General features: G+C 47.3%; 60 protein-coding genes and 1 riboswitch (1 of these 61 cut by a window edge). Of the genes, 44 read left to right on the top strand and 16 right to left on the bottom strand.

The window, feature by feature from the left end:
• The 5 genes from EKM89_RS07205 to EKM89_RS07180 all read left to right on the top strand — a co-directional run.
• Positions 1–1,052, top strand: the 3' portion of a protein-coding gene (locus EKM89_RS07205; RefSeq protein WP_382333457.1) for a helix-turn-helix domain-containing protein. Its footprint begins 79 nt before the window's first position; only the last 1,052 of its 1,131 coding nucleotides appear in the window; its start codon lies beyond the left edge, outside the window; its stop codon occupies positions 1,050–1,052.
• Positions 1,045–1,254 (top strand): PLD nuclease N-terminal domain-containing protein, encoded by a 210-nt coding sequence (locus tag EKM89_RS07200; RefSeq protein WP_125687110.1) that lies wholly within the window; start codon positions 1,045–1,047, stop codon positions 1,252–1,254. The genes EKM89_RS07205 and EKM89_RS07200 overlap by 8 nt, the downstream gene beginning before the upstream one ends.
• Entirely contained in the window at positions 1,255–2,160 is a 906-nt protein-coding gene (locus EKM89_RS07195; protein WP_125687108.1) for an ABC transporter ATP-binding protein, read from the top strand.
• A complete protein-coding gene (locus tag EKM89_RS07190) occupies positions 2,157–2,921 on the top strand; it encodes an ABC transporter permease (protein ID WP_125687106.1) in 765 nt (254 codons plus the stop codon). The genes EKM89_RS07195 and EKM89_RS07190 overlap by 4 nt, the downstream gene beginning before the upstream one ends.
• Before the next feature lie 613 nt (positions 2,922–3,534).
• Positions 3,535–4,659 carry an NAD(P)/FAD-dependent oxidoreductase gene (locus tag EKM89_RS07180; protein ID WP_125687102.1) on the top strand — a complete coding sequence of 375 codons (1,125 nt, stop codon included), beginning with the start codon at positions 3,535–3,537 and terminating at the stop codon, positions 4,657–4,659.
• On the opposite strand, the gene EKM89_RS07175 is transcribed toward EKM89_RS07180, so the two are convergent.
• On the bottom strand, positions 4,635–5,042 hold the full coding sequence (locus tag EKM89_RS07175; RefSeq protein WP_125687100.1) for a ribonuclease HI family protein: 408 nt from the start codon (positions 5,040–5,042) through the stop codon (positions 4,635–4,637). The two genes, EKM89_RS07180 and EKM89_RS07175, sit on opposite strands and share 25 nt — an antisense overlap.
• 38 nt (positions 5,043–5,080) lie before the next feature.
• Between EKM89_RS07175 and EKM89_RS07170 the strand changes: the two genes are divergently transcribed.
• Both EKM89_RS07170 and EKM89_RS07165 read left to right on the top strand, forming a co-directional pair.
• Positions 5,081–5,491, top strand: a complete 411-nt coding sequence (locus tag EKM89_RS07170) for an EbsA family protein (RefSeq protein ID WP_125687098.1) — start codon at positions 5,081–5,083, stop codon at positions 5,489–5,491.
• A gap of 5 nt (positions 5,492–5,496) precedes the next feature.
• Positions 5,497–7,152: a formate--tetrahydrofolate ligase gene (locus tag EKM89_RS07165; RefSeq protein WP_125687096.1), complete on the top strand. Its 1,656-nt coding sequence runs from the start codon at positions 5,497–5,499 to the stop codon at positions 7,150–7,152.
• A 410-nt stretch (positions 7,153–7,562) separates the two neighbouring features.
• Here the strand turns inward: EKM89_RS07165 and EKM89_RS07160 are convergent, their stop codons facing one another.
• On the bottom strand, positions 7,563–8,762 hold the full coding sequence (locus EKM89_RS07160; RefSeq protein WP_125687094.1) for an MFS transporter: 1,200 nt from the start codon (positions 8,760–8,762) through the stop codon (positions 7,563–7,565).
• Between the two features lie 222 nt (positions 8,763–8,984).
• Here EKM89_RS07160 and EKM89_RS07155 point away from each other — a divergent pair, with 222 nt between their 5' ends.
• The 6 genes from EKM89_RS07155 to EKM89_RS07130 all read left to right on the top strand — a co-directional run bounded on the left by EKM89_RS07155 (position 8,985) and on the right by EKM89_RS07130 (position 16,704).
• A complete protein-coding gene (locus EKM89_RS07155; protein ID WP_164510533.1) occupies positions 8,985–10,562 on the top strand; it encodes an ATP-binding cassette domain-containing protein in 1,578 nt (525 codons plus the stop codon).
• Between the two features lie 407 nt (positions 10,563–10,969).
• Positions 10,970–11,434, top strand: a complete 465-nt coding sequence (gene lspA, locus EKM89_RS07150; protein ID WP_125687091.1) for a signal peptidase II — start codon at positions 10,970–10,972, stop codon at positions 11,432–11,434.
• Positions 11,434–12,357, top strand: a complete 924-nt coding sequence (locus EKM89_RS07145; protein WP_382333459.1) for an RluA family pseudouridine synthase — start codon at positions 11,434–11,436, stop codon at positions 12,355–12,357. Before lspA ends, EKM89_RS07145 begins: the two co-directional genes overlap by 1 nt.
• Before the next feature lie 136 nt (positions 12,358–12,493).
• Positions 12,494–13,027 carry a bifunctional pyr operon transcriptional regulator/uracil phosphoribosyltransferase PyrR gene (gene pyrR / locus EKM89_RS07140; RefSeq protein WP_125687087.1) on the top strand — a complete coding sequence of 178 codons (534 nt, stop codon included), beginning with the start codon at positions 12,494–12,496 and terminating at the stop codon, positions 13,025–13,027.
• Between the two features lie 24 nt (positions 13,028–13,051).
• Positions 13,052–14,128 (top strand): carbamoyl phosphate synthase small subunit, encoded by a 1,077-nt coding sequence (locus tag EKM89_RS07135; protein ID WP_125687085.1) that lies wholly within the window; start codon positions 13,052–13,054, stop codon positions 14,126–14,128.
• Positions 14,129–14,130: 2 nt separating this feature from the next.
• A complete protein-coding gene (locus EKM89_RS07130; RefSeq protein WP_125687083.1) occupies positions 14,131–16,704 on the top strand; it encodes a carbamoyl phosphate synthase preATP-grasp domain-containing protein in 2,574 nt (857 codons plus the stop codon).
• A 193-nt stretch (positions 16,705–16,897) separates the two neighbouring features.
• On the opposite strand, the gene EKM89_RS07125 is transcribed toward EKM89_RS07130, so the two are convergent.
• The gene (locus EKM89_RS07125; protein WP_125687081.1) at positions 16,898–18,607 is read right to left on the bottom strand and encodes an NFACT RNA binding domain-containing protein; all 1,710 of its coding nucleotides are present in this window, start codon (positions 18,605–18,607) and stop codon (positions 16,898–16,900) included.
• 260 nt (positions 18,608–18,867) lie between these two features.
• On the opposite strand from EKM89_RS07125, the gene EKM89_RS07120 reads away from it, so the two are divergent.
• From EKM89_RS07120 to EKM89_RS07095, 6 genes are all read left to right on the top strand, one after another.
• A complete protein-coding gene (locus EKM89_RS07120) occupies positions 18,868–19,293 on the top strand; it encodes a MarR family winged helix-turn-helix transcriptional regulator (RefSeq protein WP_125687079.1) in 426 nt (141 codons plus the stop codon).
• A gap of 22 nt (positions 19,294–19,315) precedes the next feature.
• Positions 19,316–20,626, top strand: a complete 1,311-nt coding sequence (locus EKM89_RS07115; RefSeq protein WP_164510536.1) for an alkaline phosphatase family protein — start codon at positions 19,316–19,318, stop codon at positions 20,624–20,626.
• A complete protein-coding gene (locus tag EKM89_RS07110; protein WP_125687077.1) occupies positions 20,613–21,863 on the top strand; it encodes an MFS transporter in 1,251 nt (416 codons plus the stop codon). The genes EKM89_RS07115 and EKM89_RS07110 overlap by 14 nt, the downstream gene beginning before the upstream one ends.
• Before the next feature lie 306 nt (positions 21,864–22,169).
• Positions 22,170–23,036 (top strand): DegV family protein, encoded by an 867-nt coding sequence (locus tag EKM89_RS07105; RefSeq protein ID WP_125687075.1) that lies wholly within the window; start codon positions 22,170–22,172, stop codon positions 23,034–23,036.
• Between the two features lie 51 nt (positions 23,037–23,087).
• Positions 23,088–23,183, top strand: a riboswitch (THF riboswitch).
• 24 nt (positions 23,184–23,207) lie between these two features.
• The gene (locus EKM89_RS07100) at positions 23,208–23,750 is read left to right on the top strand and encodes a folate family ECF transporter S component (RefSeq protein ID WP_125687073.1); all 543 of its coding nucleotides are present in this window, start codon (positions 23,208–23,210) and stop codon (positions 23,748–23,750) included.
• Positions 23,751–24,033: 283 nt separating this feature from the next.
• Positions 24,034–24,474, top strand: coding sequence for a GtrA family protein (locus tag EKM89_RS07095; RefSeq protein WP_125687071.1), 441 nt, complete (start codon positions 24,034–24,036; stop codon positions 24,472–24,474).
• A gap of 289 nt (positions 24,475–24,763) precedes the next feature.
• Here the strand turns inward: EKM89_RS07095 and EKM89_RS07090 are convergent, their stop codons facing one another.
• The 3 genes from EKM89_RS07090 to EKM89_RS07075 form a co-directional block, all read right to left on the bottom strand.
• Positions 24,764–26,176, bottom strand: coding sequence for an MDR family MFS transporter (locus EKM89_RS07090; protein ID WP_225421841.1), 1,413 nt, complete (start codon positions 26,174–26,176; stop codon positions 24,764–24,766).
• Positions 26,177–26,241: 65 nt separating this feature from the next.
• Positions 26,242–26,694, bottom strand: a complete 453-nt coding sequence (locus EKM89_RS07085; protein ID WP_125687067.1) for a MarR family winged helix-turn-helix transcriptional regulator — start codon at positions 26,692–26,694, stop codon at positions 26,242–26,244.
• 255 nt (positions 26,695–26,949) lie between these two features.
• The gene (locus EKM89_RS07075; protein WP_125687065.1) at positions 26,950–27,492 is read right to left on the bottom strand and encodes a TetR/AcrR family transcriptional regulator; all 543 of its coding nucleotides are present in this window, start codon (positions 27,490–27,492) and stop codon (positions 26,950–26,952) included.
• A 94-nt stretch (positions 27,493–27,586) separates the two neighbouring features.
• Between EKM89_RS07075 and EKM89_RS07070 the strand changes: the two genes are divergently transcribed.
• Positions 27,587–29,287: an MFS transporter gene (locus tag EKM89_RS07070; RefSeq protein ID WP_225421843.1), complete on the top strand. Its 1,701-nt coding sequence runs from the start codon at positions 27,587–27,589 to the stop codon at positions 29,285–29,287.
• Positions 29,288–29,569: 282 nt separating this feature from the next.
• Here the strand turns inward: EKM89_RS07070 and EKM89_RS07065 are convergent, their stop codons facing one another.
• On the bottom strand, positions 29,570–30,214 hold the full coding sequence (locus EKM89_RS07065; protein WP_125687061.1) for an SAP domain-containing protein: 645 nt from the start codon (positions 30,212–30,214) through the stop codon (positions 29,570–29,572).
• A 690-nt stretch (positions 30,215–30,904) separates the two neighbouring features.
• Here EKM89_RS07065 and EKM89_RS07060 point away from each other — a divergent pair.
• Positions 30,905–31,669 (top strand): hypothetical protein, encoded by a 765-nt coding sequence (locus EKM89_RS07060; RefSeq protein WP_125687059.1) that lies wholly within the window; start codon positions 30,905–30,907, stop codon positions 31,667–31,669.
• 324 nt (positions 31,670–31,993) lie between these two features.
• On the opposite strand, the gene EKM89_RS07055 is transcribed toward EKM89_RS07060, so the two are convergent.
• Both EKM89_RS07055 and EKM89_RS07050 read right to left on the bottom strand, forming a co-directional pair.
• On the bottom strand, positions 31,994–32,320 hold the full coding sequence (locus EKM89_RS07055) for a type II toxin-antitoxin system PemK/MazF family toxin (RefSeq protein WP_125687057.1): 327 nt from the start codon (positions 32,318–32,320) through the stop codon (positions 31,994–31,996).
• The gene (locus EKM89_RS07050; RefSeq protein WP_125687055.1) at positions 32,320–32,538 is read right to left on the bottom strand and encodes an AbrB/MazE/SpoVT family DNA-binding domain-containing protein; all 219 of its coding nucleotides are present in this window, start codon (positions 32,536–32,538) and stop codon (positions 32,320–32,322) included. The genes EKM89_RS07055 and EKM89_RS07050 overlap by 1 nt, the downstream gene beginning before the upstream one ends.
• A 336-nt stretch (positions 32,539–32,874) precedes the next feature.
• Here EKM89_RS07050 and EKM89_RS07045 point away from each other — a divergent pair, with 336 nt between their 5' ends.
• Together EKM89_RS07045 and EKM89_RS07040 are read left to right on the top strand one after the other, a co-directional pair.
• Positions 32,875–33,744, top strand: a complete 870-nt coding sequence (locus tag EKM89_RS07045; protein ID WP_164510532.1) for a hypothetical protein — start codon at positions 32,875–32,877, stop codon at positions 33,742–33,744.
• A gap of 143 nt (positions 33,745–33,887) precedes the next feature.
• Positions 33,888–34,148: an AbrB/MazE/SpoVT family DNA-binding domain-containing protein gene (locus tag EKM89_RS07040; RefSeq protein ID WP_125687051.1), complete on the top strand. Its 261-nt coding sequence runs from the start codon at positions 33,888–33,890 to the stop codon at positions 34,146–34,148.
• Positions 34,149–34,268: 120 nt separating this feature from the next.
• On the opposite strand, the gene EKM89_RS07035 is transcribed toward EKM89_RS07040, so the two are convergent.
• A complete protein-coding gene (locus EKM89_RS07035; RefSeq protein WP_125687049.1) occupies positions 34,269–34,784 on the bottom strand; it encodes a VanZ family protein in 516 nt (171 codons plus the stop codon).
• A gap of 622 nt (positions 34,785–35,406) precedes the next feature.
• Between EKM89_RS07035 and EKM89_RS07030 the strand changes: the two genes are divergently transcribed.
• The 5 genes from EKM89_RS07030 to EKM89_RS07010 all read left to right on the top strand — a co-directional run bounded on the left by EKM89_RS07030 (position 35,407) and on the right by EKM89_RS07010 (position 38,957).
• A complete protein-coding gene (locus EKM89_RS07030; RefSeq protein WP_125687047.1) occupies positions 35,407–35,733 on the top strand; it encodes a MazG nucleotide pyrophosphohydrolase domain-containing protein in 327 nt (108 codons plus the stop codon).
• Between the two features lie 128 nt (positions 35,734–35,861).
• Positions 35,862–36,407, top strand: coding sequence for a MarR family winged helix-turn-helix transcriptional regulator (locus tag EKM89_RS07025; protein WP_225421840.1), 546 nt, complete (start codon positions 35,862–35,864; stop codon positions 36,405–36,407).
• Complete coding sequence (locus EKM89_RS07020) at positions 36,397–36,759, top strand: rhodanese-like domain-containing protein (RefSeq protein ID WP_125687045.1); 363 nt, start codon at positions 36,397–36,399, stop codon at positions 36,757–36,759. Before EKM89_RS07025 ends, EKM89_RS07020 begins: the two co-directional genes overlap by 11 nt.
• A gap of 33 nt (positions 36,760–36,792) precedes the next feature.
• Complete coding sequence (locus EKM89_RS07015) at positions 36,793–37,191, top strand: nucleoside 2-deoxyribosyltransferase (protein ID WP_125687043.1); 399 nt, start codon at positions 36,793–36,795, stop codon at positions 37,189–37,191.
• A 248-nt stretch (positions 37,192–37,439) separates the two neighbouring features.
• Entirely contained in the window at positions 37,440–38,957 is a 1,518-nt protein-coding gene (locus EKM89_RS07010; protein WP_125687041.1) for an endonuclease MutS2, read from the top strand.
• Positions 38,958–39,203: 246 nt separating this feature from the next.
• Here EKM89_RS07010 and EKM89_RS07005 read toward each other — a convergent pair whose 3' ends face one another.
• A complete protein-coding gene (locus EKM89_RS07005) occupies positions 39,204–40,106 on the bottom strand; it encodes a sensor histidine kinase (protein WP_125687039.1) in 903 nt (300 codons plus the stop codon).
• Positions 40,107–40,120: 14 nt separating this feature from the next.
• Complete coding sequence (locus EKM89_RS07000; RefSeq protein ID WP_125687036.1) at positions 40,121–40,795, bottom strand: response regulator transcription factor; 675 nt, start codon at positions 40,793–40,795, stop codon at positions 40,121–40,123.
• A 163-nt stretch (positions 40,796–40,958) separates the two neighbouring features.
• On the opposite strand from EKM89_RS07000, the gene EKM89_RS06995 reads away from it, so the two are divergent.
• From EKM89_RS06995 to EKM89_RS06970, 6 genes are all read left to right on the top strand, one after another.
• Positions 40,959–41,882: an ABC transporter ATP-binding protein gene (locus EKM89_RS06995; RefSeq protein ID WP_125687034.1), complete on the top strand. Its 924-nt coding sequence runs from the start codon at positions 40,959–40,961 to the stop codon at positions 41,880–41,882.
• Positions 41,875–42,639, top strand: coding sequence for an ABC transporter permease (locus EKM89_RS06990; RefSeq protein ID WP_125687032.1), 765 nt, complete (start codon positions 41,875–41,877; stop codon positions 42,637–42,639). The genes EKM89_RS06995 and EKM89_RS06990 overlap by 8 nt, the downstream gene beginning before the upstream one ends.
• A 16-nt stretch (positions 42,640–42,655) precedes the next feature.
• Positions 42,656–43,018: a hypothetical protein gene (locus tag EKM89_RS06985; RefSeq protein ID WP_125687031.1), complete on the top strand. Its 363-nt coding sequence runs from the start codon at positions 42,656–42,658 to the stop codon at positions 43,016–43,018.
• Positions 43,019–43,324: 306 nt separating this feature from the next.
• Positions 43,325–43,687, top strand: a complete 363-nt coding sequence (locus EKM89_RS06980) for a nuclear transport factor 2 family protein (RefSeq protein WP_125687028.1) — start codon at positions 43,325–43,327, stop codon at positions 43,685–43,687.
• A gap of 216 nt (positions 43,688–43,903) precedes the next feature.
• Positions 43,904–44,554 carry an endonuclease III domain-containing protein gene (locus EKM89_RS06975; protein ID WP_125687026.1) on the top strand — a complete coding sequence of 217 codons (651 nt, stop codon included), beginning with the start codon at positions 43,904–43,906 and terminating at the stop codon, positions 44,552–44,554.
• Positions 44,555–44,700: 146 nt separating this feature from the next.
• The gene (locus EKM89_RS06970; protein WP_125687024.1) at positions 44,701–45,198 is read left to right on the top strand and encodes a cysteine hydrolase family protein; all 498 of its coding nucleotides are present in this window, start codon (positions 44,701–44,703) and stop codon (positions 45,196–45,198) included.
• A gap of 53 nt (positions 45,199–45,251) precedes the next feature.
• On the opposite strand, the gene EKM89_RS14065 is transcribed toward EKM89_RS06970, so the two are convergent.
• The 4 genes from EKM89_RS14065 to EKM89_RS06955 form a co-directional block, all read right to left on the bottom strand.
• Complete coding sequence (locus EKM89_RS14065; RefSeq protein WP_164510531.1) at positions 45,252–45,392, bottom strand: hypothetical protein; 141 nt, start codon at positions 45,390–45,392, stop codon at positions 45,252–45,254.
• Between the two features lie 2 nt (positions 45,393–45,394).
• Entirely contained in the window at positions 45,395–46,330 is a 936-nt protein-coding gene (locus EKM89_RS06965) for a zinc-binding dehydrogenase (protein WP_125687022.1), read from the bottom strand.
• Positions 46,330–46,761 carry an SRPBCC family protein gene (locus tag EKM89_RS06960; protein ID WP_125687020.1) on the bottom strand — a complete coding sequence of 144 codons (432 nt, stop codon included), beginning with the start codon at positions 46,759–46,761 and terminating at the stop codon, positions 46,330–46,332. The genes EKM89_RS06965 and EKM89_RS06960 overlap by 1 nt, the downstream gene beginning before the upstream one ends.
• Before the next feature lie 89 nt (positions 46,762–46,850).
• Positions 46,851–47,666 carry a helix-turn-helix transcriptional regulator gene (locus EKM89_RS06955; RefSeq protein ID WP_125687018.1) on the bottom strand — a complete coding sequence of 272 codons (816 nt, stop codon included), beginning with the start codon at positions 47,664–47,666 and terminating at the stop codon, positions 46,851–46,853.
• A 362-nt stretch (positions 47,667–48,028) separates the two neighbouring features.
• Here EKM89_RS06955 and EKM89_RS06950 point away from each other — a divergent pair, with 362 nt between their 5' ends.
• The 10 genes from EKM89_RS06950 (at position 48,029) to EKM89_RS06905 (ending at position 57,085) form a co-directional block, all read left to right on the top strand.
• On the top strand, positions 48,029–48,727 hold the full coding sequence (locus EKM89_RS06950) for a hypothetical protein (RefSeq protein ID WP_125687016.1): 699 nt from the start codon (positions 48,029–48,031) through the stop codon (positions 48,725–48,727).
• Between the two features lie 354 nt (positions 48,728–49,081).
• Positions 49,082–49,942: an ABC transporter ATP-binding protein gene (locus tag EKM89_RS06945; RefSeq protein WP_125687014.1), complete on the top strand. Its 861-nt coding sequence runs from the start codon at positions 49,082–49,084 to the stop codon at positions 49,940–49,942.
• Position 49,943: 1 nt separating this feature from the next.
• Positions 49,944–50,819, top strand: coding sequence for an ABC transporter permease (locus tag EKM89_RS06940; protein ID WP_125687012.1), 876 nt, complete (start codon positions 49,944–49,946; stop codon positions 50,817–50,819).
• Positions 50,820–50,840: 21 nt separating this feature from the next.
• A complete protein-coding gene (locus tag EKM89_RS06935; protein ID WP_125687010.1) occupies positions 50,841–51,296 on the top strand; it encodes a LytTR family DNA-binding domain-containing protein in 456 nt (151 codons plus the stop codon).
• 11 nt (positions 51,297–51,307) lie between these two features.
• Positions 51,308–51,703, top strand: coding sequence for a DUF3021 domain-containing protein (locus tag EKM89_RS06930; protein WP_125687008.1), 396 nt, complete (start codon positions 51,308–51,310; stop codon positions 51,701–51,703).
• 56 nt (positions 51,704–51,759) lie between these two features.
• Positions 51,760–52,047 (top strand): ArsR/SmtB family transcription factor, encoded by a 288-nt coding sequence (locus tag EKM89_RS06925; protein WP_125687006.1) that lies wholly within the window; start codon positions 51,760–51,762, stop codon positions 52,045–52,047.
• Positions 52,048–52,183: 136 nt separating this feature from the next.
• Positions 52,184–53,566, top strand: coding sequence for an MFS transporter (locus EKM89_RS06920; protein WP_125687004.1), 1,383 nt, complete (start codon positions 52,184–52,186; stop codon positions 53,564–53,566).
• A 311-nt stretch (positions 53,567–53,877) separates the two neighbouring features.
• Positions 53,878–54,519 carry a TetR/AcrR family transcriptional regulator gene (locus tag EKM89_RS06915; protein ID WP_125687002.1) on the top strand — a complete coding sequence of 214 codons (642 nt, stop codon included), beginning with the start codon at positions 53,878–53,880 and terminating at the stop codon, positions 54,517–54,519.
• Between the two features lie 132 nt (positions 54,520–54,651).
• Positions 54,652–55,944, top strand: coding sequence for a YhgE/Pip domain-containing protein (locus EKM89_RS06910; RefSeq protein WP_125687000.1), 1,293 nt, complete (start codon positions 54,652–54,654; stop codon positions 55,942–55,944).
• Positions 55,945–56,245: 301 nt separating this feature from the next.
• A complete protein-coding gene (locus EKM89_RS06905) occupies positions 56,246–57,085 on the top strand; it encodes an alpha/beta hydrolase (protein ID WP_125686998.1) in 840 nt (279 codons plus the stop codon).
• Positions 57,086–57,331: the final 246 nt, after the last annotated feature.

Below are 57,331 nucleotides of genomic sequence, written 5' to 3'. Positions count from 1 at the left end.
TCGGTGTTTCCAAGGCATCCGTGTCAAAATGGGAGACCGGTCAGTCGTATCCGGATATTACGCTGTTGCCGTTACTGGCGGCGTACTTCAACGTTTCAATCGACACATTGATGGCCTACAGTAGTCAACTGACCGCCGAGCAGATTCGGGAGGTGTACACATCATTGATCGCGCAGTTCGACACGCGACCGGCCGCAGATGTTTTGGCGGCCATTGAAGACACTATTCATCGCTACTACTCGTGTGCACCGCTAGTTTTGGAAATGGGGCAACTCTTGTTGAATCACGGGGACTTGTTGCCAGGGGGAACGGCGGTTGAAAAATCGAGCCGGTACCTGACACGCGCTCAGGAGCTATTCGCCCATGTTACCGAAATCAGTACGGAACCCGTTCTCTTGGAGAAGGCCCGGGACTTTTCGGCGTACTGTTCACTGCTGTTACAGCGTCCCGATGACGTATTGACGGCACTGGGCCAGTTTGTGCCGACGTATTTTCCCAGCGAGAGCCTGATTGCCTGGGCGTATCATTTGAAGGGTGACGAACAGCGGGCGATGGCGACCACCCAGAGTGCACTCTACCAGTACGTGACGATTATGGCCAGTCAATTGACCAATTACCTACAGCTGGTGATGGGGCAACCGGAGAAGCTTCGGACGACCTATGCGCGTGGCTGGGCGCTTATCGACACCTTTGATCTGGCTAAATTGAATCCAGCTTCCGTGATTAATTTCCAGGTGTCAGCGGCCATGGGGTACGCGCAACAACACGATGCGACAGCCGTTCACGCGTGCTTAACGGCCTACGTCGACTGCTTAGCAGCCGTTAAATTTCCATTACGATTACATGGTGACGCCTACTTTGACGGAATTGATGAATGGCTGGCACAAACGGATCTGGGGCATGCTTTACCCCGCGACGAGCACCAGCTCCAGACAGATTTTGTGACGGTGGTCCTCGATAATCCGGCCTTCAAACTTTACCTAGAGACCGCCGAGTTTCAACCAATCGTTCAGCGATTGACGCAGATAAAGGAGCGCTTGACCTATGCATAATTCCGAATTATTTTTTAATAACCTGCCGCTCTTCGTGCCACTGATGTTCCTAGAACTGGGCCTACTGATTGCGGCACTAATCAGCCTGTATCGCCGCCAAACGGTGCGGCACGGCAACCGATTGATTTGGACGTTAGCTATCGTATTTATCCAACCGTTTGGGGCCATCGCGTACTTTATTTTTGGTCGGGAGGTGGACTGAGTGACCATCTTAGATCTTCAGCGCGTCACCAAGCGTTTTGGCGATAAACAGGTGTTAAAGGGTCTCGACTTGACGGTGCCCACGGGGGCAATCTTTGGTTTTGTCGGGGAGAATGGGGCCGGCAAAACAACGACCATGAAATTGATCCTGGGATTGGACACACTAGATGGTGGTCAAATCACCGTGGCGGGCCAACCCGTACGCTATGGCCGCGCCGTTGCCAATCAGGTGGTCGGATATTTGCCAGATGTGCCGGCGTATTACGGGTACATGACATCCACGGAATACTTGACCTTGTGCGGCCGGCTAACGGGGATGCGGGAACCGGATCTGTCTAACCGAATCACGGAAATGTTAAGGACGGTCGACCTGCCACAAAACAAGCACCGTATTCACGGCTTTTCGCGGGGGATGAAGCAGCGGTTGGGCATCGCGCAGGCATTGTTGAATCGGCCGCAACTATTGATCTGTGACGAACCAACCTCGGCGCTGGATCCGAACGGCCGGAGTGAGTTTTTGAAGCTGCTAGCGAGCTTGCGCGGTGAGATGACGATTCTGTTTTCCACGCACATTCTGACTGACGTGGAGCGCATCAGTGATCAGGTCGGCATTCTACACGCCGGTGTCTTGCAGGTCCAAGGCAATTTGACCGCATTAAAGCATCGGTATGCACGGTCACAGGTCCAATTAAAGTTTGCGTCATCGGCAATTGCCCAGCAAGCCGTTGCGGTCATGGGAAGACCAGCAACTCAGACGGCGACGCACGTGGCGGTGCCATTTCAGGACGACTATGCGGCGACAGTGGCGGCAGTTTTAAAAGCGTTGCTGGCAGCCCACGTAGTCCCACTAGCCGTTGATCGACAAGAGACCAGCTTGGAAGATATTTTTCGGGAGGTGACGACATGAGCGCGATACTGACCTTTTGGCATAAGGAGTGGTTGGCGGCTTGGCGTAACTATCACATCCTGATCTTGGCGGTCATCTTTGTCATCTTCGGTATTGAGGCGCCACTGATGGCGAAGCTCATGCCCGACCTCATGAAATTGGCGTTGGGCGACCAATTCTCGATTAAGTTGCCGCAGTCGACCAGCAGTGACTCGTGGCAGCAGTTTTACAAGAACACGTCGCAGATTGGTATCTTCTTACTGGCCTTGGTCTTTAGTGGCACGGTCAGTCAGGAGGTCAGCAGTGGGACCCTGGTCAATCTGATAACGAAGGGATTACCCCGGTACGCGGTCATCATCGCCAAGTATCTGGCGGCCGTTGTGCAATGGGTGGTCGCCATCGGGGTCTCATTTATCATAACTTGGGGTTACACGGCGTATTATTTCCCGGATGACAAGAGTCCCCACGTCTGGCTAGCAATTTGGCCGGTCTTACTCTTTGGCCTGTTCTTCGTGGCGGTAGTCCTGCTGGGGTCTACGGTGGTTAATAGCAACTACGCGGGGTTTCTGGTGGCCGCATTGGTCTTCGCGAGCCTAGCGCTGTTAAATTACGTGAAGGCCGTCAAAAGGTGGAACCCGATTGCCTTAGTGACGGACAACCTTGATCTGGTTCGCGGCACGGAGAAAATCACGCACATTTTACCAGCGTGTGGCGTCACGGTGGCCGCGGCGTTGGTGATTCTGGGTGTGACGATTTGGACGTTTAATCAGAAGCGATTGTAAAGGTTAAATTATGTAAATTTACTAAGTGGCGGTCGCAGATCCTATCCATGATTGTCAGGAGAAATACGGGTAAGCACTAGTATTTAAGTTAGACTGAAGACGAGGTTGAAAGTTCCGAGATGCTTATTATGATTGTTGTCACAACGATACTGAGACTAAAATTGGACAACGTCGTCCAGTCATTGCCGACCTTTTCGGCTTACGTAATTGTTCTGAGGCAGCATAGCCAAATTATGCCGATAGAAAGGTTATTGATTTACGCTAAGCGTCAGCAATCATCTGAAACTCAACGTTTGAAATTGACCTGAACAATCTGAACCGGAGAAAGTCAGGAACGTCTCCAGCCGAGCCGGAAGCTCGTCCCTTGGCTGGAGGCGTTCCCTACAGTAAGCGGAATCCTTGGCAGTCGGAGTGCGACCATTTCAATTGGTTTACAAGAGTAACGCGAATATTTTAACTTTCAACCTCAACTAGTACTTTTCGTCAGTCAGACTTGGGTTGGTTGTAGCGGGAGAACTTATGCTAAAATGAAAGATAGCCACGGGCACTGACACCAGCCAGTCATTTGGCTGCCAGCGTCCGCTTTAGTACTTTCTAAATCAGGAGGTAAAACATGCAAAAGAAAATTGCTATCATCGGTGGTGGAATCGTCGGGGCGACCGCTGCTTATTATTTGAGCACGTTGCCTGGCGCCCAACAGGTTAAGGTCACGTTGTTCGACGACGGTGTCGGTCAAGCTAGCAAGGCCGCGGCTGGCATCATTTCTCCTTGGTTATCCAAACGACGAAATCAGCGTTGGTACCGTTTAGCCAAGGCGGGGGCCGATTTATATCCCGAATTGATTCACGACGCCCAATTAGGAACCGAAGTTTACCAACAAACGGGAACCATTGTGACCCGTGAAGTGCCGACCGACTTAGAAGTGCTGTACCAGTTGGCTCAAAAACGGCGGCAAGATGCGGCGACCATGGGTGAAGTAGCCACACTAACGGCCGCTGAAGTGCAGGCAAAGGTGCCTCTATTAGGTAACGTTCAGCCCGGTGTCTTCATCAGCGGGGGCGCCAGAGTCGACGGCGCGGCTCTAGTCAACGACTTACTTGACCGAGCCAGCGCTAAAAACTTGACGGTCCGCCATGAACATGTGACGTTAACGGCCAATGGCCAAGTCGTCACCTCTTTAGGTGCCCGTCAATTTGACCGAGTCATCGTTTCAGCAGGTGCCTGGCTCAAGGAACTTCTTGCACCGCTGGGCATTGTTGCGGATGTTCGGGCACAAAAGGGCCAATTGATTGAGTTAGCCGTTAAGGACTATCCGTTACAAGAAAATATGCCCGTGGTCATGCCCGAGGGCGAACGAGACTTTGTGCCGTTTGGTCATGGAAAATTGATTGTGGGGGCGACCCATGAAGACGACGGCAAGTTTAATTTGACCGTCGATTCAGCGGTGACGGCTGACCTACTGGGAAGTGCGCAACGGCTGATGCCGGGTCTTACTGCCGACAGCTTGACGGGTGTGCGGGTCGGCACCAGGGCCTATGCCAGCGACTTTGCCCCATTCTTCGGGCCATTGCCGGAACACGACACGTTCTTAGTAGCTTCCGGTCTCGGATCTTCCGGTCTGACGACGGGGCCCCAGATTGGCCGGTTGTTAGCCGGTTCAGCGCTCTATGGCGGAACGCCCGACTGGAGTGAATATGAATTACCATTGACGACTTATTTAGCGTCTTCCGCAAAGTGAAGGGCTTGATTAGCTAGTGTGTGGGCGCCCTGATTCTGTTTTTCAGGGATCCACTGTGTCAGGACCAATTGAAAGGGTGCCTGTGCAGCTAACAAATCATCGACTAATTTTTGGTAATGTTTCGCATAATGTTTGGTCAAACTGTCGCTAACAATTTGGCTATCGGTATAAAATAAGACCGTGGCCTGTTGCACCTGGTCACCGATTAACGCAGCCAATTTTTCAAACCCCATGCGGGCAATCTCAAATTCGGCTGTGTGGTTGGTGGTGGCGTGCAAGGCAGCCTTTAACTGGGTCTGCTGGTGGTCATGAACGATTAAGATGCCCCCGGCACTTAACCCATTCAGCGGCTGTGTCGCGGCGTCCGTATACAAAGAATACACAAGAATCACTCCAATTCATTCGTGAGGTGTTGTAAGTAATGATAACCCAGGAACGGCGTTTTTTGTATCAACCGAACCCAATTAGTAGTGTGATCAATTGGAGCTGGACGTTGATGGTCCTGATGCTTGGGGCCATCTTCTGGCTAGAGATCACTCATTTTAATTGGTACACACTAGGTCTCTTCGTGGTCTTTGCCCTTCTGTGTTGGTTAGAGATCCACTACAGAAATATTACCATGGCTAATGGTGTATTGACCGTTAGTACGGTCCTCAATCATCGGCATTTAGTGATTCCATTAGATCAGGTCCGCAGCGTGAATCTAGCCCATTACCGGTTAGGAATCGTGGCGCAGGGGAAAATCTATCAGTTTTTGCTGCCACGGAACTCCGCCATTGAGTTGGCCGGTTTAATTCGAGAAGCCATGACGGTGAATGCTAAGGAGGAGTAAGTTTATTGAACGATATTGAAATTTCACAAGCAACCAAGTTAGAAGCCATTGAAAAAATTGCGGCTAAGGTGGGGCTGACACCAGATCAGATTGAACCCTACGGTCATACTAAGGCTAAAATTAACTTGCCATTGGCGCAGTCACGACCACAAGGAAAATTGGTTTTGGTCACGTCGATCAACCCCACACCGGCTGGTGAAGGAAAGTCGACCGTGGTCGTGGGCTTGGGGGATGCGATGAACCGCCTAGGCCATCAAACCGTCTTGGCTTTACGTGAACCTTCCTTAGGCCCCGTTATGGGACTTAAGGGTGGTGCAACCGGTGGTGGTTACGCTCAGGTTGTTCCCATGGAAGACATCAATCTGCACTTTACGGGTGATATGCATGCGCTGACTGAGGCCCACGATACGCTGGCGGCTTTGATCGATAATCACATGCAACAAGGAAATGCGTTGAACCTAGATCCCCGTCAAATCGTGTGGAAACGAGTCTTAGACATCAACGACCGGGCCTTACGGCAAACGGTCGTCGGTTTAGGTGGCCGGACGTCCGGTGTGCCGCGTCAAGATGGTTTTGACATTACCGTGGCTAGTGAGCTTATGGCCGTACTGTGTTTGAGTGAAGACTTAACGGACTTGAAGCGTCGGGTCAACCGTATCCTGATTGGCTATAACTACGACCGTGAGCCTGTGACGGTCGGTGACTTGAAGGTCGGTGGTGCCATTACGCTACTGTTAAAAGATGCCATCAAGCCCAACCTGGTCCAAACGCTGGAACATAACCCCGCTATTATTCATGGGGGGCCATTTGCGAATATTGCCCACGGCTGTAACTCAGTCTTGGCGACGCAAACGGCACTGCAGTTGGGTGACTATACCGTGACTGAAGCCGGCTTCGGTGCCGACCTGGGTGGCGAAAAGTTTATGGACATCAAGACGCCTGTTCTGGGTAAGACGCCGGACGCTGTGGTCATCGTGGCTACGATTCGGGCCCTCAAGTATAACGGTGGGGTTAAACGCGCTGACCTCGAACAGGAAAACGTTGCTGCTTTACAGCAAGGTAGTACTAACCTAAAGCGGCACATTGCCAGCATGCAGCAGTACGGTGTGCCAGTTGTCGTGGCTATCAACCGCTTCACTAGCGATACCGATGCTGAAGTTGCAGCGTTGGCAGCTGATGTGGCTGCCCTAAACGTCCCCGTTGCCACTACGACCGTGTGGGCCGATGGTGGTGCTGGTGCGGTTGATTTGGCGGAAAAGGTGGTTGCTGCCACCAAACAACCGAGTCATTTCACGCGCTTAACACCAGCCAACACGGACTTAGTGACACAGATGACGGCTATTACCCAGAAAATCTACGGCGGGGCAAAGGTCGAACTGTCTGCGAAGGCTAAGCGTCAATTAAAGACCTTTGCTAAGTACGGCTGGGACAAGCTGCCCGTCTGCATGGCTAAGACCCAGTATTCACTGACAGATGATGCACATCAGCTTGGCGCACCCACGGACTTTACGATTCACGTCCGGGAGTTTGCGCCACGCCTGGGTGCTGGTTTTGTCGTGGCCATGACCGGAAATGTGTTGACCATGCCAGGACTACCCAAGCATCCAGCGGCATTGGACATGGATATTGATGCCAATGGGAAGATTACGGGGTTGTTCTAAAACTATTCTCAAATCATAATTGGTGTTTGGTAAATTTCAAGCCATGGTTATCTGTGTCTTAGCAGATGATAAGGGAGTCTGAGTTTGCCGAAAAAAGTTGCTCCTTTCAGAATCGTTAGATTCTGAAAGGAGCAACTTTTATTTACGCCACTATGGTACGCCATAAGGCAGTCTGTTGCACTTAACCCGATCGCAAAAATTATTAATCAGATATAATCCCTGCAATCATATGAATACTCACAAACTAACCGCGACCCACTCTATATTTGGATGGCCGTCTAAGGTTTGTAAACTGAAAAGTACCGATTTTGCCTGACGTAGTGGCATTACCTTTAGCCGCACCTTAGTGACCAATCAATATGGGGGTTAGAAACGAGGATGAGTCCACCTTGCAGTTTCAAAAGTTCCAATTAGCGATCTAAGGCCGGCGAGATTTTTTTGGTCGCGATGATCACGCCAGCGATGGCCAGGTAGGTGATACTAGCAAGCAGCGTAAATGGTCGCATTCCCACAGCGTCAATGATTAGTGGAATGCCTAAAAGACCAATTGGTTGGCTGAGATTGATAAGCGCGTAGTAGCTGTTTGATACGGTAGCAAGGTCTTCTTCTGGAACCTGTTTTTGTAAAATAGTCTTATTGGAAATATTGAAGAAGGGTAGTGCACTTCCAAGTAGGATCACACCGAATAGGGACCCTAAGAGCCACCGAGATTCGCCGAACATAAAGAATGCAATGGGAATTTCAATTAGTGAAAGTTGAATGAAGGTGTGCAACTGTACAGTCTTTGCTAACCAGCGATAGAGTAAGGAACCCAGCAAGAATCCGACTGAAAAGGCAGAAGTCATGAGACCGGTCGTCTTCGCATTATGAAAGACCATCGTGGCGAGCTGCGTGAAGTAGACGTCATTGGGAGCCAGTAAAATATTAAAGAGTAGGGCTGTCATGAGGACGGGAACCAATGCCGGAAATTGATGAAAGAGTTGTCGTACATAACCAAATCCGTTCCAGGCTGATCCGGTGAATTGTGACGGAGCGGCTGGAGTAGAGACAATATTTTCGTGAATGCCCAATAGTAGACAGAAAACAATTAAGTAGGATAAGAAGTCTGCCAAGAACAGGGTTGCTAAAGGGAGGATAGTCATAAGTGCAGTGACAAGAACTCCAGAGAGCAGATTCGCACTCATCATGGCGGTACTAATGGCGGCGTTGAGGCGACTATAGACGGTAGCGTCAAAGAGCCGGACGGTAAGCTTAGTGATGATGGGGCCGTAAAATGAAGAGCAGGTGTCGTAAAGAATGGCACTCACGATAAGTAATGGGAAATTTTTTACCCGCAGGCCAACTAACCCTAAGATTAATAGGACTGCAACGGCGGCCGCCAAACTCGTCTTCAGCAAGAATGGTTTTAAACGAGCTTGTTGATCAACGAAGTGACCGATTGGGGCAGCGAGGATAATACCGGGAACGAACAAGCAAAAGGAATAGATGCCAACGTAAATAGCGGCATGAAACCAAGTCGTAATCAAAATGATCAGAGCAACTCTTGAAAAGCCTGATCCGAAGTCATTGATGAACTGACTAACCAGAATAATATTTTTATTGGTGACCATGCTGCTCACTTCCCCAATGATTAAATTAAGGATAACTATAGCACGAAAGTGGGTCAGCGACTTGGTCAGCAATGAGTTAACATGGTCACTTAACGAGTTCCCTAACCGAGTCCCTTAGTTCAGTTACCAAATAAAATGGGGGGGGTAACTTGTAGGCCGCTTTCGGAAGCGTGTATGGTGACCACTAACAGTAGTTGGTGTCAGTGGAATAGGAGGGCTTTCATGAAATTCGTCAATCAGAAGCTAGCAGGGTTAGCAATTGTGATGGCCGTTTTGCTGGGATTGGAAACGCCATTCAACGCTGCCACGTATGCGTTTATATTCACCATCATTGGAGGAAAGCATCTGTCATGGTTATTTCCATTTGTCGTCGTTGTGATTGGTGGGTATCTGCTCTTTACGTTACTGACGTATTGGAACACTAAGGTAATTAATGCCAACGTGGTGACGATTAATCAGCGGTTGAAATCGGCACTGCTACGGGGGTTATTACGTGAGCGGATGGTCGATACCAAGGACTTTGTCGCCACAAATTTATCGTTTTTTATGAATGACTTGAAACTTTTAGAGGACAATTATATTCGCCAACTCTTTACCTTGATTAGTTTAGCGGTTGCGGCAATCGTGACACTGATTTATTCGTTGAAGAATAGTATTGTTTTGACCTTAATTTTTCTGGCATTTATGACAATTCCGGCAACGGTCCCAACACGCTTTCGTCGCCGAATTACGGCACGCACAGAGACCTGGTCGCAGCGCAACAATCGCTGGTCGGGAATGCTGAAGGATGTTTTGAATGGTGCACTCACGATTCGGCAGTACCGGGCCATTAGTGGCGTGGAGGCAAAAACAAACGTCGCAATTCAAGACGTCGAACAGGCCAATGCTAAAGCTAAGAATACAATTGCGTTGTCCGATGGTGTGGCTGAGGGGTTATTTTACTTCTGTACGTTTATTCCCATTGGTATTGGTATTTATGCGGCAATTGCTGGTCACATCAGTTTAACGCAATTTGTAGCGATTCAGTATTCGTCTAATATGATTATTGGCAGTGCCCGTGGGGTTATTAACAGCTTCAATACATTAAACAGTACGACTAAAATTCGTGAACGAATCCGATTAGCGTTAAAATCAGCTTCTGACCCACAACAGGTAACGGCGGCCTTCAATCACCTAAGATTAGACCAAGTGACGTTTAGCCGAGCGGAAAAAGGTGTTCTCAACGGTATTACACTAAATGTGAATCGCGGCGAAAAAATTTTAATTCAGGGGGAATCTGGTAGCGGGAAGACCACGTTGTTAAGAATCATTGATGGCGCGCTAAAGCCCGCAAGTGGACAAGTAAGAATTAATGGACAAGAGGTTACTAGATTTGAGGGGATGAGTACCGTCAATCAAACGCCCATTGTGTTCAACGATTCACTACGGTATAACGTCACACTGGGCTTGAAATTTGCGGATGCGGCAGTTTTAAAGGCCTGTCAACGTGCAGGGTTAGGCGAACTCATTGCCCAGGATGGTGTGGGGTATCAGGTTGGCGAAGGTGGGCAGAATCTTTCCGGTGGGCAGGTCAAGCGATTGGAAATTGCCCGGGCAATTTTGTTTGACCGCGATCTTATCTTTATTGATGAAGGTACCGCCTCACTAGATGAAAAGACGTCGATTGCTATCCACCAGACGATTCTCCGGTTGGATAAGACCGTTATTGAGGTTGATCATCACATTCCAGCGACAGTTCGACCATTATTCGATCATACGTATACGTTAGCGAATGGGCAGCTAACTGAGAACAATAAATAAAGTCAAACTATTCACGTGACGACTGGTATCAGCATTGCTGTTGCAACAGTTATAAGTGACGTTTTGAAACTGTCAATCTTTGGCACGGAGACGCTTTAAAGGTCGTACACTCATTGTATGGGTGATATGGCCCTTTTTGATAGGATGAGGGCTGGGAGTGAGTTCCATGGCTGCAAAAATGGTATTCATAGAGTATCAGTTACTGCGAGGACGTTCCGGTCTCAACTAGAAGAAATCTTCGTCTCAGTTGTGAGATTGGCTAAAACGGGCCTTCAGGAAGTTCAAATGAAGTTCCGTTACAGTTGCTGGCACCAGTGTGAGAAATTTATCGTGCCCAACTCGTCAGAACGCCGAATTTTCTGGTATACTTTTCGGTAACGACTTATAGGAAAGGTGTTCCGGAAGCTATGCTGATTGCAGATACACTCTTAATCGTGCTCCTGGTCGCTGCCGATCAGTGGATCAAGCACGCGGTAGTGGTCAACATCGCCCTTGGCGGCGAACACCCGGTTATCCCGGGGGTACTCTCCTTGACCCACCTGCGTAATGACGGGGCGGCTTGGAGTATTTTACAGGGCCAGATGTGGTTCTTTGCGGTGATCGCCATCGTCGCTTTAGGCATCATGGGCTACTTCTTTTGGCAGTACCGCAACCAGGGGGATCACTGGGTCGAAGAACTCGGCTTGGCACTGATGATGGCGGGAACCATTGGGAATTTTATTGATCGTTTGACTCAGGGATACGTGGTCGATATGTTTCAGCTCGACTTTGTCAATTTTCCCATCTTTAACTTCGCTGACAGTTGTTTAACGGTTGGCGTGATTCTAATTGCAATCGGTGTCTACATCACCGATCGGCAGGAGGCTAAATGATGCAAACAGAAGGATTTACGGTAACGACCACGGAACGGTTAGACAAGTTAGTGGCCGATCAAGTGGACACCATTTCACGGTCTCAGGCGAAAGCTGCCATTGAGGCCGGTCAGATTACGGTCAATGGGGCGGTGGCTAAACCTAAGGACAAGCCGAAAGTTGGCGATACGATCCATATCGAGTTGCCAGATCCCGAGCCTTTGGATCTGGAACCAGAAAATATTCCTTTAGACGTGGTCTATGAGGATGATGATGTGCTAGTTGTCAACAAGCCTCAAGGGATGGTCGTCCATCCCGCACCTGGACACCCCAACCATACGCTGGTTAATGCCTTGTTATATCACAGCCCGTTATCCAGCATTAATGGGACGTTGCGGCCTGGCATTGTTCACCGCATCGACAAGGACACGTCAGGCCTCCTGATGGTCGCTAAAAATGATCATGCCCATCAGAGCCTGTCAGCACAGTTACAGGCCAAGACCAACTTGAGGGAGTACGTGGCTATTGTGCACGGTAACTTTAAAGAAGAAGAAGGGGTCATCAGAGCCCCACTAGGTCGGTCGCCTAAGGACCGGAAGAAGCAGGCCGTTGTTGCCGATGGTCGCCCCGCCGTCACGCATTTTCGCGTGTTAGAGCGCTACGGCAACTACACGTTGATCGCCTGTCGCTTGGAGACCGGTCGGACGCATCAGATTCGGGTCCATATGGCGTACATCAACCATCCGGTCGCGGGCGATCCGTTATACGGACCGAAAAAAACGCTGAAGGGCGATGGGCAGTTCTTACATGCGCGTGAACTCGGGTTTAAGCAGCCCACGACGGGTGAGCAATTGGACTTCACCGCGCCAGTGCCAGATAATTTTGCGCGGATGGTTCGTCATTTGCGTCAACAGGCCGGCTTGCCGGTTGACAAAGCAATCTAGTTTTTTTATGCTAAACGTACTAAGATAAGCGGGTTTGCCGAATCAGGCGGGCGGGTTTCTTCACCATTTTGCCGAAGAAACGCGCCCGTTTCCTGCATTTACGTTAACGCCGTGAAACTTGAAGGAGGAAATAAAGATGGCAAAGGTAGTTGTGGACGCAATGGCAATGCAACGGGCCCTGACCCGGATTACTTACGAAATCATCGAGCGCAACAAAGGGGTCGATGACCTCGTCATTTTAGGTATCAAAACGCGTGGGGTGTACTTGGCCCGACGGATTGCTAGTCGCTTACAACAGCTGGAAAATGTGACGGTGCCGGTGGGCGACCTCGACATCACGCCATACAGAGACGATATCGAACACGATGCACAAAACGAGCCTAAAGTTACCGCAACGAACATCGACTTCTCCGTTGCCGGCAAGAAGGTCATTTTGGTCGATGATGTCTTGTATACCGGTCGGACGATCAGAGCGGCCATGAGTGCCGTGATGGATCTCGGTCGGCCTAAGAGCATCAACTTGGCCGTATTGGTTGACCGCGGACACCGCGAATTACCAATTCGAGCTGACTTTGTGGGCAAGAACATACCAAGCTCGCAACGCGAACGTATCAAGGTCTCCGTCAGTGAAATCGATGATCGGGACGCCGTAGAGATCCAACAAGCATAACACTGGTAAAGGGGCCGATTTTGCATGGCAAAACGCTATTTGATTTTAGAAGACGGCTCGGCCTACGCCGGTGAAGGATTTGGTGCCGGCGCCACCACGAGCGGCGAAGTAATCTCTAACTTAAACCTTTTAGGCTATCAAGAAACGATTACCGATCAAATTTATCATAACCAGATTATTATTTTTGCCCAGCCAGCGATTGGCAATGTCGGGATCAATCACGACAGTTACGAGTCGATTTTACCAACGGCTAAAGGGATGGTGGTCAGAGATGTCACGAACATTTCGACTAATCGCCTCTCACGGTTGTCACTGGACGAATTCTTACAGCAACACAATATTCCTGGTATCAGTGGTATCGATACGCGCCACCTGATTCGTAAATTACGGCAACAGGCCGGACCAATGAAAGGGAGTATCGTCGATGTGGCCGATGCGCACGCGTTTGACCAGTTGAATGCGACGGTGCTGACCAATCGTCAGGTCGATCAGGTGGCAACGCCCCGGCCGTATCCGAACCCGGATACCGGGAAGAATGTGGTCGTAATCGATTTTGGACTGAAACACGGCATTCTCCGGCAATTGTCGGAGCGCCGGTGTAACGTCACGGTCTTACCGTGGACGGCGAGTGCCCAGGATGTGCTGAACCTGGATCCAGATGGGGTTTTACTGTCTACGGGACCGGGCTCACCACTCGATTTAGGGGCTGGCGTCTTAGAAATGATTCGTGAGGTCCAAGCGGAGATTCCGCTTTTTGCAATCGGACTGGGACACGAACTCTTCGCTCTCGCTAATGGGGCGGAACTGAAAGCCTTGCCCGTTGAGTACCACGGTAGCAGTCACCCAATTCGGCGGATCATCACCAATGATATTATCTATGCGACCCAGGGTCAGGGCTACGCAGTCATCGCCAAGTCGATCGACCGGGATCGACTGATCACGACCTATGTTGACCTGATCAATGGGACCGTACAAGGATTGCGGCACCGAGACTACCCCGCATTTTCCGTTCAATTCTTTGCGGATGGTGCACCGGGGCCTCACGAGAGTCGGGACCTGTTTGATGAATTCATGGAAGCTATGACAGCACGGGAGGGATAGGCTTGCAAAACTTAAATGATTTACAGAAAGTGTTGATCATTGGTGGCGGGCCGACTGAAATTGGTCACGAGACCGAGCTCGACAGTGCTACCGTGCAGATCATCACGGGGTTTAAAAAGCACGGGGTGCGTACATCAATTATTGACAACAATCCCTTTTCAGTCGCCCTCGAAGAAATTCAACCAACGAATATGTATGTTCAGGCTGTGACGACCGCTAACGTCCGGCACATCATTGAAAAGGATCGGCCGGATGCCATCTTGCCATCACTAGGCGGTTTGCTGGCCGTTCAAATCGTCCAAGAGCTCATTGAAAATGGTGACCTTGGTCGCTTTGGGGTGACCATTTTAGGGATGACGGCTAGCACATTGCGGCAGATCAACAACCCAGCGGCACTGAATGCGACGCTAAAGGCGATTCATGAACCCGTGATTGAAGCCCAGATTGTGGATACGACTGACGAGGCTATGGGTTTAGTGGAGTCAATCGGGTTTCCGCTGATCGTTAAGCCGGTCTCACCACGCGTGGATACCAACCGGACCGTTTGTGAAAATGTCGATGAGATGTTGAATGCCCTCAATCAGGGTTTCCAGCAATCACGTTTTGATCAGTGTACGTTAGAACGCAGTGTTGTTGGTTATAAGGAAGTCGAAATGGTCGCAATTCGTGACGTGGCTGACACGAAGGTTCTCCTGTGCGGGCTAGAAAATGTGGATACCATCGGCATTCATTCCGGGGATTCTATCGTCGTCACGCCACCACAGACCTTGACGGACCGTGAATATCAAAACTTACGGGACGCTACTTTCCGAATTGCAACGGAACTGGGCATCGTTGGTGTCTTGCACCTCCACTTTGCCTTGAATCCTGCAAACCAACACTTCTATGTGACCAAGGTTGCACCATACTTTTCCCGCGGGGTCGCTTTAGCGGCCAGAACCACGGGCTATCCGATTGCATTGGTCACGGGTGCCTTGTTACTGGGCCAACGATTGGTCGATATTAAGCTTCCTAGTCGTTATGTGAAGCAGACGGCTATCATGGAGCCCACCATTGACCACGTGAGTGTCCGCATTCCGTTGTGGCCGTTTCAGGAGGTGCCAGACGCCGATCAACACTTGGATACAGCGATGAAAGCGGTTGGGTCTACGATCGGTATTGGTCGCTCGGTGGAAGAGGCCATGTTAAAGGCGGTTCGTAGTTCGCAATTTTCGCCACGAGATGTTCTGCCCAGTGTTAGCAATCTAACGGACGGGGAAATGATCAGTCAGTTGATTCATCCACTGGCTAACCGCATCCTAGTTCTGATTGAAGCTTTACGGCGGGGATATGCGCCCGATGAACTGAGTGAACTGACGAAGATCGACAATTTTTACTTTGTGAAGCTCCAACACCTGCTGACGATTGAACAGGAAATTCAAGATAATCCCTTAAACGTCGACACATTACAGCGGGCCCGTTATTACGGATTTGGAGATGGAATGATCGCACGTATTTGGCAAACGGATACGGCAACGATTCGGCACCTTTCGGCTGAGGCCCATATTATGCCGACCTATAAGATGATCGAACCGACTGCCGGAGAATTTGCAGAGGACGCCAGCGGTTACTACAGTACGTTTGAATATGAAAATGAGAGCCAACCATTGGGTGACCGGACGGCACTGGTGCTTGGCCGGGGTGGTAATCAATTGGGGCCGAATTCGGCTGCGGAATACTTCACCACGGAAATGCTGAAGCAGTTACAGCGGGCTGGCTATCACACGATCCTCATGAACACGAATCCAAACGCGGTGGCCATTGCACCGGAATTTTCGGATAAGCAGTACGTAGACCCGGTCCAACTGGGCGACGTGCTCAACGTGATTCAGGTTGAACATCCAGATATCGTGATCGTTCCGGGTAATCGACATTATTTGACACGGGAGTTAGGTAAACTGAATGTGAACCTCCACGTTTTACCACCGGACCAAGAGACCGGTGAGGAGCCACCTAAGATGGCAACGATCGGCGTGAGTCTCTTTGTCCATGGTCAACAGAAGATTGCGGTGGGCGTGATGGATATGCTCACGCCGGGGATGAATAAGTCGTTGGCACAGGTCACGGCCTTTCGGATGCCGGCAGAGTTGCCCAAGGCCAAGCGGCTTAGCTTAGTGGAACTTGCTAAACAGGCCGTGAGTGAGCGGCAAGTGACGGGGATGATTCAGGTGCTCTTTGCGCCTAAGGGTGATACGAAACAACTCACGGTGGTTGGTGTGCGGCCAACTCGTTTGACTGAGATGGCCTTCTTGAGTAAGGTCACTGGAGTCAACTGGGTCCGCATGTTGACGCGGCAGCACATCGCAACGTTGGATGATGATGAACTGGCGAAAATCAAAATTGATCTGAATAGTAATCGGGTGGCATTGATGAATGCAGCATTTCCATTCCGCCAATTGCACGTCTTGAACCGGCCGGGGACAACTGACCAAGAGGTGGGGGCGACGATTGCCTTTGGGTCGAGTGAAGCACTGACCCTCAGTAATCTCAGCGATACGGCTGAACTTGATCAGATCATCAACCGGACGATTGGATAGACAGACTGTGTGGCGATGGTCGCATGCCAGCTACCAGAAATTCCTGGTAGCTGGTTAACCTATAATTTAAATAATAGTTGTATCTAGCAAAAAAGCGACCTATCAGTATTTAACTGACAGGTCGTTTTTACATTGTAATTTAGTTGTAACTAACAAACGATGGTTGCTCACGCGTCGCAAGTTGGGTCAACAGCTAGTTGTCCGCTAGCCGGTCGACCAAGTCACTTTCCGGTGTCACGTAGACCGTGTGTTGACCAGTGAAGATGACGTAGCCGGGTTTAGCACCGTTAGGTTTATGGAGCCGTTTAACGGGTAGGTAGTCGACGGGAACGTTGCTGGACTCACGACCCTTAGAGAAGTAGGCGGCGAGGTTGGCGGCTTCCATAATGGTTTCATCACTTGGATTGTCCGCGTGAATGATGACGTGGGAGCCTGGCATATCCTTTACGTGCAACCAAATGTCGGTTCGCTTGGCGGTATGGAGGCTCAATTGGTCATTTTGCAGATTATTCTTTCCAACGGAAATTTTGGTGCCATCGCTGGCCGTGAACCGATCCGGCTTACTGATCTTTTGGCGGCGTTGCTTTTTGCTTTTCTTTTGGTGGTCATGATCCCGGAGGTAACCGCCTTGTTGCAGTTCCAAGCGAATATCGACCAGGTCTTTGGGTGCGGCCAGTTCGATCTGCGCCATGATGTTGGTAAAGTAGTCAACGTCGGCCTGCGTAATCGCTAACTGTTCGTTGACGTAACTCACCGCATTTTTGGCCTTCTGGTAGCGCTTGAAATACTTCTGAGCATTCTGATTAGGCGAAATCTGATTGGAGAGCGCGATTTTGATTGGCTGATTGTTATCATAGAAGTTTGGCAACTCGACCTCGGTCTGACCGCGTTGGACTTGGCTGAGATAAGTCGTCAACACTTCTCCTTTGATGCGGTACTCGTCGGCATTTTCCGTTTCAGCGAGCGTTCGCTTTAGTTTCTTTAACTTATTACGGTCCTTCTTCAGTTCGTTGCGGACCACCCGAATGAGGACGCTCCCCTGTTGCTGTACACGGTCACGTTCAGCCTTATCTTGGTAGTAGGTGTCTAGCAACGTACTGAGCGTGGCAGCGGCTTGCTGCGTGCCCGTGCTGGGGTACGGAAAGGCAGTGAAGCTGGTCTTGCCCTTAGACGTGATAGCCAATGTTGGTTGTGGCGTAGCGAACCCTTTGAAAAAGGTCGCAAAATTAGTTACAGAGTCGCCGGGTTCGTGGAGCTTGGTTGCCAGGGCCGCAGCGGTGTCCTTGCCAAGCCCCTGGTACTGTTGTTGCAGGGTGTGGGCAAGAACTTCCTGGTTAGGAAAATCGCGTACGGTCGCAGTCAGGTCGTCTCGGGCGCCAGTGAAGGGATCAACGAGATCTTGCTTGGGTGGCATGATGTACTGGGCACCCGGTAATAGGAGCCGATAACGATTTTGGTCGGAGCCAACGTGTTTGATGGCGTCTAGGATTTTCATGGACGCAGTGTCGACCAGAATGACGTTACTGTGTCGTGCCATGATTTCAATGATCAAGAGGAGTTCCTGTTGATCACCAAGTTCGTTACGTGACGTAAAATGTAGGTGAACGACCCGGTCATTGGCGACCTGAGTAATTCCCTTAAGAATTGCACCTTGAAGGTACTTTCGTAGAATCATGGTAAAGTTGGTGGGAACGGGTGGGTTGACGTAAGGAATCTGCGTCACCTGGATGCGCGCGTAGGTCGGATTGGCCGATAGTAGGATCGGATAGTTGTGGCTGTTCGCACGAACGGTCAGGACGATTTCGTTGGCATAGGGCTGGTTGACCTTGCTAACACGGCCGGTCGTCAATGTTTGGCTCAGTTCTTGAACCATTGCGTGGGTAAAGGATCCGTCAAATGACATGGGGTAACAACACCTTTCATAAATAGACTTTATTTTTGGTTGACCGGAAAAACGACACATGTTCAAGTATAACGGCCCGAGCAGTGAAGTGCAAAGAAGTTCCCCCGTATTCCGGTAGAATTCGGCGAAACTGTCACGAAATCGTCATGGTTTTTGGCTTGTGATGAACAACCTGACCGTTGTACAATACAAGTAACGCCGCAGAGCCCATTTTGTGACTAACAAGTGGCAGTAACGGCAAACAAAGGAGTGAGGGCCAAATGAAATCCAGTCTTGCAGCACTAATGGCGATTAACAAGGTGCAACAGACGCTATTACAGCGGATGACCAAGCATTACCAACTCACCGTTTCTGAGTGGCAGTTGCTGGACCACATTGGGAGTGGTGAAAACACCCAGGAGATTTTGGCAGAGCGAACCAAACTGGATACGTCAACACTGAGTCGGCAGCTAAAGGGCTTGGTAAAAAAGGAAATGGTGACTAAGGAAGCCGTTGGCCGTGATAAACGACAGTTGGTCTATACAATTACGACTGCTGGGACGGAGACGGTCACGGCCATCAATACGGCATTTGAGAATCTTTCTGATGACGTGTTTGAACACTGGTCCACTGATGAGCGGAATCTGTTACAGATTTTGTTGAACCGTTTAGATAAGAGCTTAGACCGACAACGAACGATTAAATAGTGATATAGGTAAGGAGCGAAGGATTATTCAGCAAAGACTAGTTGTGATTTCATTGGATGCGATGGGTAGTCGTGATCTGGATGAACATTTAGAAGAATTACCAAATTTGAAACGGTTAGTGGTCACCGGGACGCGTGTCAGGCAGGTCAGGGGAATCTACCCGACGTTAACGTACCCGTCGCATACCACAATCATTACGGGGCAATACCCGGTTAAACACGGCATCATTAACAATACTAAGCTCCAATCGCAGCGGCAGTCGCCGGATTGGTACTGGTATCAACGAGACGTTCAGGTGCCAACTTTGTATGATCTGGTTCGTCAGCAGCATCGTAAGACCGCAGCCTTCCTGTGGCCCGTGACGGCTGGGAGTCGGATTACCTATAATCTGGCAGAAATTTTTCCGAACCGTATTTGGACTAATCAAGTTTTGGTCTCATTAAAGGCCAGCAGTCCAGCGTTTCTATTACGGATGAATCAAAAGTACGGTCATTTACGTCGGGGAATTCAGCAACCAGAACTCGATGACTTCATTACGGCCTGTGCAGTCGATACGTTGCAGACAAAGAGGCCGTGGCTTACCCTGATTCACTTGGTCGACATGGACAGCATGCGGCATCGTTATGGCGTACGTTCAGACGAAGCGATGGCGGCCTTGAAACGTTTGGATGCCCGGGTCGGTAAATTGATTGATGCCACGATTGCGGCTGGAACGTTTGCAGAGACCAACTTTGCCATTTTAGGCGATCATTATCAAATCAATGTTGACCATATGATTCATTTGAACCAGCTATTTGCACAGCAAGGCTGGTTAACGCCAACGACTGAGGGGACCGTCAGAAACGACTGGCACGTGTGGGCGAAATCCTGTGATGGGTGTACATACATTTATACCCGCAAGTTTGCGGATACCAAGAACCTTTTGCGGTTGATCAAGGAAATACCGGGTGTTACTAACGTCATTGATGGGGTGGCCGCTGCCAAGCGCGGTGCCGACCCACACTGTCAGTTTATGGTCGAGGCCCAGGCGGGCTACTATTTCACGGATGAAACAAACCGGCCAGCGGTGGTGGAGGCCGTTGACCCGGTAACTTTGGGCCAACCAGATCGTTACCAGGGTGTGCATGGCTACGATCCTAATAAGCCGGATTACTTTACCACGTTGGTCTTGAATGGACCGGCAGTGAAGGAAAATCAGCTGATTGAACGGGCTGATCTGATTGACGAGGCCCCCACCTTTGCTAAGCTACTAGACGTTCACTTCCCAGAGGCGCTTCCCGGTCATGCACTGATTGCTGCGCTAAAGGGGGTGGCCGCTAATGAAGCTGAATAAGGAACAGTGGAGTTGGATCTTCTATGACTGGGCGAACTCGGGGTATGGCATCATCGTGACCACGGCGGTTTTGCCGATCTACTTCAAGACCGTAGCGGAGACTCGTGGTGTAACTGCGGCTAACGCGACAGCTTACTGGGGGTATGCGAATAGCTTGGGGACATTGCTGGTGGCGATTCTAGCACCGTTCCTAGGGGCGCTTGCGGACTATCAGGGGTTTAAAAAGCGCCTGCTTACGGGATTTGCAACCGTGGGGATGGTGATGACGCTGGGGCTTGCCCTAGTGCCGTCCACACACTGGCAGTGGCTTTTGGTCATTTACATTCTATCCGTCCTAGGCTATTCCGGGGGGAACCTCTTTTACGACAGTTTCTTGACCGACGTGAGTGATGACCAGCAAATGGATCGTATTTCCAGCACAGGGTACGGCTTTGGTTACCTGGGAGGTGTGATTGCCTTTCTCCTCTTCATGGTGCTCCAGTTCACGCACGGCTTTGGACAGCTGTCGAGCTTGGCGGTCGCACGGTGGGGGTTTGCTTTGGCTGCGATTTGGTGGGTCATTTTCTTCATGCCAATTCTAAAAAATGTCCATCAGCGCCATTCCTTGCGTGTCACCCGCGCACCGTTACGACAAAGCTGGCAACGGGTGTGGACGACCGTGGCTAACTTGCGGCAACACAAGCAGCTGGCCTGGTTCTTAGTCGCTTACTTCTGCTATATTGATGGTGTCGATACGATCTTTACCATGGCAACGTCGATTGGACTAGATATTGGGATCGACAGTACGACTTTGATCCTGGTTTTACTGGTCGTTCAGTTAGTGGCGTTTCCCTTTTCGATTTTCTATGGGTGGCTGGCGAACAAGACCAGTACACGGACCGGGATTTTAATTGCTATTATTGTTTACTTATTGATCTGTGCAGACGCCTTGTTCTTACGTTCGACGACGGATTTTTGGGTGTTGGCTGTCTTAGTTGGAACCAGTCAGGGTGGGATTCAAGCCTTGTCACGATCCTACTTTGGCCGGCTGGTTCCTAAGGATCGGTCGAGTGAATTTTTTGGATTCTACAATATTTTAGGAAAGTTTTCGGCCGTGCTGGGGCCCATCCTCGTGGGTATCGTGACCCAAATGACGGGTCAGTCACGAATTGGGGCAGCTTCACTGTCAATCTTATTTGTGATTGGCCTAGTGATCTTCTGGCTGATTCCTAGGATGAGTACAGATCGCGCTGAATAGCGTTGACTGTGGTTAGCCGTCACTGGTGTTAACGAGAGTTCGATTCTCCCGGGCGGTGTATTTTAAAAGTATGTGACAAAAGGCATCGTCAATTGTCTTTGACTACCCGTTTTGGCAATATGAAATGAGCGTTTGCGATTGGAACATGCGCATTCACCGGGAAAAAAGGTGTGTTTCTCGTCGTTTAATGTTAAACTGAACTTTTAAAATGCCGTTATAAAAGGATTTGTCATAAGTATTAGTTTTCATCGACTATGAAAAATGGTATTCTAGATAGACGAAACGAAAGAAAAAGTAGGTGTAAGAATGAAGATTGCTGTGGTCACCGATAGTACCAGCTATTTGTCCGCAGAAGAGGTCGAGCGGTATCACATTCACGTTGTGCCGATTCCGGTGATCATTGATGGTCGCTCCTATGATGAAGACGTTGATATTACCACGAGCGAATTTTACGACCGCCTCCGTAACTCGAAGTCATTCCCCAGTACCTCCCAGCCACCATTGGGCGAAATGATCAATTTATATAATCAATTGGCGGATGAAGGATACGATGCCGTCATCAGTATTCACTTGGCCAGCACAATTTCGGGCTTTGTGAACCAATTGAAAAATATTGCACCCACAATTGAAAATATTCGGGTCATTCCGTATGATTCGCAAATCACGGTAAAATTGATGGGTTACTTGGCGATTGCAGCCTCGCGGATGGCAGCCAAGGGTGCAGAACCCGAAGAGATCATTGCGCGCTTAGACGACTTGCGGTCAACGATTGGCGAGTACTTCGTCGTTGATGATTTACAAAACCTAGTTCGAGGCGGTCGACTATCCAACGCTTCTGGTTTCATTGGCAGTGTTTTACGAATCAAGCCTTTATTGACGTTTGATGATGAAACTCACGAGATCGTGGCCTTTGAGAAGGTACGGTCGCGTAAGAAGGCGTTGGCCCGGGTAGAAGACCTCTTCGTTGAGGCTCAAGCGCAGGTCGACTACCCATTACGGGCGTTAGTCATTAATGCGAACGATCCCGAGGGTGGTCAGACTTGGGCAGCTAAGATTGCGACGCAGTATCCAGAAATTCCGGTGGAACAGTCGTATTTTGGCCCGGTCATCGGGGCCCATTTGGGTGAGAAGGCGTTGGCTTTGGCCTGGATCAAGGACTTTGATCGCGCGTAAGTCGTGCAAGTTTGAAGTGGATATGGTATGCTATTGCCTGTATTAAAAATTTACGGAGTAGGAAATAAGGCGTCAAGTGCTGGTGGAACGCAATGTGAACACCGGACGAAGGGGATTCCCCGCGATCTTATTTCCGCATTGGCCGCAGCGATGTGGCAACTCCCTTAGGAGATGTCTGAATTGAAGACGATGGCAAAAACCCAGCTGCCCAAGCTGGACACTTTGAGTGTGGTTACAATGGGGCTGTTGATGGCGCTACAATTGGTAATTAGTCGGTTCTCGATTGGCAACACGTTTATCAAGTTTAGTTTCACGTTTTTGGTCGTTGCCCTATTGGCCAAATGGTTTGGTCCTTGGTGGGGGATGATGACGGCGGCAGTGGTCGACGTGGTCGGTACCTTGATTTCTGGGGGACCATATTTTGTGGGCTTCACAGTGTCGGCGATCCTTGGGTCGTTGATCTATGCGTTATTTTTGTATCAGAAGCCAGTGAGCTGGGGACGAATCATTATTGCCTCGGTGCTCATCTCGGTACTGGTCAACGCATTGCTAAACACTTTATGGGTAACCATCATGTACCAGACGCCGTTTTGGAGCCTATTTCCAATCCGAGCGGTCAAACAGTTGATTACCACGCCAATTCAAATTGTGCTCATTTATCTGGTGCTTAAGAGCCACGTGATTCAAAGGATTCAGGAAAGATTAAATCGTTAAATTATAAACACCATTTCGACACGGTCGGGATGGTGTTTTTCGATGGGCGAGGTCTGAAACTAGTGTAGATTAAAATAATTACTTTAACTTACGTTTTCAAACCTGACCACCACTACTTCTACACTGACCACCCAACAACACAGAAAATCTAATCACCATGGTTTAACCGGTGAGCGGCGCAACAGTTTAATTTTTTATATCAAATGAGGACCATCTCTTGCGTGAAGTGATGTTCTTCGTTATAACGGAGACTGAAGAGCAAGACCAGGGGGGAGAATTTCAAATGAACCGGATAATACAGCTATACGCGAAATATAAAGATGTTTTAGCCTATCTGATTTTTGGTGGGCTGACAACGTTGGTCAATCTGGTCGTCTTTTACGTGACGGTTACAGTGTGGGGGTGGAACTACCAGGTCGGTAATATCTGGGCTTGGTTCTTATCTGTTTTATTTGCCTATGTGACCAACCGGGTGTGGGTCTTTCACTCTCATTTCGTGTCGGTGAAAGAACTGCTAAGTGAGGCGGTCTCGTTCTTCCTCGCACGGGGCGTAACGCTACTAATGGATATGGCCATCATGTGGGTTGGGGTCTCCCTCCTACAGCAAAATGAAATGTTAACGAAGCTGGTCGATCAAGTCGTTGTGGTGGTTGCGAATTACTTCTTTAGCAAGTGGTTCGTATTTAAGAAAACCAAGACATCTTCAGTGAACGAACAGGACTAGTTTTTTTAGTTGATTGTGTGAAAATTGGTGGATGACGTTAAAACGCTACAGACATATTTATTGGCATTCAAAAAGCTCTGTAAGACCGACTGGGTTTTACAGAGCTAATTTTTATCTTCAAACTTAGATTTTGAAAGTGCCTGTTTGCACGCACACTTTCCTAAGTAACGTGTTTTACGTACTGATGATAACCGACAATGATTCGGTAGTGGATGGGCAAGTACTTGGCCAAAGAGACATCATGTTTTTTTTGAGGTTGCAGTTTGGAAACTAAGAAGCGGAGGTGAAATTATTTGTGATCTGTACTTAGCGACTTCGGTTCTAATCTGAAGGATAAACAGAAGCCAAAGAGTGCCATCAAAAAGGCAATTAAGAACGAGAACCAATAGCCGTGGTTGAGACGGGTAACGGTTGACAGGCTCTCACTTTGACCTAACTGAGTGCCAAAGGAAACAGCCATCATCAAGACCGCGGTTCCCAGTGAGCCTGCAATCTGACGGACGGTAGAAGAAACCGCGTTGCCGTAGATAGAGAGTTTGGCCGGTAGAGCATTAAGCCCTTCCGTAAAGGTCGGCATCATCACGGTTGCGACCCCAACGATTCGGAAGGCGTAGGCACCAGCAACTAAAATGAGATTAGTTTGGGGCGTGAAGAAGAGCATTGGCAAGGTCCCAACGGTGATGATTCCAAAGCCAATGAGTGAAATAGGCCGGATTCCAAAGCGGTCGTACAGCTTACCCGAGATAGGACTGATTAAGCCTTCTAGTAGGGCTCCTGGTAAGAGCATTAAACCAGAGTGAAAGGCGGAAAGGCCATGCACGCGTTGAAGGTAGAGCGGCAAAACTAGTTCCACGCCCAGAAGCGCAATGTTACTGAGGGCGCTCAAAATGGTGGTCAAGCTGAAGGTTTTATTTTTGAAAACGGTTAGATTGACCAAGGGATTCGCAAGGGATAACTGTCGTTTGCCAAAGAAATAGAGGACGCTAATACCAAGAACTAAGGAAATGACACTGATAGTATCTAATCCACCAGCGCTACCAATTGCTGAGAAGCCGTACAGGATAGTCGCGAAGCCTACAGAAGATTCAGCCAGAGACAGCCAATCAACTCGAGATTTTTGAGGAACCAGCACTGGTCGTACGAAGGCAATGGCAGCGATCATTAAAGCAATGACGAGTGGAATTAGCACGCCAGACAGCCAGTCTAAGCCAAGATTATCGATGATCCAACCACCGACTGTAGGGCCAAGAGCGGGACCAAATGCAACGACCAATCCAATAATACCCATCACGGTACCGCGGCGGTTCTCTGGATAGAGCATGAGCACAACATTTTGAATTAGTGGAATCATGGATCCAGCGGCAACGGCTTGGATCAAACGACCGACAAGTAGCCAACTAAAATTGGTAGCAAAGAATCCACAAAGACAACCAATTAAGAAGATAGCAGTAAGCAGAAGAAAGGTTTTTTGTGTGTTGAAGCGGTGAAAGATCCAAGCTGAAATGGGAATCATGAGACCGGCAACCAGTTGGTATCCGGTACTCACCCACTGGGCAGTCGCCTGTGTCACATGGTAGGTTTGAATGATGGTTGGCAGGGCATTGTTGAAAAATGTTTCCGTCAATAACATGGTGAAGGCCCCAATTAACAGGACGGCCAACATACTGTTTCGTTTTTTAATGTTTGATTCGATTGTAATCATAAGCATGCTCCTTTATGTAGCTAGCTACACTTTGTACTAAAATTAATAGCCCGCTAAAGGCTATTTTAATACATGGTGGTCAATAAAGTTGTCAGTAGACGTTGCAAAGTGACTTGGTCAGCTGTTGACAGGTTGCTGACCAACTTATCTTCGGTTTGGGTTGCCTGTGCCTGAATCTGTCCAGCATGATTCTTCATGAACCAGGTGCCAGCGGGAGTCAGGCGCAGTTCAATTTGTCGTTGGTCACCAACGGCTGGAGAAGTTTGTAGAAGTCCAGTGGCAGTTAAACGCTTGATAATGCCACGGGTGGTTGGATGGGAAAGCTTCAGAGCAGTTTCAACCTGTTTCTGGGTTAATGACTGGTCAGTGTTTAGATACATCTGCATCAAAACAGCGACCTGTGTACTTGTTAGTGAGATATCAAGACGTTTTAATCCTTTATTCATCTCCTTTTCAACGGCTAGGTTCAGTATTTTTAGCTGCTGGGCCAAAGTATCCTTGAAAAATGGTGTAGACACGATAAGCACTCCTTTTTGTTCTAGTGTAGTATGCTACATTAAATCTGCTTTTGCAAGTATTTTTAGTTTTCGTTTCTCAAAATATATTGCTTCTTAGTTTCAATTGACGGGTCAAATACTGGTCACCGGCCTCGGCATTAAGTTCACGAGGAATAATAACCCATAGTGAATTGCAAGTTTTTCGAACAGTTGTTTCCAAGTTCATCCGCCTCAAGAATCTTAAGTTACAGGCAGTGGGAACATACCTTTGTCGCACTACATCAGATTACTTGAGCGAACGTAACTTGCTACTGTTTGGCCTAAATATGCCGGCGATTCAACAAAGCCATGCTTGACCCAGTTGACCGTGACGTTAATGACAGCGCCAGAGAAAAATTCCAAGTAATAAGGCGCCGTTAAACGTGACGTGTGATTTTCAATCCGATCTTGCTTAATGAGTAGTTGAAAAACAGTCTGAAATGTTTCCAACAGAATATCTAATTTGCCATTTTTAATCAAGAGCTGATAGGTTTCAGCTTCTAGTTTTGTATTCTCAAAATAGTGTGTCATTAACCGCGTTAAATCAACCTTAGATGTCTGCGGTAATCGCCGCAGATAGCGTAGCATGTTCTGCGTCTGATAGGCCAGAATGATCTGATTAAAATTCTGATAGTGGCGATAGAAGTAAGTCCGTGAGACTTGAGCCTGCTGACAAAGTTCGGTGATGGAAATATCCACCAGTGGTTTTTGGACCATCAACTCTAGTAAGGCGCTGTAGATGGCCGTCAGATTTTGCTGTTTCCGGTCTCGTGGGTCCATTAGGTAACAACCTCTCCCTTATCTGTAACCTAAACCTAGTTTATCATCATCGGGGCTCGTAAACTAGCGATACACACATTAGGAGGGGACCTCAATCTTGAAAAAATCAACGAAGTTAGTTGGGACAATGGCCATTGGCATTTTTCTCTGCATGTTGGACACAACGGTCATGAATATTGCGTTACCCGCAATTCAGACAGGTCTATCCGTCAGTTTAGAACAGCTTTCATGGGCACTAAATCTGTACACGATTCTATTTGCTACCTTGACGATTCCTTTAGGGCGACTAGCCGATATTCACGGTCGTAGTCGCTTCTACATTTTAGGCTTAGGGTTATTTCTAGTTGGGTCGCTATTTTCTGGATTGGCGGGCAGCGTGGCATGGTTAATTGTTGGCCGGGGGATTCAAAGCGTGGGTGCAGCGATTGTTTTCCCCGCTAGTATGACGATTGGCATTCAGAGTGCACCCATGGAAAAACGGACCAGTGCGATTGCCATTCTGGGGGTTACTCAGGGGTTAGCAGCTGCCATGGGGCCAACAATTGGAGGAATCGTGACGCAGTTCTTTAGCTGGCGAGGCATCTTTTTAATTAATGTACCTTTTACCCTGCTCGCACTGGTTCTTTGCTGGCTGCTGCTTGATCGACACGAAAGCAGGCAAACAGCAGAACACTTAGATATTTGGGGATCGCTGCTTTCAATGATGATGCTATTTAGTCTGACTCTATTGCTGGTGAAAGGCAGTGACTGGGGGTGGCTCAGTTATCGGTGCCTTGGACTGGGACTGCTGAGTCTTGTTGCTTTGGCGACCTTTGTAATGGTCGAGTCTCGGGTCAAGCAACCCATGGTGCCACTGACGCTATTCAAGGACAAACAGTTTGTCGGGGCAGCAATCGTGACCGTAATGTCAGGAATCTTCCTGGTTGCCTTACTCGTCTTGATGCCGAGCTTCTTTACGAAGGTTCAAGGTAAAGGCGAATTGCTAGCGGCCTTGATGATTACGCCAGCGTCGCTCATGATTTTTATGTGGTCCCCGCTGAGTGGCTTGTTGTTGGCCAAGGTTGGCCCACGTGCCGTCATCTTGATGGGCAGTTTTGCCATGATTGGTGGCTACGTCGTCCTTAGTCAAATGAATCCAAATGCGTATTGGCAGGTCTGCATGGCGGCGATCCTGGTAGGTGCCGGTTATGGAATTGTCATTGGCCCCATCACAGTCTTGGCAGCGGGTGACTTTACTGGCAGTCTATTAACAGCATCGCAGAGCGTCATCGGGGTCTTCCGACAGATTGGCACATCCCTGGCTGTGGCCATCTTTGTGTCAGCGCTATCGACGAATTTAGTGACAGCAAAAACAAATATCTGGAATTTCGCGCAAAATCGGGTTGAGGCATTAACGGTGACGGCTAAGGTAAAGCGTGACACACTGATTCAGGTAAAGCATCAACTGAAGACAGAGACAACGCCTCACCAGCAAACTACTTTTATCAATAAAGCAAAAGCCCAGCGACTCATCCGTCAAAACTATCGGCAAGCATTGCGGCAGCCTCGGCTGGCTCAAGCGTCAGTGACCACCAAACGGACTGTTTACCAACAAGTTAGCCGGACTGTCACGCAACAGGTTGCCCAGGACAATCGCGTCTTGACGACGGCGGTTGCGACGATCAAGCGTGAAACCAAGGACCAATTGACCTTAGCTTTTATTCGGCCGTATCGACTGGCGTTGCCATTTACATTCTTGATGCCACTGACGGTCTTTCTGTTTAGGAAACGCCGTGACTATCTTAGTCGGAAGTAACTGATTAGGTAAATGAATATGACTGGTGGTAGTAGAGCGTTTAGACAAAGTGACTTGTTGGTTGCCTAAAAACGCTACTCAAAGAGACAGGGGTGAACCGAAATTCCGGTTCACCCCTGTCTCTTTAGGCCTTTCTGGCAACTGTCGGTTGACCATTCTTTGGAAAAGGGGTGCACGAGTAAAGAACCTAGTTAATACACTAAACTGAGGTTGAAGTACGCAGATTATATTGGTTGGATAGCGGTTGGCATTCATGGAAGTGAGTTGCCGGGCACAGTGTTCCTAGGACGGCTTCAAGAAACGACTTAACTCGCTAGCGTGTTTAACTACCAGTGCGTGTCGATACGACTTGGGTTGGTCAGAGTCCCGTACTTTTTGCCATAAAATTGCGGCCACCTTCAGGGGTTCAGTGTAGAGCTTTGAGATGGGATCGTTGCAGAAATCCTTAACAAAATTATTCCACTGATAAGTGGCTTCTTCAGCGCTCTTTGTGGTGGCAGATGTGGAGGCTAGCACTGCAATTAAATCCGCCACTGTAGCACTGGTGTCCGCCAGACGTTCAACAGTCCTCATTTTGATGGCCATGGATTTACGAAATGAAAATTTTTGGATCCCAAAGTAATGAGCAAAGAAGCTTCTAGCCTCCTGATTAAGTGCGAAACCAGAATTCAAGAGCTTCGTATCTAGTGTTATGTGCTCAGCCGTTAGCTTGGGGGACAACTTTCTCCGCCGCTTTCTGACGAGGTGAATGTCTTGGGGAGCCTGACCATTGAGTAGTGCCAAGACGTAAGCGGTTAGCTCGGCCTTGGTTCCAGTTGTCGGTAAGCCTTGTTGAAGGCAAATTTGCCGTAACTCTGCTTGATACCAATAAAACCGTTTAAATACCAGGGGATTCATGGTTTGCGTGAAGTCAGGTCGTTTAGTCATGGTGAGGACTCCTTCCAGAAATTAGCAAAGTTTGCTGCGTAAAATTTTAATGAATAATTACTCTGACGAACCAAATCGGCTTGAGGCCGCTGAAAATTAATCGGGGTTTCCAGCCACGTCAAGTCTCGGAGAACTTGAACCTATTTGTTGTCAGCTACCTTCAGCAATAAGAATGTTACTTTATTTGTGCCTGGACCGTCTTGTAACGGGCGACAACTGTGGGAAAGACCGACTGCACCATTTGACTACTGAGCGACGATTCTTGTCTAAACCTTTTATACAGATGCTTATTTAATTTCAACCAATTCAGTGGGAAATCATGATTAAAGACCCACTGGCTGACAATGTTCGCTAATCGCTGATATTCTTTAGCCTCAGTTAAAAATTCACGGCTTAAAATGTGTCTAGATAGAGTCGCGACTTAATCCGTACGTCTTAGCTTAACCATCGGCTACCTCCCCTGTAGATTGGATTCAGTATACCATATCTGATAGGGGAACGTGTGTTTAAGAAGGGCTTAAGAGCTGGCATTCATCTCGCAATTAAAATGGTGAATTTTCTGCATTAATTTTATAAAATCGCCGTAATAGACGCAATATGTAGTCGTTTATTTAATGAGGTTTATAAGTGTGATCATTTTTTAAGTTTCAAGTTGTATAATGCAGATACTATTCAAGGAGGGACTAGTTCATGAAATCTTTAACTAAAGGACTAATTATTTCTGGTGTTTCCGTAATAGAATTATTTGTACTGAACGGTTTGCCTCGAATGAATGCATCGGCTGCTACAATTAAAACCAGTTACACGAAACTTACAACGGCAGGCAGTAAACGAAACGTCTCTTCAATTGGCAAGTACGCTCTGTACACGAAACCAGGTATGATTAGGGGTGCTAAATTAGTTGCTTCAAGAACTCAGATGAAGAAATTTGGTACATATAGTTCTTCGAACCGAAAATATTATGCTAGTAACAATCAAAATCAGTCTTATAAAGGCTCAACTTACTATTTCCGCGCATATGGCTATGAAGTGACCAATACGGGATCTGTGTATTACAAAGTTGTGACCATGAATGGTAGGTATCGTGGCTATGTTTATGGCGGTAAAAAAGTCGGCATCTTTGCTGGCGGCATTAAGTCAGTATCTACTACGACAACTTCCCAAACGTCTATTCCGTCTAATTGGACCGACACTGTTGGTATTTACGCTGGTGGGAGCTTATGGAATTATGTGCCTTATACGCAGTATGGTACTAAAAAACTGGGGCACATGACAGATTTAGAATCTACGACGATTCCCCACCTTGCCGAATTTAAAATTGACAAAGTGGCCAAACGTACACGTGAGCAAGATACTTACTATCACTTAGTTTCGGTGGATAGTAATAATTTGTCTGGGTGGGTCAAGAGTACTTACATTCGGACGTATTCCGAAATCACTAGCAATTGGGAATAGGTAAATGTGTTTTTCACAAGTCTGGGACATAACTTAAAAGGCACCATCGGGTTCCGGCTCAATGAGCCACTATGCTTATGGGCCTTTGAAAACAACCCAAATATAAGCGTCAACCAAGTCTTCTGGATTGACACCCAATGTAGAGGACTTGTTTGACGTTCTTTTAATATAAAAATATAAATGTCACACAATTCTCTTGGACTGACATCCAGTTCAAAGGACTTGTGTGACGCTTTTTAGGAGACAAATTTGTTAGAATTAAAAAGATCAGATCACCTGGGATTCAACGCGGGCGTCTGACCCTTCTTATCTCTCAGATGTAAATTAAATGAACTGATCAATCGTAGAAATGACGTGTGCCCACGTCACAGGATCACATGTTTCAATAAATTCTAGCTTTCTTCTCTTGAAATCCATTGATCGCAATTGGTGTGTCACAACCTCACCTTTAATTTTATGAGGCTGAACAATCGTCACATAAGTTCCAAAAGCACGCTGAGTACTTGTGATCGGACAGATTAGACAGAAGCCGGTCATTTTATTAAAAATAGTCTTGCTAACGACTAGGCCGGGACGTCGTTTCTTGATCTCATGACCAATTGAGGGGTCAAAGTTAATAGTGACTAAATCTCCTTGGATAGGAACATACATTAGTTTTCAGCCTCATCCCATTCGCGGTCTTCCTTGGAGATGCTGTCGCGAAAACCAAGCCAGTCGTCTTCATTGCTAAAAAGATCGTCACGTAAAGGCGTCATGATAAATGTGTCACCAATTTTAACGATTTTATACTTGTCACCAGCTGCAGCATTAAGTTCACTAGGAATAATAGCGCCTACTGAATTACCAATTTTACGAATGGTTGTTTCCATGTTCATCACTCCTTTTGTGGTCTTAAGTTGCCACTAGTATAACTAAATTTAACATTAGTGACAAGAAAAATGCATGTGAAGTGAAGTAAAACCCCATTGTTTGGACCGTGACCGTCATTCATGGAAGTGAGTTGCAGAGCAGAGTATTGCTAGGACGTCTTCAAGAAGCAAGTTAACTACCAGTATGTGTTGATACACCTTGGCCTGGTCAGAGTCACGCGCAGTTTTCCATAAAGGAAAATTCATATTCATGTCTAATATACAACACTATGGATTATTAACGGTTCAAAAAGATTGAAAGTATGGTAAGATAGCTTAAAAAGGGGAATGGACGTTATGAAATTTAGAACGACATTAGGGGTCGTCCTGGGGCTAGTATTTAGTATCGCATTGGGCCTGGTTTCTTCGCAGACGGCGCAGGCTTCTCAGAAATATACGGTGGTCTCAGAAAAGTGGCCAACTGAGCGACCAACTTATCGCGCGAAGTATCCCAATAAGAAAGTGGCATTGTGGAATAAAAAACATACGAAGCGATACGGCTATTTGACAGATAGACCTAATACGACCTTTACACGAGCTTCAACTGTCGTCCTACAGCATGGTGGAACCAAAGCGGTTTACTATTACATCAATGCTGGCGGAACCAAGACACACCCTAAGGGAACGGTCGGCTATGTTTGGCGGGGGTATTTAACTCACGGGTTAGCGATGGACCTGCTGAAGAGTCGCTATGTGCCGATGGGCATGTTCACGAATAGTCAGGATTTCCAAGATTACATTAAGTATTCACCAACTCAGGGGATTACGCGGTCAATAGTGAAGTCATTACCCAATATGAAGTTAACCTATAATTTAACGAATATTGCTGCGTATGAGTTTGGCCTGAAGCTTGGTAACGAGGATCCAGCAACGCCAATGGTTAAGAAGAGTGTGCTGAAAACGAATCATTATCAAAACGTGACTTATTTCCCTAAGGTTACTGAATATCTAGCAACGAGTAACGCCGTTAGCACGACGAAACGAGTTAAAAAAGTTAAGCAGATTTTAGCCAATAACTACGGTTATACGGCCGCCAAATTAGGTAAGCTTAAGAGGTACGAAATCGGCTTAAACATTGAGGAAAATGTTAAAGGGAAGAAATCGATTGATAATGGCCCATATGCAGAGAAATTCTACGCGTTTGCCATTGGTCGACGGGTCGATTAGTGAGTTAAGACAGGTTTAATGTCAGATATTAGTTTTGTAATGGGCCGTTGCTAGTTAGCGGTCCTTTTTGTTTGGCTCAATCATATATTACGTGTATCGTTACCTCTGTAGAACAATTATTTAGAAGTGAGGTGACATGACCTATGACGGTGGTGAAAGTTTCGGGTAAAGGTCAGGTAGTTATTCCCGCCGCGATTCGAAAAGAACTGGACTTGGCTGCAGGTGACCAGTTAAACGTCACCCTTATCGACGGCCAGGTGATGATGGAGAAGCTGCCAGCCGCTGCTGTTTGGCGAGAAGTAGTTGCGCAGGTTCCAGTGGAACAGGTAGTCTTAGACGAAGCGGGGCACTACGATGTTCACCATGCTCCCCGTTTTGATCGCTGGGTGCATGGTGAAAGATAATGGCGTGCACTGTCCATTGATTGGTTGAATAACGGTAAGCCGAAAACAGCACCGATACATTCTGAAAGACCAGATGGTATCGGTGCTGCTTATTATTTAGCCATTATGTGGTAGTGACTGTTAGGCAATGGCTTGTGGCCTTTGCCGATGTTTGGCCGCGATCCGGTAGTAAACAGCAATGGCAATGCCCCCCACAACCACGCCCATAGTATTTGAGATGACGTCGTTAATATCGCTACTACGGTTGATTAACCAGTGATGGGATAAGATATACTGAATTGTTTCGAAACTAGAACCGGCGAAGATACCTAATATGGTGACGCCCCACATGGAGATTTTAGGCAAGACCCATTTAATCAGCATCCCCAACGGAATGGTCATCAAAATATTCTCTAGAAATCCTAAATTGAAAACGTCGAGTTGTGTCAGGTTAACTCGACCGAGACCAGCTGGCATAATGCAAACAGCTGTGCCAGTGAAAGCCAATGGTGTGAATAAGATGGCACCAAGACCGGTAAAGTAACTGAGGACGAGCAGAGCAAACCAACGTGTTCGCGTCCGCTGAACGGTAGTGACGATGAGCAGGCCACACAGGCTGGCCATGAGCAAGATAATGATTAAAGGTTCCCAGCGCATCGAATCACCTCCGAATGATGCTCCAAACTTTTCTAACGGTTAACATGTTGCAATCCTACCGCATTTCCCACAGGAGTGGGCGTTTTTTGCTTGGATTTTAGATTTTCTTTGCCGCCTTAGGAAAAACGTAAGGACATAGTCCAAAAAAGGTCACACTTTTTGGCGGACTTGGCGTATTTACGTCGTGTACTTTTGGTATATAGTCATCTTTAAAGGACACAAAACACTGATAAATCGCGGACGCCAAGGTTCTTGGCTAGATAACTGAAAGTTAAAAGCCGAAATATTCATAGAGGTCGGCAGCTATAGGCTCAGGCGCGTCGTTCTACTTAGTCAGGGGGGTCCCACTGGCTTAGTAGAAAACTAAGCTTGGAGACGCGACACTTTCCGGGATTCAGGTTGTGTTCGTACCTTTCCAGCCGACATCTTCCGGCTGGAAAGGCGGTGACGGGTCTAAGTTGCCTAATTTTAGGTTCAGTATCATCGTAATGACAGTCATAACAGGTATATGGGGAATTTCAATCTCAGCCGCATAAGTTAATTTGTAAGCAGCGTTAGTTGCGTCATGGGCTGAATCTGGTAAGGTTGAAGAGTACCATTAAGCTAAGAGGAGGAAACGCAAGTGACGATTACAGAGCATCAGGACTGGTTAGTTGATTTCTATCAGCGACGAAACTGGTATCAATACTCTCCCTTTGTCCATCTGAATTTTTTAACAGAGGAGACAGGTGAAGTTTCTCGGGCGATTCGGGCAATTGAGATTGGTCGTGATCATCCCGGAGAGAAGAAGGCGACTCCAGAAGAGTTACGTGCGAATCTGAAAGAAGAATTGGCAGACGCCTTGGATCAGGTATTGGTCATTAGCAGTCTGTACGATATTGATGCGCAAGACCTCTTACAAGCGAGCGAACAGAAATTGAAGCAACGATTTAGAGGGGATATGGCGTAAGCTACCAGAAGAACCAGTACACTACAGTTATTTAGTAGGTACTGGCTTTTTTAATCACCAAAGTCTTGTTTTTTTGAACGTAACCTGTTATATTAGCAAATGTAGTTAGCCGGCTAATTAGAAATGGAGTGACAAAAATTACCCTTAATTATGACTTCAATGATCGACCAGATGCAGCCCGAATATCGCTGGTGGCTGGTTCAACGGAAGAAGCAGAAGTTTCCGTGCTTTTCTTGAATCTCCAGTGGACTTACCGCGAAATGCAACGGCAATATGACCAGGTTCTGGCAAATTCGGAATTGTCCGAATCGAAATTTATTATTTTAATGTTTTTGGCGCAAGCAACGCAGCAACAATTGGCACCTTCCGAGCTTGCTGATAAGTTAGGAGCAACTAGAGCGACCGTTAGTAAGTTGCTCAAGGGGCTAGTAACCAAGCGGTGGGTCCAACGAGTGGCCTCGCCAACTGATAAACGCTCGACGCTTATCCGCTTAACGGAGTCGGGCCAGCAAACCGTCACGGCATTTTTACCCCATAACTTTGCGGCGGTGCAACGAATTATGGCCCCCTTATCTGCGGCCGAGATGAGACAACTGAACGGGTTATTGAAAAAAATCAATCAGGGAACCCACGACTTACAATTAGAATTGGAGAGCGACCAACATGCAAAATGAAAAAATCAACTTTTTAAAGACCTATCTTAGCCTGTATATCGATCATACAACGGTTCTGGAGGATCTGAACCAACCGGATTCAAAGTATGTGCTGTTAGACGTTCGGAATGCCCCTGCCACAATTAAGAAAGATCAGATCAAGGGGGCCATTGCCATGCCTGCCAAGGATCTTAGCGCCCATTTGACCGAACTGGATAAATCCAAAACTTATGTCGTTTATGACTGGACAGCCGGAACGACCTTAGGAAAAGAAGCATTGCTCACTTTATTGTCGGCGGGATTTGAGGCCTGCGAATTGTCTTGTGCGCTTGAGGGCTGGAAAGGCATGCGTTTGCCGGTTGAAACGATATAGCCTTAAACTAAGAACAGAAAGTAAAGAACTAGTATGGTCACTAAACAATTTTACATCGCAGGTTCATTTAGGCAGATCCAACTGATCAATGATGTTTCAATTCAACTCGAAAATGCCGGGTTCACGCGAACCTATGATTGGGCTAAGCGCGTAGGAGCAACTAATCTCGCAGACCTCAGGGAAATCGCCCAAGCCGAATACACCGGGATCACCACTTGTGATTTCTTTGTCTTTGTCTTCCCAGGAGGTAAGGGATCAAATATCGAGTTTGGTATCGCAACCGCACTGCATAAACCCATCTATATTTTGGATACGGTCGATCAGATCAATAATCCAGCGGGGACGAGTACTTTTTACCTCATGGATCACGTGCAGACATTCCACGGGGCCACTGATGAGTTTAAGAATTTTGTTTTAAAGCATGAACAATAGGAACAAGTTGGTCGTCAGGAAGCCGGTACGGGCCTTTCTTGCGACTATTTTCCCCCCCTAAATTTGCTCAAATTCGCGACGTATGTTACGGTTAATATCTACGAAAAAATGAGGAGTGACGTTAATGAGTGTGGAAAATTGTCGCGCGATGTCCGGCACGAATTCGTGCACGTATTAGTAAATAGCAGGACCGACAATTCAATTAACTATGACTTGTTTCTCCATGCTGTTCGCTGCAAGGAGAAAAAATGAACTTACAACAAATTACGCAATTAGATCAGATTTTAGCCACGGTGGCTAGCTATACGCACAGTAAGCGGGCAGCCACTGAATTACAGGCGAGTGTGAATCAAACCGATCTGACCGTCGTTAAGCGCCAATTGATCTTAACAGCCGAAGCACACCGATTATTGGCCAATGACGTCATGCTAACGTTCTTTGATTTAGATCAATTGACAGCGTTACAGACAAAGATGAATCAAGGATTATTACTAAATGCCCAGCAACTAGGCCTAGTCAGTGACTTTTTGACCAATTTACAACGACTAAAGACCGTCCTCCATTTACATCAAGGACTCGCGCCAGAGTTGGACGTGATGCTTGGATCGGCAACGCGACTAAGTGGGCTTCAAGGCCGATTAGCCCACGTCATCATTCGCGGACAGGTTGCCGATGAAGCAACGCCACAGTTGGCCGATATTCGACGGCAAATCAAGAAACAACGACAACAGGTCCAGTCGACGTTGACGCAGTTTGTGCAGAAACATTCACAGGCCGTTCAGAGTCCGCGGTTGATTACCCGCAACGACCGGGTCTGTGTCCAACTGAAAGCCAGCTATAAGAATCGGTTCAGCGGACAGGTCGTCGACCAATCCGGAACTGGTTCTACTGTTTTCTTTGAGCCGCAGGCGGCCGCGAAGAAGGGCGCTGTTCTGAGCAATCTGCTTAATGACGAAAGCGATGAGGTTTATCAACTCTTAGCCACGTTGACGGGGGACGTCTTGGATCATTGGGACGACCTGGTCAAGAATCAAGCGTTGCTCAGCAATTTTGACCAGATTATGGCTCGGGGACGTTACGGTTTGGAAACTGCTAGCCGGATGCCTGAGTTAAACGCGGACCAACACATTAAGATTGTGGCGGGACGCCATCCCTTACTGGGTGAAAATGCTGTGCCATTAGACATTGAGTTGACGGCCCATCAAGGTTTAATGATTACTGGGGCTAATTCCGGGGGAAAGACGGTGGTCTTGAAGACCATTGCGCTTTTTGCGTTGATGGTTCAGGTTGGCTTAGAACTACCAGCCGCAGTTGGCACACAGATGGCCGTTTTCAGCCAGTTCTGGGTCGACATTGGCGATAATCAGAGTATCACGGCGCAGCTAAGTACGTTTGCTGCTGAGATGACGACGCTGGTCGACATGACCAACCACATTCAGCCCAACGCACTGGTCCTACTCGATGAAATTGGGAGTGGGACTGATCCCGAAGAAGGTTCTGCCCTGAGCATTTCCATTATCGAGTACCTGCGGCAACAGCAAGCAACGATTATTGCGACGACCCACTTCAGCGCAATCAAAGAATATGCGGTGGATTGCCCGACATTTATGACGGCTACCATGGCTTTTGACCCACAAACGCTACGGCCAACGTATCGCTTGCTCCTTCATCAGGTAGGAGCCAGTGAGGCGGTGTGGCTCGCCGAACGATTGGGACTGGCACCGGCAATTTTGGACGCGACCCGGCAACGACTCGCAGCGAAGTAATTCAAAAACTAATTAGAAGGCGGCAACCGGTGTCATTGGTTGCCGCCTTTTGCTATTGTTCATTAGCCTAAGGGGGGCATTCTGAAGATTAAGCGTACTTCTAAATTGCTGATTTCTGGTTTGAATCGCCAGTTTTCTACTAAGCCAGCCCATATCTACTGAGCCGGTAAGGCGATGACTGGCCAATGTTGCCTAGTTTTGAATATTGCTGTTACAGCAGCCATAAAAGAAAATATACTTCGACGGTTAGTCGACTGGAGGTAGCGTCCTAAAGATTAGTTCTACGATAAAGGTCTTTTTTTCCATTTTTACTGCCATTTTACCGCCTAAGGTAGTGACGAGAGAACGAACAATACTTAGCCCCAGACCGAGACTCTGTGAAGAATGGATGTTGGTCGTGTGAAATTGCTCAGTGAGTGTGTCATCCCCCGTCAAGCCTTCTGCTGTGTGATTGCTAAATGCTAGCCTAAGATGTTGCTCGTCAGCTTTGTCGAGGCTAATAGTTGCGGAAGCGGCGGCATATTTCAACCAGTTGCCGACTAGATTTTGAATAATCCTCTGTAATAAAAGTTGATCCGTCGTCAGGTACAGGTCGGGGACAATCTTGGGAATCACTGTAATTTGCTTGGCGTTTAAATCGTCAAAGAAGTTAAAGAGCTCGCGTTCTAAGAAATGAGAGACGTTCACTGATTCCAGGTTTAAATGGTTGGCTTTGGTACGAACCAAATTGAAGTCCATCAGGTAACGTAAATAGTAGTTAACCGAAGACAAGTTATCTAAAACCCGTTGTAAAATTGTGGGTGTTGCCGTGGACGGCCGTTTCTGAATCAACTGAACATAGCCTGTGGCAACCGTTAACGGCGTCTTAATATCATGTGTCAGGTTGAGTAACATTTGTTCCAGATGGTGTTCACGCTGATATTCCGTCTGTTGTAAATGATGGGTCTTCTGCAGGAGCTGATTCATCGCGACAGTCAGATGTTGGATAATGCCGAAGTGGAGATTACTAGTGACACCCGCATTGGTTGTATGGGTATTGATGTAGACAAGATCCGTTGTGATGTGTCGCAGATCAACTAAGATTAGTCCGAGAACACTACTCAGAATGAAAACAAAAATAAATAAGACAATAATGATTAAAGTTGTCATGAGCTACTCCTTCACTAGACGAGTCGGACACCAATGCCCCAAATGGAGACAATGTATTTTGAATGGCCTGTCAGTGCGTTGAGTTTAATCCGAAGATTGCTGAGATGGACATTAAGGGTGTTTTCGGCATCCTGATAGGGTTCACCCCATACGGTCTCGTACAATTGGGCCTTGGCAAAGACCTGATGCGGATCTTTAAGCAATAACTGTAGGATTTGAAATTCTTTTTTGGGAAGCGTTAATGTATGATCACTGACTGTAATTTGATGAGTTGTTAGGCTTAGCCGAATGTCATCAAATGTTAAAGTCGTATTTTCTACGGGACTAATGGGAGCTGTTGAACGTAACTGGACTTGAACGCGAGCCAAGAGTTCATCAATGTCAAAAGGCTTCGTGAGGTAGTCATTGGCACCGGCTTTTAGTAAGGCCACTGTTTTGGTCTTTGACTGAATAGCCGTTAAAACTAGTACGGGAACATTAGAGGTCTTACGGATAGTCTTAAGCACACTTTCACCAGTGATATTAGGTAACATTAAATCCAAAATAATGAGATCGGGACGCTGCTCACCAAAGACTTGTAGCCCCTTAATGCCGTCTAAAGCGGTTAAGACTTGGTATTGAGGGCTTAGAACGGCACTTAAAAGTTGTTGAATATCAGTATGATCTTCGATTAGTAATATTTTTAACATCGGTTTTGAATGGCTCCTTAGCTTCATATACAATTAATTATATATGAAGACGCTAGCCGTCACAATTTAGGTTAAATTAAGGTTTACTTATAGCAGGAATTAAGAACTAGTCACTAAGATTAGTGATGGTTAAGAATGAACAGGAGAGGAAATGACGACAATAATGAGTGAAGACGTATTAACCATTACTAACGTCAGCAAACGCTTCGGCAATTTTCAAGCACTTGATGATGTTAGCCTGACCGTTAAAAGTGGTGATATTTATGGCCTGCTCGGGGAGAATGGCGCTGGAAAAACAACCCTCATGCGCTTGATTACGGGATTGTCTTTTTTGAAACAGGGAAAGATTGTCTTACTAGGCGAGCAATCAGGTCATTATCAGCAAGCATTACGCCGAACAGGAGCTATCATTGAAAATCCAACAGCGTTTCCGGAATTAACGGTTAACCAAAATCTGAAGTTGTGTGCCATTCAGCATGGCATTTCGGAGCCAAACTTACTGGCAGACGTGTTAGATTTTGTCGGGTTAACAGCTAAACAGTCTACTAAGGCGAGTCATCTATCATTGGGACAACGACAGCGGTTAGGATTAGCGTTAGCGACATTACCTCGGCCGGATTTTTTAATTCTGGATGAGCCAATCAACGGACTTGATCCCAATGGGATAATAGAATTTCGTAAGTTGATTAAGCAGCTAAATGAGGAACGACATACAACAATTCTGATTTCAAGTCACATCTTGTCTGAACTCTACCAAGTGTCAAATCGGTTTGGTATTTTGCATCGCGGGCGACTGATTAAACAAGTAACCAAATCCGAGTTAGACGCTGCCAATCAGTCTGGGTTGGAAATTACGGTTGACCAGGTTGCGGTTGCCGGACAAGTATTAGATCATGAAGTGGCTGGCGACTTTGAGATTCTGGATGAACATCATCTCATAATTCGGCATAGTTCACTGTCAGCGGCAAAGATAAACCAGCTGTTGGTTCAAGGGGGAGTCTCCGTGAACCAAATTGTTCAACGAGAGGGCTCACTGGAGGAGTACTATACCAGCTTGGTCGCAAGGGAGGATCAGCATCATGTTTAACCAAATTAAGGCTGATAGCTATCGCCAATTGCATACGCGGGGAAGTTATATCATCTTGGCGTTGACTGTTTTGCTTAGTGTCTTGATCACCGCTTTTGAGAGTACAGGAGGCATTATGATTAATGCTGATACAATGCAAGAGTTTGAAGGTAGTCGGTGGTCGGTAATGACAGGCTTGAAAAGTGCGACACTATCTTCCACAATGCTTTTATATATCGACATTGCGCTGTTTGTGATTGTTATTGGTCAGGAATTTTCGAAGAAGACGTATAAAAACACGTTGATTTCAGGAATCTCAAGAATAGGTTTTATTTTGGGGAAATTTGTCACCATGCTGTTGGACATTCTTTTCCTGACGTTAATTTTTTACGGCGTGGTTATCTTGACCAGTCTTTTGGCTGGCCGAGACGGTGGTGCTTCGCTGATGTCTTTAGTACGAACACTGGGGTTGATGACTGTGACAATTGGATTTTTTATTAGTGTTATTTTTAGCATTGGCGTTATCGTGCTAGTTCTGGCGAATTCGGTAGTCACTGCTACCATTTGTATGGCTTTGTGGCCAATTTTGATCGCAATCTTATCAAATTTTACGAGTTGGCGATGGCTTAGGTACATTAACTTTACAGGTGTCGCGCAACAGATAACGTTGGGGACACTAAAAATTGATGCACTTTGGCCATATATTGGGGTTAGTTTTGGGGTATTAATATTGACGATTGTGGGATCAGCACTGATTATACAACGTAAAGAATTATAGGGGAGAAACGAGGTAAATGAGTAGGCGTAAGATAAAGGGGCTAATCGTCGTCGTGATTGTATTATTTTTAGGTGTTGAAACCGCTAAGATAGTACGGATGCCGCATCATTTAACGACTGACCAAATTTTGCAGCGTATAAACACGAAGAATGGTTCTGTCGGGATTGCTAATTTTTCTAAGTCAATGATGAAGGTTACTGACGCCCGGTCTAATCATAATTATCGCTATGCAATTGATGAGTCTAATCAGGTGTTAAGGATCATGAATGGCAGTCTTAAGGGACAATATGATATGAAAATGGCTACCATCGATTATAAATTGGTTCCGGAAAAATCGAGTCAACAGCGAAAGACGTTTAGGTTGCTCAGAGACGATTGAGGGGAAGCGGGAATATGCTATTTTTGTTAGAGCTGCCGTTATTTTTATTGCGGATGGGGTTACTTATAATCAGATTGTTTTTTTACTTGTTCTGGTTTTTGCTGATTGTGTTTCTTTTAGTTGGCGTACTTGGTTGGAAGGTTATCTTGCCAATCATTTTTTAGATGACATTAGGAGACTAATAAGGTTCCAATCAATGGTATATGTCATTGGCTGAACCATTTGTAATTTCTAGCTATTACATTTCTTTACTTTTCAAGGGTGTGGTCTACACTAAGCAATTGAAAAACAAAGGAGAGAACTTCCATGGACCAGAGGGTAGAGATCATCAAAAGATATTTTGAGTTTTCAGATTCAGCGTCTAGTGATGAACAAGCACGAGACGCAATCGTCAATCTTTTTTCAGATATTGCCGTTGTTAAAGGTGCCAACGGGTTTGTTGCTGACACGTCAGCCAAAATTACGAGTTTCTTTGCGCACTTTTTCAAAGACAATCAGGAACTGCGACATCTTTGCCAGGTAAGCGTTGCTAGTGGTAACTACAAAGCCGAGTGGGCAGTGGCAGGCCGTAAAAGTAGTGGCAAGTTGTTTGCTTTTCACGGTTTTGACACTTATCAATTTGATCAAGACGACAAAATAACCTACCTGCAAGTCGAAATTCGTGACTAGACAACCTGGTCGTTAATTAAGGTTGAAACTTAAAAAGCACCTGCTATGACATTGTGACACCGATTCTGAGAGTAAAATTAGACAACACAGCGGGCTCTTCGCCTTACTGGTCTCCAGATATGGGCTGAAACTATTGCTTAATTTAGTTCAATCTCTAACTTTTTGCGGTAAACTTAAGTCAGTAAGCAAATACGTTAAAGGAATCGAGGGAATCGTATGCTAACAGACGAACAGATTGTGTGGGCTATTCATCAAATGGAGGCAGATATTGGTCCAGTTGGCCAATCATTAGACACCAGAACGCCCTTCCAATTCCTGGTTTCGGTGATTCTCAGTGCACAGGCAACGGATGTATCGGTGAACAAAGTCACACCGACTTTGTTTGCTAAATATCCAGAACCGAAAGATTTGATGGCGGCTAACGTGACTGATGTTGAGTTGATCATCAAGAGTGTTGGCCTCTTTCACAATAAGGCACGCAACATTATTAAGACGGCTAGAGTCGTTCACGAAGAGCTCAACGACGTGGTTCCTACCGACAGGAAGGGTATCATGGCGTTACCGGGTGCGGGGCGGAAAACGGCTAATGTCGTATTGAGCGATGTCTTTGGGCAGCCAACCTTTGCGGTGGACACGCACGTTTCAGCAATCTCCAAACGCCTCCATTTTGTAGGTCAGTCGGCATCCCCCTTACAAGTCGAAAATAAAATCGTGGGTGTTCTTCAGCCGGAAGAATTGCATCAGGCCCACCATACCATGATTGAATATGGCCGAAAATATTCGATGAAATTGATTCCTGAGAAAGAGGTCTGTCAGCTGATTATCGATTGTGACAAGTTGAACGAAGAAAATGAGGCTGAGAGTTAAGTGAACACTGCAACAAAAGGGTCAGTTATTTTAGTTTACGACATCGTCACCACGGCCAGTTGGTTGGCTCAAAATTTTTAGAGACTTGCGGGTTCCAATACGCTATGATAGAGAGTAAGCAAAAGATCCTGAAGGAGGCCATCGACATGGCAGATGTCTTACTAGTCATTGATCTTCAAAATGGTGTTTGTTACGGTGAACAGACCGCAGCGAACATGCCACAAGTCATTGCGGGTGTCAACGCGCGAATTGCGGCGTATCGGCAAGCAAAGAAACCAGTCGTTTTTGTTCAGCAGACGGACGCGGACTTGGTTAAAGAAACTCATGATTGGGCGTTAATTCCTGAACTGGACTATCGGGGCACGGATTCCGTCGTGTTCAAGACTCATGCAAACGCTTTTTATCACACCAATCTACGGCGTGTCTTAACCGAATTTGCCACCGAGTCACTAGAAATTTGTGGGGCTCAGGTTGAATATTGTGTCGACACAACCGTTAAAGTAGCCCACGGTATTGGGTACGATTTACAGATGACGCGGGGATTAACAACCACTGTAGACAACGAATTTATGACCGCCCAACAGACGATTGCCTTCTTCGAGGGCATTTGGGATCAGCGGTTTGTGACGATGTTAGAACCTTAGTCTGTAACTAAAAAACGTTCTGAGCTGAATTATTGGCCAGAACGTTTTTTGAGTTACCGGGTTCGTCTAAATAACCAGAGTAGTCCGCCTAAAATGAAGCCAATCAGCAAGGCGCGCAATCCCCAGCCAATAAGCCACAACGTCAATAAGTGCGGCAGCAGTTGCGACCAATCAATCATTAAATTATGCATCATGGTTAATTATCCTCCTGATTATAGGTCAATAGAATTCGGCCGGCAGCGTGCCCATCTACCAGTTGGTGTTGGGCAACTTTAACGGCGGTGAAGGGGAATTCTTTCTGAATTACCGCGGTCAACTGTCCTTCCGCCAGCTGTTTAAGTAACCACCGATAGTCGCCTGGCGTAATTGCACCACTGGCGAAAGTAAAGACCTGTTGTGGGTGCTGAGATTGATACTGGGGTAAAGCTAGTGAGAAGATGTTGACTGCCCCTAAAAGAGCCGTCAGCTGATCTAGTAAAGTCGGATTACCAGCGAGATCAATAATCTGATTGACAATAGTTGAGTCGTTGATTTGCCCGGCTAGGGGGCGATCGTAGTCGACGACCTGGTCGGCCCCTAAATCTGTAAGGAGATCATGGCGACTAGAGTGACCAACTGCAATAACATGGGTGCCAGCCAGCCGTGCTAATTGGACAAGATAAGTGCCGACACTACCCGTGGCACCAGTGATTAGTACGGTTCCACCTACTCTCAACTGAGTCTTCTTTAAAGCAAAGTAAGCAGCGTCTGCACCACCGACGAGCGTCGTAGCGGCCGCCAGTGTGACGCCCGTAGGTACTGGAAACAGAAGTGGTGGTAACGTTGAAAGTACCTGTTCTTGATGGCTACCAGTCAGTTGAATTCCAATCACGGGTCGGTTTAGGAATTGGGAACTACGTAAGCGACCGACTTCGCGGACAATCCCGCCAAATCCGTAGCCAACGACAATGGGCAGCTTGACGGGACGTCGTTGTTTGAGCTGGCCGGTCTCCGTGAGAATATCATAGGGCATGACCGGCGTGTAGCGGGTCTCAACTCTGACAGCAAGTGGGTTAAGAGACTTAGGAGTTGGTCGCGACTCGAGGGTTAAGGCGTCAATCCCACGATAGGACGTCTGAATGATGGTTTGCATTAGGCGAACACCTTTCCAGACGATTCTGCGAGGGCAACCAAGGCTTGAAGTTTCCGTGAGAAGGCTGCCTTAGCGATTGGTACCAATAATCGTAAAGGGACGGGAAGGCTAGTTGTGTTGGTTACACGGAGTTCTTCAGTTAGACTGGTTTGAGTCGTATCCCCGACTAAGGTGAAGACTAACTCATAGTCTAAGCGTCCGCCATGACTGTGGTAGCTAATTTGACTGGCCGTAGTAGTGACGGTCAACCATTCGTGTTCGTTGAGGGCCGGCGGTCGACGGCTGAGTTGAACCGCACCATTAGCCGTTGGGATAATTTGAGTAATTTCATCGTCCCACAACGGTAAGTTTTCCGGATGAATCAGAATCGCACGTAAACGTTCCTGATGGGCGTGCGTAAGGATAACGTTTTGAAATAGGTTTTCTGACATTTAAAAAGGCCTCCCTTATTGGATGGCCCTACTTTAGTCGCTTTACGTCATGATTGAAAATCAGAATACTGATATTTGAAAATTTGTGTTTAAAAATTTTCGGGAACTTTTTCATGAAAGAGGTCCGACAGAAACTGTTGTTTTTGCCGAGCGGTTGTGGCGTCATTTTCGTGACCAGCCTGATCAGCAATTTCCGCCAATAACCGGTAGCTGTTAGCTAGCATGTAGTGGGAGTTATGATTAGTAATGTAGGTGATGCCCATCATGAGTCGTTGGGTAGCCAACGCGGAATCATGTAAAAAAAAGGCAGTCAAGGCGGCGAGATAAAAGATAATGTTACAATTTTCTTCGTGGGGTCCCCGGTCGATGGTTGCAAGCGCCTGATTGACCAATTGCGTTGCACTGTTCCGTCGCTGCTGCTTGGCGCGAACGGTCGCGAGCGAGACCATGGCCAGTCGGGTCAGTGTGGTCGGTGTCCGTTCCTCGGTCATGGTCATAGCGAACTGGAGGTTCTGCTCGGCGGTGAGTGTCGTGCCGACATGGAGCTGTGCCACGCCTAGATAGTAGTAATATGCCTGTGTCTGTTGTGCAGTGATCACGGCATTCTGTGTGTTAGCGGCTGTCAAGAAGTCGGCTAGTTCTTGATAGTGATGCTGATTGCAGAGCCGTTGCATATGCGTATTCAGACCATCATCCCCACTGATGGCAAAATCGGTTGCCAGGCTGATCTCATCAAGTGAAATGTTCAAGCGATGACAGAGTGCCAGTAAGAGCTTAGCGTTTGGTGTGTACCGGTCGTTTTCGATGGCAGATAACATCGATTGTGCACAGATTCCCACCGCGACGTCTTTTTGCGAACGCTGCTGTTTTTGGCGAACCTGTTTAAGTGTGGTTCCAAGTGACATGGCGATTCCTCCCTCGTACGGACTGATTAGGTCTAATTTACCTGGTTTCGGGGGAGAATGCTAGTGAAGTAAGTCAAAATTGTTAATCATGTATGTCATCTATACAGGCTACTTCTAAAACAAGCGGTGTGGAAGAGATGGCATGATATTGACAAACCAATTTTTCCAATTGACCAGCAAATACACTAAGCTTAACGATTTCGTAGCATTTAATGGCAAATCGGCCTTATGAGCGAGTAGTTACTCCCCTAAAATATTGTGCCTTTAGAACATCTTAATATATTACAGTCGAAAATCCATTGACACAATTCTGTAATCTGATTATAATAATTGTAATCTTTGGAAGAGGGAGTGGGATTATTATGAAAAAATCTTTAGTATTAATGACTGTTTTGGGGTTAGTTGCACCAATGGCATTGGCCGTACCAGCTTCTGCTAAGAGTACTACAGCTGTTGCAACGACGGCAAAGGCTAAGCAAAGCCAAACTTACACGATTGTTTCGTCTAGCTTTTTCAAGAAGGCAAAGACGGTTCACACCAAGGATGCTAAGCCAGTTGTCTACAAGGCTAACATCGCTGCTGACCGGCCAACCATGACGTTGACGGTTAAGGGTAACTTGAAGGCTGGCACAACTTACAAGGTGACAAAGCAAGCTACTTTGAAGCTAAACGCCAAGAAGACGCAGAAATACAGCTACGTTAAGGGTCAAGGCTGGGTTGTTGCCAGCAAGTTAACGGCCGGCAAGTTTAAGGCGGCTGATGGTGTCAAGGCCAAGACTGTAAGCTACACCATCGTTTCATCTAGCTTTTTCAAAAAGGCGAAGACGGTTCACACGAAAGACGCTAAGCCAGTCGTTTACAAAGCACTTATTGCCGCTGACCGGCCAACTGCGACCTTGACGGCTAAGGGCAACCTAAAGGCGGGGACTACTTACAAAGTTACAAAACAATTGAAGCTTAAGAATTCGGCCAAGAAGACTCAGACGTTTAGCTACGTTAAGGGTCAAGGTTTTGTCTTGGCAAGTGCTTTAACTAGTGGCCAATTCAAGAGCGCTGACTAATTGGGGAATTAGTTAGATTGCGTAAATGGTCACTGAGGTAAGGGAAACAAAGCATCGGTCATCCGAGAGATGACGGTGCTTTTTATTTTGGAGAATTAAATAGATCCACATGCTGACTACCAGGAATTCCGTTTGCTGTGGGAAACACCTCCAACCAGCTTCGGTTCGCCAGTCGCCAAGGTCATACGTCTTTCAGGCCGTCTCACGATGTAGAGCGGAAAGAATGCATAATGGTAGTACGCAATTTTACCCAACCGATAGAGCCACTTATCCGTCAAAAGTGGCCACTCACCCCAATTGCCAAGACATCGCGCTCGTTCAGGGTGTATTCTCCTGTCATAGGAGATGAGGCAGATGTTATTAGAAGCGCAACATTTAACGAAGACTTTTGGGGAACACGTCGCCGTCAACGCGGTGGACCTACAGATTGAAAAGGGAAGTTTTACGGCACTGCTGGGGCCAAATGGTGCGGGTAAGTCGACGACCATGAACATGTTGATTGGGCTGTTGCAACCAACCGCTGGCCAGGTGACCTACGACCACGCTCCCAAGCTGGGTGTCGTTTTTCAGGGCAGTGTTTTGGACGATATTTTAACGGTACAAGAGAACTTACAGGTTAGAGCCGGTCAGTATCGCCACGTTCCTGCTGACCGAGTGACGGTACTAAGTCAACAGCTGGGGCTCACCACGTTTATGTCGCAACGCTATGGGACCTTATCCGGCGGGCAAAGGCGCCGTGTCGATATTGCTCGGGCTTTGATCAACGAGCCAGACATTTTGTTTTTAGATGAACCCACGACTGGTCTGGATATTCAGACACGGTTAGCCATCTGGTCTTTGGTACAGCGGTTACAGCGAGAAAAGAAGCTGACTGTCATCTTGACCACGCACTATTTGGATGAGGCTGACTCAGCGGATAATGTTGTTGTGATCGACCATGGCCGGGTGTTGGCTCGGGGAACAGCGGCTGAAATCAAGAATCGTTACGCGACCGACCAGCTGACGTTGACCTCACCGGACGTCGCACAACTTTCAGCACAGGTGGCACAGAAGCCGACGCGGTTGACTGCCAACCAAATTGTCTTCAGTCTACCAACGATGCAAACTGCTCTTGATATTTTAACGGCAAATCGGTCATTGATCAGTAACTTTGAATTTCGGCCGGGTACCATGGATGATGCCTTCTTGGCCTTGACGGGAAAGGAGATGCGGTAACATGTTAGCAATGATTAAACGTAATTTGTTGCTGTACTTTCGGGATCACAGTGGGGTATTCTTCTCACTCTTAGGAGCGCTCATCTCATTTATCCTGTACCTGGTCTTTCTGAAGAAAAACATGTTGTCAAGCTTGCGCCAAATGCCTGACGCGAAGATCTTACTCGACACCTGGCTGATTGGAGGCACACTGGCTATCACCAGCATCACCACGACCCTCAGTAGTCTAGCGTTAATGGTCACGGATAAAGAAAAGCATATTGCAGCCGATTTGGAGTTGACCGATGCCGGGCCCCTGCGCTTATTTACCAGCTACTTGATCAGTGCCGCGGTGATTGGTGCGCTGACCCAGTTAGCTATGTTCATCATTATGTGGGGCGGTTTTTACCTGACGGATGGCCTGACGCTGTCCGTCACGGCAGTTCTAAATGTTCTGGGACTCATGGTAACGAGTTCACTTCTAGCAGTTGTGGTAAATGCGGCAATTGTCCAGGGCGTTCATACGGTGGATAATTTAGGCAAACTAGGCACCATCGTGGGAACGGCTGCTGGGTTCCTGGTGGGCACGTACATCCCCATTGGGGCCTTACCTGGTTTTGCTCAGGGCATGGTCAATTTTATTCCCGGTAGCTATGTGGCGGCGCTCTATCGACAATTTTTGATGGATGATAAACTAAAAACGGCTTTCTCTGGTAATGTAACGGCGGAAAATGCCTTTGATCGATTGATGGGTGTCCGGCTAAATTGGTCGACCTTATTGACCCAACAAGAAACTTACCTCATAATGGGATTAATCTTTAGCGGTGCCGCGGGCTTAGTATTTGGAATGAAGTGGCTACGGATCCAGCGGCGGCACCGGTTCACTCGCGAACGGTAAGTAAAAATTGGGGGGATTGGCGTGCGGCATAAATTCGAGCAAAATTCGGATATTGATTCGGCTGATCCATTGGTGATCGTGCAAGCAGCTGCGGAAAGTCCGGAAACAACGGCAATTTTGGCGTATCTGGATAACTATCAAACCGGCCACGCCGGTATTATTCCCGTCAAGACACCTGATCGGCTAGTGATGGTGAAGACAGCTACGATTATTCTTGCCGATGTTCAGCACGAGACCCTCCTGCTTTATACCACGACGGGAACGATTACCACTCATGAAACATTGCGACATTTTGTCCAGCGGTTAGGTGACTCTACTTTTGTCCAAGTCTCCAAGCATGGCGTGTTAAATTTGGATCACTTGCAATCTTTAGAAGACAGTTTTTCTGGGAACATGACCGCCGTTTTAACGACGCACCTCAAGACAGCAGTGAGTCGTAAATATGTCAAGGGGCTGATGGCCCAATTAGGTCTGTAGGAGGGAGAACTATGACTAAAATACTCAGGTACGCAATCCGTGGTGTGGGTTATGGTGCCGTTGCCTATCTCCTGTTGATTGCGTTTCATGCAGCGTCTACCAACGTTTCATCTAAAATCGTGTGCAGTCTGTTTCTGGTGAGCGGGGCAATTGGCGTTCTCAGTATGGTTTTCGACAGTAATCACGAGGAGCTGGCTTGGCCGCTGGCGTTTGGCATTCATTTGGTCGGAACGGCGGTGTTGATTTTACTGCTGATGAGGTATAACAATTGGTCAATTGACCTCGTTTTCTGGGTTGAGTTTGTCTTGATCTACGTTGCCGTTTGGATCATCGTCATGCTGGATCAGCATCTACGTGTCAGTCAGATCAATCAGGCGTTGAAGCAGCGAGCAAAGCGTAAATTATGACGGGTCCTTGCGGGCAAACAGTTGATTTGAAAAATAATTCTAGTAAGATAAGGACTATGACAAAGCAAATACAGACAACAGAAGATAAAATCAAAGTATTTAAGGCCTTGGCTGATCCAATTCGTTTAGAGATCATCCAGTATCTGAATCAGTTGGACCACGAGGTTTCTTGTGGCGAAATCGGTCGGGCAATGCACATTAGCAAGACATCCGGATCATATCATTTTAAAATCTTGCAGGAGGCAGACCTAATTACCACGCATAAGGTGGCACGTGAAAAATATGTGATGTTAGACCGGTCGACGGTCGATCGGCACTTAACTCATTTCTGGCAAAGTTTATAGGCCGTTAGACCAATGAGGAGAAGATTATCAGAATCTTCTCTTTTTTTGTTTTGCCTCTTGTCAGCGTTTGCAGGCAATGGTATGTTTACATAGTTCAAAGATATTTGAACTATGTAAACATTAGGGAGATGGAGAAATGACAGGGGAAAAAGTTAGGTCAAGATGGATACTGGTATTGACATCGTTGGGATTTTTTATGGCTATGATGGACGCAATGATCGTCACTACAGCGTCCACCGCGATTCGCACCGAATTTCAAATTTCAGTTAACACACTACAGTGGGCACTGAATGCTTACAATATAACAATTGCCGCAGTCTTGTTGGTCGGTGTCTCATTAGGGGAACGTTTTGGGCGCCGGCGAATCTACAATTGGGGTATCCTGATTTTCACGCTTGGTTCGATTCTCTGTGCGCTGGCGATTAGCATCAACTGGTTGATTTTAGCACGGATCATTGAGGGAATTGGGGCTTCAGTCATGACCCCCATGTCAATGGCCATCCTCACTAACGCCTTACCGACAAATCAACGGGGACGTGCGCTAGGCATTTGGAGTGGCATTGGCGGGCTGGCCTTAATTGTTGGGCCCTCGCTGGGTGGCTTCATTGTGGCTCGGTTAACTTGGCAATGGATTTTTTGGATCAATGTCCCGGTTGGAATCTTGGCTATTCTCTTATCTCGGCGTTATTTACCGGAAAGTCGCGGTCAAAGCGACCCAATTAACTTCGTGGATAGTCTGTTGATCATCATCGCTATGGCTGGGACGGTCTGGGCACTGTCGGTAACGACTAGTGGGCGTCAGTTAGGCTGGGCACTAGCAATTAGCTTGCTGAGTATCGGGTGCGGTGGCTGGCTCATAGTTCGCCAGGCACATGAAAATTCTCCAATGATTGATCTCAGTCTTTTTCGGGAAAGCAACTTTACGGACGCTAATCTTGCCACGGCTTGTCTTTACGGGTCTATGTATGGTGTCGTGTTCTTCCTCCCGCAGTATTTACAGACTGGTCAGCGTGCGACAGCATTGACGGCTGGACTGGAACTCTTACCCTGGACAGGAACATTGGTGCTTGTAGCACCATTTGCGGGTCGGGCAGTCGATAGGTTTGGGGAACGCTGGGTAGCCACGTTAGGATTATTGTTTCAAGGAATAGGATACGTGTTGATCGCGTTACTCGTTCATCACAACTATGTGTGGTTAATTTTACCGCTAATGCTGGCAGGAATTGGATTATCGATGGCTGGACCGGCACTCCAGAAGTCGGTGCTCGGAGCAGTTCCACGGGCGATGATTGGCAAGGCTTCCGGGGTTTATAATGTTTTTCGCTTGTTAGGTGGCGCACTGGGAACAACGATTGCTGTAATGATCTTTTACCAATTTCATGGTAAAAACTTTGTAAGTAGTTTTCAGGCGACAATGATAGGGAGTGCTGTGATATCATTGTTGGGGTTGTTTTGGCTAGGCCACTTGCAAACTGAAAAGCTGAAAAATTTAGAGCACCCAACTAAACAAAGTGAATAAAAATCTTTCCAAAATTCTTGCTGTATACAATAACTTGAGTTAACAGTCTTTATTTAAGTATTAGTGAAATGTCAGTTATAGTGAATGGCTCGACAACTAGGCATCTCTGGAATAATTAGAGAAAAATGTGATTAGATTCAATTGCGACTTTAAGAGCTGAAGGATAATTGAGGGAGTAACTTGCATCCTGATATTGTTCTTTTTGCTATATACAATTGGTTGTTTGTAAGGTAATTGACTTAGTGGCGTGGTCAACTCGGCACTTTGCCACCATTTAGGGTTTAATGGAGGTGGAGAGGAGTTGGTCACTGATGACCGATGAAGAAAAATTACAACGGATTTACGCGTCAGCGAGTGAATTATTCATTCAACCAGGCTATCACGAAACGCAGATGCAGATGATTGCGCAGCGGGCACACGTTGCGGTGGGAACGCTATACCGGATGTTCAGTGGAAAAGAGGCTTTGCTGGATTATGTATTTCTGACAACTTTGCCTACAGCTGGGAGCTCATCATGGTCAACCTATCCTTTACAGCCAGTTGATCCACGGGAGCTTGTGCGGCAGACGGAGGCCGCATATGCTGACTGGAACCATCAATTGGCTAATCAACAGACCACCAAGTTTGACCAGCTATTAACGGCCTTGTTTACGGCGTTCAAACGGTATGGGCGTTACTTTCTGATCCTCGAACATAATCCGACCGTGAATCCGGCATTGACCGCGCTATATCGCCAGCAGCGTCAAGAAATTTATCAACACGTTGGAGATTTTATACAACAAGACAAACCTGACTTGGCCGACCCACAACGTAACGGGGTAGTTATCGTTGATCTCGTGTTCTGGTGGTGCGCCCACAAGCGTTATGACAGCTTTGAAACGGAGATGGCGCGCAATGATGAAGAGCAAATGTTGACTGTTGTTCGGGAGATGTTGCGGCGTAGCTATCAGTGAGCCCCTTAATTAGCTGACCAGGCAAAGACACGCAAAATGGCTGCTAAAAATTGTGTTTTGGGCGGGCGTGTTTAGACTGGGGGTCAATCGAATGAATGATTCGTTCATTCGACAAAATGAGGGGGAGAGCACATGAAATCTCATGAATGGTTATATCTGAAGCATCATCCAGCAGTTTGGCGAATCCTATTAGGTATTTTAGTCATTCCACTGTTTTATGCGAGTTTGTTTCTGGCGTCTGTTTGGAATCCGTATGGTGAGCTTTATCATTTACCGATGGCAGTGGTCGATCAGGACCGCGCCACGCGTACGCTGGACTGGGGACGGACGGTATCGCGGAAATTGGTTGATAGCAAGTCTCTCCAGTTTCATCGGATGAGTGCGGCGAAGGCCCAACGAGAATTGAAGGACGGTCGGTTATTTTTAGTTGTAAAGATCCCGGCCAATGCTTCGCAAACCTTAAGTCATTTGGCAACGACACCGAAGCAGCTAAAAGTGACCTATGATACCAACGCAGGTCAAAGCACAATAGCCTCGAAGATGGGGGCGACTGCGATGCAGAAATTGCAAACGGAACTTAACCAAGCAACGATTCAGGCCGAATTAAAGGCCAGCCAGGAGGTAGCGCTCAAGGCAGGAAAGCAGTTGACGGTAACGGCGAAGCAGCTTAACCAATTGAATCGGGCTAGTGCTACCGGGTTACCAGCAGCCCAGGTCGCTGTGGCAACGCAAAAAATCGTAGCAGGCTTGACCCAGGGCGGTGAGCAACTCAGTGAGATGCGACGCACAGATCAGTTAAAGCAACTCGCGATGCCTGTAAAATTGACGCAGCATGACGTAGTGTCCGTAGCCAACAATGGAACGGGTATGGCCCCCTACTTTATGGTGATTTCACTATTCGTGGGCTGCATTACGCTCAATATTATTTACGACGCACGCAAGCGCCACGGAGAATACCGTAATTTTGCTCGTGCCTGGCTCGATAAAATGGGATTTCTTTGGGGATTTGTAATATTAGCAGCTTCTACTATGTATCTGGGGGTGTACTATATTATTGGCTTGCGACCACTGGAACCGGGTGAAACGTACCTGTTGAGCCTCCTGATTGTTTTAGCGTTCTTCAGTCTGGTAACCTGCTTCCGACTATGGTTTGGCTTAACTGGGGCTTGGCTAATGTTACTGTTTATGTTATTTCAGATTGGCGCATCGGGTGGGACGTATCCGATTGAACTTACCAATCCATTCTACCGTGCTGTCCATCCGTATTTACCGATGACCGTTGCGATGGCTGGTTTGCGACATACAATTTCGTTGGGTGGGTCAATTGCGGGTATCAGTTGGATCTTGGCAGGTATCGCAGCGTTCTTTAGTTTAGGGACATTGGCCTACTTCTACTGGCATCGAACGGCTCCGGCGGTAATATAATTAATCGCGTACTCGCAAGGGGAGCAACTGCCACACTAAAATTTGGCCCCTCTTGAAATATTCTATAAAATGGTAAATAATCTCTCAGCAAATAGAAGCGTTAATGACAAACAAACCAGGACTTGATTCGGGGTTAGTCGAATTAAGTCCTGGTTTTACTTTTTAACATGTAACTGAGCAAACTGGCACATGTATAGTAGGGTGAAATAGAGCTTGCCTTAGAGCCCACTTGAAGGCTTATACTTAGCCTATTCAGTCAATTGAGCAAGAAATTTGTCGCTGTAGATGGGGGATTTGGCATATGAAAAAAAGAGTGTTAATGTTCTTGGAGATTGGCCTAATTGTTTTGGGGTTGACGGCTTGTGGGACGACTAGTCGGCAGCTAACGGCAACGGATTTGCCGAATGCGAGTAAGTATGAGCCAACACTATTCTTTCATGGCTGGGGAAGTAGTTATCGTGCCGAAGAACAGATGGCGCATGCGCTAGTAAATGCTGGCCTGACCAAGACGATCATGCGAGCAACGGTTTCAAAGCAGGGAAAAGTTTCCTTGTCTGGTCAGTTTCGCGAAGGAGATTATCACCCAATTGTAGAGGTGGACTTTAAGGACAGTCGTCAGTCAAATCCGCGCCAGTGGGGACGATGGGCCAAGGCAACAATCGTCAAACTTCAGCAAAGGTATCATACCAAAAAATTTAATGCCGTTGGTCATTCGATGGGCAATATGGCAATTATGTATGAGTTGCTAGATAACACGCCGGGGTTGCCTAAGATGCAGAAGCAAGTTGATATTGCGGGGCATTTCAACGGCATTTTAGGAATGAATGACGCGCCGAATCGCATGAAACTTTACAGCAATGGCAAGCCTAAAAAAATGCAGGCTGATTATAAAACGCTGCTACGGCTTCGTAAGACTTACCCTAAGAATCAAATTGCTGTGCTGAATATTTATGGCGACAAGAATGATGGATCGCATTCGGATGGTTCAGTCAGCAATGCATCCTCTAAATCGTTACGTTACCTGGTCTCCGAGCGAGCGAAGTCTTATCAGGAACGCAAGATTGTTGGGCCAAGGGCACAGCATAGTAAGTTGCATGACAACGTTCAGGTTGATCGCTTGCTGATTCAATTTTTGCGATGAGCTTAGGCCTTGCCAGTGTGGGTAGAACCTAGCATTGCATTACTACAGCAAGATAACGATTAATACCCGGTTAAATAGATAAAAACGTGTGAACGACTCATTTCGAGTTGTTCATACGTTTTTTATTAGGTTCTATGATATTTGGTGTTGATAGAGAAATCTGTCGACGCCATTTTCTGTATAATAAAAGGGGCACACTGCCCCACATCAACATCGTCGACCAAAACTAATTGAAAGTGAGAATGA

This window comes from Levilactobacillus fujinensis (assembly GCF_003946335.1).
Taxonomy (GTDB): Bacteria; Bacillota; Bacilli; order Lactobacillales; family Lactobacillaceae; genus Levilactobacillus; species Levilactobacillus fujinensis.
This window is presented reverse-complemented; position numbering and strand designations above follow the sequence as displayed.

Excerpts from the sequence above, each read along its gene's own strand:
- EKM89_RS07200 (WP_125687110.1), top strand. The coding sequence starts at position 1,045 with ATGCATAATTCCGAATTATTTTTTAATAACCTGCCGCTCTTCGTGCCA.
- EKM89_RS07190 (WP_125687106.1), top strand. The coding sequence starts at position 2,157 with ATGAGCGCGATACTGACCTTTTGGCATAAGGAGTGGTTGGCGGCTTGG.
- EKM89_RS07180 (WP_125687102.1), top strand. The coding sequence starts at position 3,535 with ATGCAAAAGAAAATTGCTATCATCGGTGGTGGAATCGTCGGGGCGACC.
- EKM89_RS07170 (WP_125687098.1), top strand. The coding sequence starts at position 5,081 with ATGATAACCCAGGAACGGCGTTTTTTGTATCAACCGAACCCAATTAGT.
- EKM89_RS07160 (WP_125687094.1), bottom strand. The coding sequence starts at position 8,762 with ATGGTCACCAATAAAAATATTATTCTGGTTAGTCAGTTCATCAATGAC.
- EKM89_RS07155 (WP_164510533.1), top strand. The coding sequence starts at position 8,985 with ATGAAATTCGTCAATCAGAAGCTAGCAGGGTTAGCAATTGTGATGGCC.
- lspA (WP_125687091.1), top strand. The coding sequence starts at position 10,970 with ATGCTGATTGCAGATACACTCTTAATCGTGCTCCTGGTCGCTGCCGAT.
- EKM89_RS07145 (WP_382333459.1), top strand. The coding sequence starts at position 11,434 with ATGCAAACAGAAGGATTTACGGTAACGACCACGGAACGGTTAGACAAG.
- pyrR (WP_125687087.1), top strand. The coding sequence starts at position 12,494 with ATGGCAAAGGTAGTTGTGGACGCAATGGCAATGCAACGGGCCCTGACC.
- EKM89_RS07135 (WP_125687085.1), top strand. The coding sequence starts at position 13,052 with ATGGCAAAACGCTATTTGATTTTAGAAGACGGCTCGGCCTACGCCGGT.
- EKM89_RS07125 (WP_125687081.1), bottom strand. The coding sequence starts at position 18,607 with ATGTCATTTGACGGATCCTTTACCCACGCAATGGTTCAAGAACTGAGC.
- EKM89_RS07120 (WP_125687079.1), top strand. The coding sequence starts at position 18,868 with ATGAAATCCAGTCTTGCAGCACTAATGGCGATTAACAAGGTGCAACAG.
- EKM89_RS07110 (WP_125687077.1), top strand. The coding sequence starts at position 20,613 with ATGAAGCTGAATAAGGAACAGTGGAGTTGGATCTTCTATGACTGGGCG.
- EKM89_RS07105 (WP_125687075.1), top strand. The coding sequence starts at position 22,170 with ATGAAGATTGCTGTGGTCACCGATAGTACCAGCTATTTGTCCGCAGAA.
- EKM89_RS07100 (WP_125687073.1), top strand. The coding sequence starts at position 23,208 with ATGTCTGAATTGAAGACGATGGCAAAAACCCAGCTGCCCAAGCTGGAC.
- EKM89_RS07095 (WP_125687071.1), top strand. The coding sequence starts at position 24,034 with ATGAACCGGATAATACAGCTATACGCGAAATATAAAGATGTTTTAGCC.
- EKM89_RS07090 (WP_225421841.1), bottom strand. The coding sequence starts at position 26,176 with ATGATTACAATCGAATCAAACATTAAAAAACGAAACAGTATGTTGGCC.
- EKM89_RS07075 (WP_125687065.1), bottom strand. The coding sequence starts at position 27,492 with ATGGACCCACGAGACCGGAAACAGCAAAATCTGACGGCCATCTACAGC.
- EKM89_RS07065 (WP_125687061.1), bottom strand. The coding sequence starts at position 30,214 with ATGACTAAACGACCTGACTTCACGCAAACCATGAATCCCCTGGTATTT.
- EKM89_RS07060 (WP_125687059.1), top strand. The coding sequence starts at position 30,905 with ATGAAATCTTTAACTAAAGGACTAATTATTTCTGGTGTTTCCGTAATA.
- EKM89_RS07055 (WP_125687057.1), bottom strand. The coding sequence starts at position 32,320 with ATGTATGTTCCTATCCAAGGAGATTTAGTCACTATTAACTTTGACCCC.
- EKM89_RS07050 (WP_125687055.1), bottom strand. The coding sequence starts at position 32,538 with ATGGAAACAACCATTCGTAAAATTGGTAATTCAGTAGGCGCTATTATT.
- EKM89_RS07045 (WP_164510532.1), top strand. The coding sequence starts at position 32,875 with ATGAAATTTAGAACGACATTAGGGGTCGTCCTGGGGCTAGTATTTAGT.
- EKM89_RS07040 (WP_125687051.1), top strand. The coding sequence starts at position 33,888 with ATGACGGTGGTGAAAGTTTCGGGTAAAGGTCAGGTAGTTATTCCCGCC.
- EKM89_RS07035 (WP_125687049.1), bottom strand. The coding sequence starts at position 34,784 with ATGCGCTGGGAACCTTTAATCATTATCTTGCTCATGGCCAGCCTGTGT.
- EKM89_RS07020 (WP_125687045.1), top strand. The coding sequence starts at position 36,397 with ATGCAAAATGAAAAAATCAACTTTTTAAAGACCTATCTTAGCCTGTAT.
- EKM89_RS07015 (WP_125687043.1), top strand. The coding sequence starts at position 36,793 with ATGGTCACTAAACAATTTTACATCGCAGGTTCATTTAGGCAGATCCAA.
- EKM89_RS07010 (WP_125687041.1), top strand. The coding sequence starts at position 37,440 with ATGAACTTACAACAAATTACGCAATTAGATCAGATTTTAGCCACGGTG.
- EKM89_RS07005 (WP_125687039.1), bottom strand. The coding sequence starts at position 40,106 with ATGACAACTTTAATCATTATTGTCTTATTTATTTTTGTTTTCATTCTG.
- EKM89_RS07000 (WP_125687036.1), bottom strand. The coding sequence starts at position 40,795 with ATGTTAAAAATATTACTAATCGAAGATCATACTGATATTCAACAACTT.
- EKM89_RS06995 (WP_125687034.1), top strand. The coding sequence starts at position 40,959 with ATGAGTGAAGACGTATTAACCATTACTAACGTCAGCAAACGCTTCGGC.
- EKM89_RS06990 (WP_125687032.1), top strand. The coding sequence starts at position 41,875 with ATGTTTAACCAAATTAAGGCTGATAGCTATCGCCAATTGCATACGCGG.
- EKM89_RS06985 (WP_125687031.1), top strand. The coding sequence starts at position 42,656 with ATGAGTAGGCGTAAGATAAAGGGGCTAATCGTCGTCGTGATTGTATTA.
- EKM89_RS06980 (WP_125687028.1), top strand. The coding sequence starts at position 43,325 with ATGGACCAGAGGGTAGAGATCATCAAAAGATATTTTGAGTTTTCAGAT.
- EKM89_RS06975 (WP_125687026.1), top strand. The coding sequence starts at position 43,904 with ATGCTAACAGACGAACAGATTGTGTGGGCTATTCATCAAATGGAGGCA.
- EKM89_RS06970 (WP_125687024.1), top strand. The coding sequence starts at position 44,701 with ATGGCAGATGTCTTACTAGTCATTGATCTTCAAAATGGTGTTTGTTAC.
- EKM89_RS14065 (WP_164510531.1), bottom strand. The coding sequence starts at position 45,392 with ATGATGCATAATTTAATGATTGATTGGTCGCAACTGCTGCCGCACTTA.
- EKM89_RS06965 (WP_125687022.1), bottom strand. The coding sequence starts at position 46,330 with ATGCAAACCATCATTCAGACGTCCTATCGTGGGATTGACGCCTTAACC.
- EKM89_RS06960 (WP_125687020.1), bottom strand. The coding sequence starts at position 46,761 with ATGTCAGAAAACCTATTTCAAAACGTTATCCTTACGCACGCCCATCAG.
- EKM89_RS06955 (WP_125687018.1), bottom strand. The coding sequence starts at position 47,666 with ATGTCACTTGGAACCACACTTAAACAGGTTCGCCAAAAACAGCAGCGT.
- EKM89_RS06950 (WP_125687016.1), top strand. The coding sequence starts at position 48,029 with ATGAAAAAATCTTTAGTATTAATGACTGTTTTGGGGTTAGTTGCACCA.
- EKM89_RS06945 (WP_125687014.1), top strand. The coding sequence starts at position 49,082 with ATGTTATTAGAAGCGCAACATTTAACGAAGACTTTTGGGGAACACGTC.
- EKM89_RS06940 (WP_125687012.1), top strand. The coding sequence starts at position 49,944 with ATGTTAGCAATGATTAAACGTAATTTGTTGCTGTACTTTCGGGATCAC.
- EKM89_RS06930 (WP_125687008.1), top strand. The coding sequence starts at position 51,308 with ATGACTAAAATACTCAGGTACGCAATCCGTGGTGTGGGTTATGGTGCC.
- EKM89_RS06925 (WP_125687006.1), top strand. The coding sequence starts at position 51,760 with ATGACAAAGCAAATACAGACAACAGAAGATAAAATCAAAGTATTTAAG.
- EKM89_RS06920 (WP_125687004.1), top strand. The coding sequence starts at position 52,184 with ATGACAGGGGAAAAAGTTAGGTCAAGATGGATACTGGTATTGACATCG.
- EKM89_RS06915 (WP_125687002.1), top strand. The coding sequence starts at position 53,878 with ATGACCGATGAAGAAAAATTACAACGGATTTACGCGTCAGCGAGTGAA.
- EKM89_RS06910 (WP_125687000.1), top strand. The coding sequence starts at position 54,652 with ATGAAATCTCATGAATGGTTATATCTGAAGCATCATCCAGCAGTTTGG.
- EKM89_RS06905 (WP_125686998.1), top strand. The coding sequence starts at position 56,246 with ATGAAAAAAAGAGTGTTAATGTTCTTGGAGATTGGCCTAATTGTTTTG.